Source organism: Frankia sp. CpI1-P, assembly GCF_001421075.1.
Classification (GTDB): domain Bacteria; phylum Actinomycetota; class Actinomycetes; order Frankiales; family Frankiaceae; genus Frankia; species Frankia torreyi.
Window position 1 is genome coordinate 55,882 of record NZ_LJJX01000006.1, and the last position, 57,671, is coordinate 113,552.

At 72.9% G+C, this 57,671-nt stretch carries 33 protein-coding genes and 35 pseudogenes (1 of these 68 running past the window's edge); 37 read left to right on the plus strand and 31 right to left on the minus strand.

Features of this window, described 5'->3' with window-relative positions; translation table 11 throughout:
* The 25 genes and pseudogenes from FF86_RS41360 to FF86_RS05940 form a co-directional block, all read left to right on the plus strand.
* Positions 1-577, plus strand: part of the annotated coding region (locus FF86_RS41360) for a nitrate- and nitrite sensing domain-containing protein (RefSeq protein WP_242418256.1) (this coding region is incomplete at its 3' end). Its footprint begins 311 nt before the window's first position; 577 of its 888 annotated nt are in view.
* 276 nt (positions 578-853) lie between these two features.
* Positions 854-1,285, plus strand: a pseudogene (locus FF86_RS41365) (histidine kinase); the annotation flags it as partial.
* Between the two features lies 1 nt (position 1,286).
* A pseudogene (locus FF86_RS41370) lies at positions 1,287-1,451 on the plus strand (hypothetical protein); the annotation flags it as partial.
* Between the two features lies 1 nt (position 1,452).
* Positions 1,453-2,530: pseudogene (locus FF86_RS41375) on the plus strand (histidine kinase); the annotation flags it as partial.
* Between the two features lies 1 nt (position 2,531).
* Positions 2,532-2,951 (plus strand): roadblock/LC7 domain-containing protein, encoded by a 420-nt coding sequence (locus FF86_RS05865; protein WP_009737517.1) that lies wholly within the window; start codon positions 2,532-2,534, stop codon positions 2,949-2,951.
* 127 nt (positions 2,952-3,078) lie between these two features.
* Complete coding sequence (locus FF86_RS05870) at positions 3,079-3,450, plus strand: DUF742 domain-containing protein (protein WP_044884106.1); 372 nt, start codon at positions 3,079-3,081, stop codon at positions 3,448-3,450.
* Entirely contained in the window at positions 3,431-4,093 is a 663-nt protein-coding gene (locus FF86_RS05875) for an ATP/GTP-binding protein (protein WP_044884105.1), read from the plus strand. Before FF86_RS05870 ends, FF86_RS05875 begins: the two co-directional genes overlap by 20 nt.
* A 638-nt stretch (positions 4,094-4,731) precedes the next feature.
* Positions 4,732-5,223: a LuxR C-terminal-related transcriptional regulator gene (locus FF86_RS41380; protein ID WP_236706417.1), complete on the plus strand. Its 492-nt coding sequence runs from the start codon at positions 4,732-4,734 to the stop codon at positions 5,221-5,223.
* A 649-nt stretch (positions 5,224-5,872) separates the two neighbouring features.
* Positions 5,873-6,247, plus strand: coding sequence for a TcmI family type II polyketide cyclase (locus FF86_RS05885; protein ID WP_044884104.1), 375 nt, complete (start codon positions 5,873-5,875; stop codon positions 6,245-6,247).
* A gap of 480 nt (positions 6,248-6,727) precedes the next feature.
* On the plus strand, positions 6,728-6,985 hold the full coding sequence (locus FF86_RS05890; protein WP_044884103.1) for an acyl carrier protein: 258 nt from the start codon (positions 6,728-6,730) through the stop codon (positions 6,983-6,985).
* Between the two features lie 80 nt (positions 6,986-7,065).
* The gene (locus FF86_RS05895; RefSeq protein WP_044884102.1) at positions 7,066-7,560 is read left to right on the plus strand and encodes an SRPBCC family protein; all 495 of its coding nucleotides are present in this window, start codon (positions 7,066-7,068) and stop codon (positions 7,558-7,560) included.
* A gap of 14 nt (positions 7,561-7,574) precedes the next feature.
* Entirely contained in the window at positions 7,575-8,063 is a 489-nt protein-coding gene (locus FF86_RS05900; protein ID WP_044884101.1) for a cupin domain-containing protein, read from the plus strand.
* A partial coding sequence (locus tag FF86_RS41385; RefSeq protein ID WP_304438098.1) for a beta-ketoacyl synthase N-terminal-like domain-containing protein occupies positions 8,060-8,328 on the plus strand: 269 nt, incomplete at its 3' end. The genes FF86_RS05900 and FF86_RS41385, both read left to right, overlap by 4 nt.
* A gap of 1 nt (position 8,329) precedes the next feature.
* Positions 8,330-8,539 (plus strand): annotated as a pseudogene (locus FF86_RS41390) (beta-ACP synthase); the annotation flags it as partial.
* Between the two features lies 1 nt (position 8,540).
* Positions 8,541-8,764, plus strand: a pseudogene (locus FF86_RS41395) (beta-ketoacyl synthase N-terminal-like domain-containing protein); the annotation flags it as partial.
* A 1-nt stretch (position 8,765) separates the two neighbouring features.
* Positions 8,766-9,355 (plus strand): annotated as a pseudogene (locus FF86_RS41400) (beta-ketoacyl-[acyl-carrier-protein] synthase family protein); the annotation flags it as partial.
* 53 nt (positions 9,356-9,408) lie between these two features.
* On the plus strand, positions 9,409-9,779 hold a 371-nt coding region (locus FF86_RS41405), incomplete at its 3' end, for a beta-ketoacyl synthase N-terminal-like domain-containing protein (protein WP_304438100.1).
* Between the two features lies 1 nt (position 9,780).
* A pseudogene (locus FF86_RS05910) lies at positions 9,781-10,686 on the plus strand (beta-ketoacyl synthase N-terminal-like domain-containing protein); the annotation flags it as partial.
* 114 nt (positions 10,687-10,800) lie between these two features.
* On the plus strand, positions 10,801-11,538 hold the full coding sequence (locus FF86_RS05915) for an SDR family NAD(P)-dependent oxidoreductase (protein ID WP_044884099.1): 738 nt from the start codon (positions 10,801-10,803) through the stop codon (positions 11,536-11,538).
* A complete protein-coding gene (locus tag FF86_RS05920) occupies positions 11,538-11,879 on the plus strand; it encodes an antibiotic biosynthesis monooxygenase (RefSeq protein WP_044884098.1) in 342 nt (113 codons plus the stop codon). The genes FF86_RS05915 and FF86_RS05920 overlap by 1 nt, the downstream gene beginning before the upstream one ends.
* Before the next feature lie 35 nt (positions 11,880-11,914).
* Entirely contained in the window at positions 11,915-12,232 is a 318-nt protein-coding gene (locus FF86_RS05925; RefSeq protein WP_044884168.1) for an antibiotic biosynthesis monooxygenase, read from the plus strand.
* 590 nt (positions 12,233-12,822) lie between these two features.
* Positions 12,823-14,154: a hypothetical protein gene (locus tag FF86_RS05930; RefSeq protein WP_044884097.1), complete on the plus strand. Its 1,332-nt coding sequence runs from the start codon at positions 12,823-12,825 to the stop codon at positions 14,152-14,154.
* 178 nt (positions 14,155-14,332) lie between these two features.
* A partial coding sequence (locus FF86_RS41410; protein WP_255355718.1) for a flavin reductase occupies positions 14,333-14,502 on the plus strand: 170 nt, incomplete at its 3' end.
* Between the two features lies 1 nt (position 14,503).
* A pseudogene (locus FF86_RS05935) lies at positions 14,504-14,824 on the plus strand (flavin reductase family protein); the annotation flags it as partial.
* Between the two features lie 124 nt (positions 14,825-14,948).
* Positions 14,949-16,304 carry an enoyl-CoA hydratase/isomerase family protein gene (locus FF86_RS05940; protein ID WP_044884095.1) on the plus strand — a complete coding sequence of 452 codons (1,356 nt, stop codon included), beginning with the start codon at positions 14,949-14,951 and terminating at the stop codon, positions 16,302-16,304.
* A 128-nt stretch (positions 16,305-16,432) separates the two neighbouring features.
* Here the strand turns inward: FF86_RS05940 and FF86_RS41415 are convergent.
* The coding region (locus FF86_RS41415) for an AAA domain-containing protein (protein ID WP_242418257.1) at positions 16,433-19,279 on the minus strand (2,847 nt) is incomplete at its 5' end.
* Between the two features lies 1 nt (position 19,280).
* Positions 19,281-20,593: pseudogene (locus FF86_RS63980) on the minus strand (AAA domain-containing protein); the annotation flags it as partial.
* 968 nt (positions 20,594-21,561) lie between these two features.
* On the opposite strand from FF86_RS63980, the gene FF86_RS65395 reads away from it, so the two are divergent.
* From FF86_RS65395 to FF86_RS41440, 7 genes and pseudogenes are all read left to right on the plus strand, one after another.
* Positions 21,562-23,135: NB-ARC domain-containing protein (locus FF86_RS65395; protein WP_396229782.1), on the plus strand; the 1,574-nt coding region annotated here is incomplete at its 3' end.
* A gap of 808 nt (positions 23,136-23,943) precedes the next feature.
* A partial coding sequence (locus tag FF86_RS65400) for a WD40 repeat domain-containing protein (RefSeq protein ID WP_396229790.1) occupies positions 23,944-25,033 on the plus strand: 1,090 nt, incomplete at its 3' end.
* 2,371 nt (positions 25,034-27,404) lie between these two features.
* Positions 27,405-27,566 (plus strand): annotated as a pseudogene (locus FF86_RS41425) (ATP-dependent 6-phosphofructokinase); the annotation flags it as partial.
* A 1-nt stretch (position 27,567) separates the two neighbouring features.
* A pseudogene (locus tag FF86_RS05955) lies at positions 27,568-28,742 on the plus strand (ATP-dependent 6-phosphofructokinase); the annotation flags it as partial.
* Positions 28,743-29,172: 430 nt separating this feature from the next.
* On the plus strand, positions 29,173-29,895 hold a 723-nt coding region (locus FF86_RS41430), incomplete at its 3' end, for an FAD-dependent oxidoreductase (RefSeq protein WP_242418258.1).
* Position 29,896: 1 nt separating this feature from the next.
* Positions 29,897-30,600: pseudogene (locus FF86_RS41435) on the plus strand (FAD-binding protein); the annotation flags it as partial.
* Position 30,601: 1 nt separating this feature from the next.
* Positions 30,602-30,798: pseudogene (locus FF86_RS41440) on the plus strand (FAD-binding protein); the annotation flags it as partial.
* Between the two features lie 126 nt (positions 30,799-30,924).
* Here FF86_RS41440 and FF86_RS41445 read toward each other — a convergent pair.
* From FF86_RS41445 to FF86_RS65405, 18 genes and pseudogenes are all read right to left on the minus strand, one after another.
* Positions 30,925-31,085 (minus strand): annotated as a pseudogene (locus tag FF86_RS41445) (nuclear transport factor 2 family protein); the annotation flags it as partial.
* A gap of 1 nt (position 31,086) precedes the next feature.
* Positions 31,087-31,350: pseudogene (locus FF86_RS41450) on the minus strand (nuclear transport factor 2 family protein); the annotation flags it as partial.
* Between the two features lie 222 nt (positions 31,351-31,572).
* Complete coding sequence (locus tag FF86_RS05970; protein ID WP_044884089.1) at positions 31,573-32,493, minus strand: GNAT family N-acetyltransferase; 921 nt, start codon at positions 32,491-32,493, stop codon at positions 31,573-31,575.
* 53 nt (positions 32,494-32,546) lie between these two features.
* A complete protein-coding gene (locus tag FF86_RS05975; protein ID WP_044884088.1) occupies positions 32,547-33,368 on the minus strand; it encodes a carbohydrate ABC transporter permease in 822 nt (273 codons plus the stop codon).
* Between the two features lie 100 nt (positions 33,369-33,468).
* The coding region (locus tag FF86_RS41455; protein WP_242418259.1) for a carbohydrate ABC transporter permease at positions 33,469-33,881 on the minus strand (413 nt) is incomplete at its 5' end.
* A 1-nt stretch (position 33,882) separates the two neighbouring features.
* Positions 33,883-34,010: pseudogene (locus tag FF86_RS41460) on the minus strand (sugar ABC transporter permease); the annotation flags it as partial.
* 1 nt (position 34,011) lies between these two features.
* Positions 34,012-34,449: pseudogene (locus tag FF86_RS41465) on the minus strand (carbohydrate ABC transporter permease); the annotation flags it as partial.
* A gap of 99 nt (positions 34,450-34,548) precedes the next feature.
* The gene (locus tag FF86_RS05985) at positions 34,549-35,451 is read right to left on the minus strand and encodes a metallophosphoesterase (protein ID WP_044884087.1); all 903 of its coding nucleotides are present in this window, start codon (positions 35,449-35,451) and stop codon (positions 34,549-34,551) included.
* A 35-nt stretch (positions 35,452-35,486) separates the two neighbouring features.
* Positions 35,487-35,801: pseudogene (locus FF86_RS41470) on the minus strand (ABC transporter substrate-binding protein); the annotation flags it as partial.
* Between the two features lies 1 nt (position 35,802).
* Positions 35,803-36,017, minus strand: a pseudogene (locus tag FF86_RS41475) (ABC transporter substrate-binding protein); the annotation flags it as partial.
* A gap of 1 nt (position 36,018) precedes the next feature.
* A pseudogene (locus tag FF86_RS41480) lies at positions 36,019-36,878 on the minus strand (extracellular solute-binding protein); the annotation flags it as partial.
* Between the two features lie 79 nt (positions 36,879-36,957).
* Positions 36,958-38,166 (minus strand): ABC transporter ATP-binding protein, encoded by a 1,209-nt coding sequence (locus FF86_RS05995; protein WP_044884166.1) that lies wholly within the window; start codon positions 38,164-38,166, stop codon positions 36,958-36,960.
* 425 nt (positions 38,167-38,591) lie between these two features.
* A pseudogene (locus FF86_RS06000) lies at positions 38,592-39,407 on the minus strand (MurR/RpiR family transcriptional regulator); the annotation flags it as partial.
* A 60-nt stretch (positions 39,408-39,467) separates the two neighbouring features.
* Positions 39,468-40,724, minus strand: a pseudogene (locus FF86_RS06005) (homoserine O-acetyltransferase); the annotation flags it as partial.
* Positions 40,708-41,267: PLP-dependent transferase (locus FF86_RS41485; protein ID WP_242418260.1), on the minus strand; the 560-nt coding region annotated here is incomplete at its 5' end. The gene FF86_RS41485 and the pseudogene FF86_RS06005, both read right to left, overlap by 17 nt.
* Before the next feature lies 1 nt (position 41,268).
* Positions 41,269-41,336, minus strand: a pseudogene (locus tag FF86_RS41490) (hypothetical protein); the annotation flags it as partial.
* 1 nt (position 41,337) lies between these two features.
* A pseudogene (locus tag FF86_RS41495) lies at positions 41,338-41,892 on the minus strand (aminotransferase class I/II-fold pyridoxal phosphate-dependent enzyme); the annotation flags it as partial.
* A 1-nt stretch (position 41,893) separates the two neighbouring features.
* A pseudogene (locus tag FF86_RS65405) lies at positions 41,894-42,198 on the minus strand (O-acetyl-L-homoserine sulfhydrolase); the annotation flags it as partial.
* A 444-nt stretch (positions 42,199-42,642) separates the two neighbouring features.
* Here FF86_RS65405 and FF86_RS41505 point away from each other — a divergent pair.
* Positions 42,643-43,212: pseudogene (locus FF86_RS41505) on the plus strand (alkaline phosphatase family protein); the annotation flags it as partial.
* 1 nt (position 43,213) lies between these two features.
* Positions 43,214-44,541, plus strand: a pseudogene (locus FF86_RS06015) (alkaline phosphatase family protein); the annotation flags it as partial.
* A 69-nt stretch (positions 44,542-44,610) separates the two neighbouring features.
* Here FF86_RS06015 and FF86_RS41510 read toward each other — a convergent pair.
* The 11 genes and pseudogenes from FF86_RS41510 to FF86_RS41540 all read right to left on the minus strand — a co-directional run.
* Positions 44,611-44,835: pseudogene (locus tag FF86_RS41510) on the minus strand (hypothetical protein); the annotation flags it as partial.
* Positions 44,836-45,313: 478 nt separating this feature from the next.
* The coding region (locus tag FF86_RS65410) for a hypothetical protein (RefSeq protein WP_396229791.1) at positions 45,314-45,431 on the minus strand (118 nt) is incomplete at its 5' end.
* Between the two features lies 1 nt (position 45,432).
* Positions 45,433-45,946 (minus strand): annotated as a pseudogene (locus tag FF86_RS65415) (RNA polymerase sigma factor); the annotation flags it as partial.
* A 194-nt stretch (positions 45,947-46,140) separates the two neighbouring features.
* Positions 46,141-46,661 (minus strand): amidohydrolase family protein (locus tag FF86_RS41515; protein WP_242418261.1); only part of this gene is annotated, 521 nt, incomplete at its 5' end.
* Position 46,662: 1 nt separating this feature from the next.
* Positions 46,663-47,313, minus strand: a pseudogene (locus tag FF86_RS41520) (amidohydrolase family protein); the annotation flags it as partial.
* Between the two features lie 1,512 nt (positions 47,314-48,825).
* The coding region (locus tag FF86_RS41525) for an ABC transporter permease (protein WP_242418262.1) at positions 48,826-49,347 on the minus strand (522 nt) is incomplete at its 5' end.
* Position 49,348: 1 nt separating this feature from the next.
* Positions 49,349-49,659, minus strand: a pseudogene (locus FF86_RS63985) (ABC transporter permease); the annotation flags it as partial.
* Positions 49,660-49,748: 89 nt separating this feature from the next.
* The gene (locus tag FF86_RS06045; RefSeq protein WP_083507149.1) at positions 49,749-50,618 is read right to left on the minus strand and encodes an ABC transporter ATP-binding protein; all 870 of its coding nucleotides are present in this window, start codon (positions 50,616-50,618) and stop codon (positions 49,749-49,751) included.
* 11 nt (positions 50,619-50,629) lie between these two features.
* Positions 50,630-50,857, minus strand: a pseudogene (locus tag FF86_RS41530) (ABC transporter substrate-binding protein); the annotation flags it as partial.
* A 7-nt stretch (positions 50,858-50,864) separates the two neighbouring features.
* Positions 50,865-51,420 (minus strand): annotated as a pseudogene (locus FF86_RS41535) (ABC transporter substrate-binding protein); the annotation flags it as partial.
* A 1-nt stretch (position 51,421) separates the two neighbouring features.
* Positions 51,422-51,970: pseudogene (locus FF86_RS41540) on the minus strand (ABC transporter substrate-binding protein); the annotation flags it as partial.
* Positions 51,971-52,654: 684 nt separating this feature from the next.
* Here FF86_RS41540 and FF86_RS06055 point away from each other — a divergent pair.
* The 3 genes and pseudogenes from FF86_RS06055 to FF86_RS06065 all read left to right on the plus strand — a co-directional run.
* Positions 52,655-56,401 (plus strand): nitrate- and nitrite sensing domain-containing protein, encoded by a 3,747-nt coding sequence (locus tag FF86_RS06055; protein ID WP_044884078.1) that lies wholly within the window; start codon positions 52,655-52,657, stop codon positions 56,399-56,401.
* A gap of 77 nt (positions 56,402-56,478) precedes the next feature.
* A complete protein-coding gene (locus tag FF86_RS06060; RefSeq protein WP_044884077.1) occupies positions 56,479-56,895 on the plus strand; it encodes a roadblock/LC7 domain-containing protein in 417 nt (138 codons plus the stop codon).
* A gap of 94 nt (positions 56,896-56,989) precedes the next feature.
* A pseudogene (locus FF86_RS06065) lies at positions 56,990-57,306 on the plus strand (DUF742 domain-containing protein); the annotation flags it as partial.
* Positions 57,307-57,671 lie beyond the last annotated feature (365 nt).

A 57,671-nucleotide genomic window follows, 5' to 3' on the forward strand; every position in this document is an offset into this window, starting at 1 on the left:
GCTGCCCTCCGGCGCCCGGGACGCCCTGGCGGCCACGCTGGCGTCGATCTCCACCCGCCTGGACCGGCTGCCCGCGCAGCGCAAGGCGATCGACGCCCGGCAGGCGCAGGTCGACCAGAACAACACGTTCTACAACGACCTGGTGCGCGACCTCCTTTCGCTCAACGCCAGCGTCGCCGCCGGCAGCGACAACGCGTCGTTGGTCAACGGCGCCACCACGCTCGTCGGTATCTCCCGGGCGAAGGAGGAGGCAGCCCAGCAGCGCGGCTCGATCGCCCGTGTGATCATTCTCGGCCAGACGGATTCCGTGACCCTGCGCCAGATCGAGAGCTCGGCCGGCGCCGAGGACGCCTGGCTACAGCAGTTCCGGACCACCGCCACCGCGGATGAGCAGGCCTTTTACAACGTCACGGTGGGCCGAACCATCTCCGCCGCCACCGCAATGCGCGACGACACGGTCAACGCCGTTCAGAACGGCCAGCCGCTGACGATTACGCAGCAGATCTGGCTGAACACCGTCGATCAGAAGATCGCGGCGATGCGGCAGGTCGAGCGGAGGATCGCGACCGACCTGGGCNCCACCAGCCAGGACATCGCCAGTTCAGCCACTCGTGACGCACTGTTCGGCAGTATCGGGGTTGCGTTGGTCCTGGTCGTGTCGGTGGTGATTTCGCTGCTGGTCGCGAGCCCGATGATCCGGCATCTACGGGCGCTGCGGCGCGGTGCCCTCGAAGTCGCCAACGAGCGGCTGCCNGGGGTCGTCGAGAGGCTGCACCGAGGCGAACAGGTCGACATGTCCGCCGAGCAATTCCCGGTCGATGTGCAAAGTACCGACGAGATCGGCCAGCTCGCNGAGGCGTTCTCCATCGTGCACTCCGTCGCGGTGCGCACCGCGGTCGAACAGGCCGCGATGCGCAAGAGCATCGGCGACACCTTCCTCAACCTGGCCCGCCGCAGCCAGGCCCTCATCCACCGCCAGCTCAAGGTGATCGACGCGCTGGAGCGCAAGGAGACCGACCCGGACGAGCTCGAGGAGCTGTTCCGCCTCGACCACCTGGCCACCCGCATGCGGCGCCATGCCGAGGACCTCATCGTCCTGTCGGGCTCCAAGCCCGCGCGAGGCTGGCGCCGACCGGTCGCCGTCAAGGACGTGGTGCGCGGCGCCGTCGCCGAGGTCGAGGACTACACCCGAGTGAAGGTGATGCCCATCGACGGCGGGGCCATCAGCGGGCACGCCGTCGGTGACGTCATCCACATGCTCGCCGAGCTCATCGAGAACGCCACCNCCTTCTCCCCGCCGCACACCCCGGTCCAGGTCAACGGGCACGAGGTGTCCAACGGCTTCGTCATCGAGGTCGAGGACCGCGGCCTGGGGATGAGCCCGGAGGAGTTCCACTCCCTCAACGATCGGCTGGCCAACCCGCCTCCCTTCGACCTGTCGACCAGTGAGCNGCTCGGCCTGTTCGTCGTCGGCCGTCTCGCCGAGCGGCACGCCATCTCGGTGGAGCTCCGTCCCTCGCCCTACGGCGGCACGATGGCCATCGTCCTGGTGCCGGCCGCCCTGCTGCGCCAGCCCGAGGGCGACGGCGACACCCGTTCGGAGGGCACCGCGACCGTGCGGGCGCTGCCCGTCGCTGCCGTGCCCGCGCTCGACGGCCCGACGGTCGACGAGGACGGGTTCGGCGGACCGTTCGTCGACGCGGACGGCAATCTGACCGCCGCCCCCGCCCCGGAGCGGCCCGACGAGGCGCCGCGTGGCCAGGACGAGACGTTGATCGACGACCTGCCGGTCTTCGCCACGGTCCGGTCGAGCTGGTTCGTGGCCGACCGCCCCCGGCACCGCTCCAACGGCCGCCGCCCGGACGGCCCGCCGCGACCGGCCGGGCCGCGCCCCGAGCCCACGCCGGGCGGCGACCCCGGCCAGGGCGATGGCGACCTGCCCGACCTGCCGACCCGCCGTTCGCGCGGCAACCGGGGCGCCCCGGAACCGTTCCCGCCGGCCGAGACCGACCGGTTCGGGCCGCCAGAGCCGCCGGTGGACGATGCCGGGCGCCGCACCTCGTCCCTGTTCGGGCCGCCCCCCGCGATACATGACCTGCCCGGCGGCCCCCTGGCCCGCAACGACCCGTTCACCGCGCCGCTGAGCCGCCCAACCGGACCCCGCGGCGGCGACACCCCCGGCGCGGGCCAGTCGATCGTCCCGCTGCACCGCCCGGCGCCGCCCGCCCGTGCCGGCGGTGCTGGCGGGGCCGGCGGTATTGGTGGGGCGGGCGGGGCGGACCTGCCGGAGCGTGGCGGCCAGGCGCCCGAGGAGCACACCGAGGTGGGCCTGCCGCGGCGCACCCGGCGGGCCAGCCTCGCGCCCCAGCTCCGCCGGGACAGCCCGGACGACCAGCCGGGCAAGCTCGCCGCGCAGCGCAGCCCGGAAGAGATCCGCAGCATGATGTCGTCCTTCCAGAGCAACTTCGGTCGCGGGCTGGCGGACGGCCAGGTTTCCAACGACGGCGACGATGTGGGAAAGGTGACCTGAGATGCGTCCGCTGGGGCCGTCCGAGAACATGAGCTGGTTGCTCAACAACCTTGTCAAGAAGGTTCCGGAAGTCACCTATGTGATCGCCCTGTCCTCGGATGGTCTGCTGCTCGCGACCTCCTACGGGATGGACCGGGCGACCGCCGACCAGCTCGCGGCGGTCGCCTCCGGGTTCAACAGCCTCGCCCGCGGAGCGGGCCGGTTCTTCGGCGGTGGCAACGTCCGCCAGACCATCGTCGAGATGGACCAGGGCTTCCTGTTCGTCACGGCGGTCGGCGACGGCTCGTGCCTGGCGATCCTGTCCAGTACCGGGGCGGACATCGGGCTCATCGCCTACGAGATGGCCCTGCTGGTGACCAGGGTCGGGGAGTTCCTCACCCCGGAGCTGCGCGCCCAGATGCAGTCCGCGCTGCCGCTGTAGGCGGCGCCGCGGCGGTCGACGGGGGTGCGACCGCGAATCTGGCCCACCGGTCGACCCCTGCCCGAACCGACCGGACCNCAACGCTCACCGTCATGGCGGCGGAGCTCTCTCAGGCAGGAGGACCGGTATGTCGCACGACGAGGAATGGTTCGACGATGATGCGGGTCCGGTCGTCCGGCCCTACGCCGTCACCGGCGGTCGGACCCGGCCTACCAACCGGGCGTTGGAGCTGGTGGCGCTGGTGACCACCACGCCCAACGGACGGCTGATGGGCGCGACGCTGGAGGTGGAGCAGCGCTCGATCGCGCTGCTCTGCCAGCGGGTGCAGTCGATCGTCGAGATCTCGGCGCGGCTGGATCTGCCGCTCGGCGTCGTGCGGGTCCTCGTCGGCGACATGCTCGACGCCGGCCTGGTCACGGTGAACCGGCCGGGCCGTTCATCCGATCGTCCTTCCGCCGCCCTCATCGAAAAGGTGCTCGATGGACTACAGGCCCTCTAAGGACTACCGGCCCGACAAGGACTACCGGCCCGACAGGACGCGGTCGTCGGAGACGGCGGCGCCACATCCGGTCAAGATCATCATTGCCGGCGGGTTCGGCGTCGGGAAGACGACGTTCGTCGGCTCGGTCAGCGAGATCCCACCGCTGACCACGGAGGCCGCGATGACGGCCGCCAGCATCGGCATCGACGACACCAGCTCGGTCAGCTCGAAGACGACGACGACCGTCGCGATGGACTTCGGGCGGATCACGCTCATCGACAGCGTCATCCTCTACCTGTTCGGTACCCCCGGGCAGGACCGGTTCTGGTTCATGTGGGACGAGCTGGTCCTCGGCGCGATTGGCGCGGTGGTGCTCGTCGACACCCGACGGCTGGCGGACTCCTTCCCCGCCATCGACTACTTCGAGGAACGCGACATCCCGTTCCTCATCGCGCTGAACCGGTTCGACGGCGCCCGCGAGTACCGGGTCGAGGACGTCCGCGCGGCGCTCGACCTCGACCCGCGCCGGCCGGTGGTGTTCTGCGACGCCCGCCAGCGCGAGTCGGTCCGCCAGTCGCTGGTCTCGCTGGTCCGTCACGCGCTCGACGTGGTCTCCGCCGAGTCGGCCGCCCGGCCGAGCCTGCCGCAGCGGTCCGGGTGAACGCCACGAACGACTGTTCGGACCTGACCAGCACGAGCGCACCGCCCGCGGCAGGACCGATCGCCACGCCCCCGGTCCGCCGGGAAGGTCCCGATCCGGCCCCCGATCCCGCTCCAGGGAAGGGCAAGGTGCTCGACATTCTCGGTCTGGACGACGATGCCCTGTCCGCCTACCGGCTCTGGTTGCGCCACGGGTCGCTGAGTGTCTCCGAGGCGGCGCAGATGCTCGGGGAACCGGCGAACGGCGTCGGTCGGGTCCGCGACCGGCTGGTCGAACTCGGCCTGCTGCTGGNCTCCCGGGACCGGCCCGGACGCTTCGTCGCCGTCCATCCCGAGGCCGGCCTGGATCATCTGCTCCAGGCCCAGCACGAGCAGCTCATCCGGCGCCACGAGCGGCTTGTGCGGGCTCGGGCGCAGGTGGGCGTCTTCGTCTCGGACTACCTGGAGGGCCGTCCCGGTCCGGACACGGTCGAGGTCCAGCGCATCGACGGCGTCGACCAGGCCCGAGCCGAGCTGCTCACCCTCGTCGGCCGGGCCGAGCGGGAGGTGCTCACCCTACGCACCCGCCGGGGCTGGTCGGCGGCGCTGTCCGCCGACGTCATGCCGGTCGAGCTGCGGGCCCTGCGGCGCGGGGTCGTGATGCGCAGCGTGCTGCCGCGGTCGCTGCGCCTCGACGAACGGGGCGCCGGCTACGTGCGCACCGTCGCCGCCCACGGCCTCGACGCACGCGTCACCGACGACCCGCGGCTGGACGCCACCACCGTCGACGGCCGCATCGGGCTCGTTCGGTTGGCCCGCGGCGGCGGCGCGGGCGGCCACACGCTGCTCGTGCGGACCCCCGAGCTCACCGCCGTCCTGCTCACCCTGTTCGAGCAGGTCTGGGAGATCGCCGAGCCGCTCGGCGGCGGGTCGGCGCAGACCGGCGGCGAGGAGTCGGCCGACGACCCCTCCGACACCGAGCGGCTGTTGCTGCGCCTGCTCAGCCTCGGTGTCAAGGACGAGGCGGCCGCCCGCCACCTCGGTGTCTCCGTGCGCACCGTGCGGCGCATGATCGCGGACCTGATGTCCCGCCTCAACGCCCGCAGCCGCTTTCAGGCCGGCACCCTCGCCTCCCGCCGCGGCTGGCTCTGATCCCGTCGTCGGCGGACTGTCCCCGCGCCCTTGGGGCCTTCGGCGCCGAGCGAGGGCGGGCGGCGTTCGCGGTCATCGCGGCATGCCGGTTCCACGGAAGGCAGCGGAATAGCGCGGCTCGGACCGGGGAATGACCACCTCCCCCGGCGGCGACGGACTCGTCGACGCTGCCGACCGGATGTGACGGCTCTCACTCGGGCGGCCGCGCGCCCGCCGGGCATCCGGTCGGTGGTCCTCCGGGTGGGCGTGGACGGCTGACGTTGAGGTGCATCGCTGCAGGTCATGGGTCCGACGTTCGGATCGTTGTAGCGGTGTTGTGGATCGGGTGCGTGCCAGTTGGCACATATGGCCAGGGCAGCTTGATGCCACGCCAATTCCAGGACACCGGCCGCGCCCGGCCGCATGCTCTCGATGAGCCGAACACTGACCATGTCAGGGGGTTGGCGGGCACGGCCGGCGGTCGCGAGTCGGTCGGAGTCCGCCTGCCCGCCCGTCGTCGACGGGCCCCGCAGGCCGCGCGGGCGCACGCGCGGCACGCGGCGGGCTCGCCCGTCCGCCGTCCGCCGTCCGCCGTGCCGTCGACCTGCCGGCCCGCAGGTCGCCATGCACGCCGCTCGCCTCTCCTGGAAAACGCCCGAGGAGTCCTTCCGTGCCCGCAGTTGCCGGATCGCAGCCCGCCGCCACGTCGTCGGGAAAGCCGACGCACCGCACGCTGATCGTGGCGAGAATGAACCCCGCCGACGCCGACGCCGTCGCAGAGACCTTCGCCGAGTCCGACGCGGGGGAACTCCCCGGCATCGTCGGCGTCACCCGCCGCGAGCTGTTCGAGTTCCACGGGCTCTACTTCCACCTCATCGACGCGCCGGCGGACATCGCGCCAACCGTCTCGGATGTGCGCGGGCATCCGCTGTTCGTGGACGTGAACACGAAGCTGGAGAAGTTCATCACCGCCTACGACCCGGCCACCTGGCGGGGGCCGCGGGACGCGATGGCGCGCAGCTTCTACCACTGGTCGGCCGGCTGACCGGCCTGGGTCCACGCCGCCGCGGGCCTCGGTCACCTGCGGCCCCGGCCCGCCCCCCGCGAGGGGCGCGCGCCGCCGTGGCCTGATCCGGGTGCCCGCCCGGCCGGCGTTGCCGGATCCGCAGCGACCGGTCTCGCCGACCGGTCTCGCCGACCCGTCCCGACCCGTGCCGTCGCGATGTCCCGCGTCCGGGCCCACTGATCGCCGCGGTGCTCAGGGCCGCCTCGACCTGCCCCGGTGACGCCGGCGCGGCGGGCGCCACGCCGGCCACCCGACTGCGTGCAACCGCCGGCTCCGTCGGGGTTCTGCCTCGGCGCCCGGCCTGCCGCCCGCCGTCGCTCGCCGTAACCCGCCGTTGCCCGTAGTAACCCGCCGTTGCCCGCCGCGACGGGCAGCTCCCTGCCCGCGGCGGATCCCGGCACAGACCTGACGACAACCTTCCCGCCGATCCCATCTGCGCCAACCCGAGGAGATCGTGACATGCCCCAGCAGTGGACGGCCGACGCCCTGCTCGACTTCCTCGTCGAGCAGGCCGGGCTGCCCCCGGAGGACCGCCCCATCGACCTGGCCGTGACGTTCCTGGACATCGGCCTGGACTCGCTGGCCTACCTCCAGCTCTCGGCGGAGGTGGCCGGTGCCTTCGGTGTGGACCTACCGGCCGAGATGCCGGACGGCTACACCCTCGCCGAGATTCTCGACACCGTGAACGCCGCGCTCGGCGAGCGCGAACCGGTCTGAATTCCCGCCGGGCGCCCGGAACCGCCGGCCGCCGATTCTCGATCCGCATCCGGATTTCCTTCACAAACCGGGGAGTAGCCGTGAGTGGGCATACCGACAACTCGATTCTGATCGACGCCGACATCGACACGGTCTGGACCATCACCAACGATCTGCCTGCGTGGCCCGACCTGTTTACGGAATATGCGTCGGTGGACATCATCGAGAGCAACGGGAACACTTTCAAGTTCCGGCTCACCATGCATCCGGACGAGAACGGCACGGCGTGGAGCTGGGTATCGGAAAGGACGCTCGACCCGGTGAACCGGCAGGTCCGCGCCTACCGCGTCGAGACCGGGCCGTTCGAGTACATGCACATCCACTGGACCTACACCCCGGAGGGCACCGGTACCCGGATGCGCTGGGTGCAGGACTTCCACATGCGCCCGGCGGCGCCGCTCAACGACGAGCAGATGACCGCCCGGATCAACACCAACACCGCCCGGGAGATGGCCGTGATCCGGGAGAAGGTCGAGCGGGCCGCCGCGGCCGCGCGCCCCGCCCCGCTTGCCGTGGCCGTGCCGGAACAGGTCTGAGGAGGACGCGACCGATGGCAGCTCCAGCGACGACGACCCCGAAGGTTCTCTGCATCCACGACATCGCGCCCAACCGGCGCCGCGGCGGGGACATCCGTGCCCTGCTCTCCCCGGCGACGGTCGGCTCGACCACCGGCTTCCTCGGCACGCTCACCCTCGAGCCCGGCGAGGTCGTCACCGAGCACTGGCACCCCTACTCGGAGGAGTTCCTGTACTGCGTGCGCGGCATCGTGACCGCCCGGCTGGACGGTGAGCACCAGGTCCTGGGCGCCGACCACGGCGTGTGCATCCCGATCGGGATGCGCCACCGCATCGTCAACACGGGCGAGGAGACCGCGTTCCTCGTGTTCCACCTCAGCCCACTGGCGCCCCGTCCCGACCTCGGCCACGTCGACACCGAGGCGGTGCTGAACCCGGACGCGCCGCACGCCCCCATCATCCGTTCGGGCCCCCACGCCCACACCGTGGCCGCCGACGCCCTGCCCGCCGGGGCCAGACGGTGAGCGAACCGAGGAGGACCGCGGTCACCGGGATCGGGGTGGTCGCCCCGGGCGGGGTGAACCGCAAGGAGTTCTGGACGCTGCTGACCGACGGGCGCACGGCGACCCGGCGGCTGTCGTTCTTCGACCCGTCGCAGTTCCGTTCCCAGGTCGCCGCCGAATGCGATTTCGACCCGGCGGCGGCCGGGCTGACCGCCCGACAGATCGCCCGGAACGACCGCTTCGTGCAGTTCGCGCTCGCCGCGGCGCTGGAGGCGGTCGAGGACAGNGGCCTCGACCTGCGCCCCGCCGGCACCGGCGGCCTCGGCGACGAGGGCGGGGACGGCCCGGTCGTCGGCGTCAGCATGGGCAGCGCGGTCGGCGCGACGACCCGGCTGGAGAACGAGTACGTCGTCGTCTCCGACTCGGGCCGCCACTGGGAGGTCGATCCGCACTACGCCAGCTCCTTCCTGTACCACGCGCTGGTCCCGAGCTGCCTGNCCACGGAGCTCGCCTGCCGCTTCGGCACGCACGGCCCGGCGTCGGTGGTGTCCACCGGCTGCACATCCGGCATCGACGCGGTCGGCTACGGTGCGCAGCTCATCGCCGACGGTGAGGCGGACATCGTGATCGCCGGCGCCTCCGACGCGCCGCTGTCGCCGATCTCGGTGGCCTGCTTCGACGCGATCCGGGCGACCTCGGCGCGCAACGACGACCCCGAGCACNCCTCCCGCCCGTTCGACGCCAGCCGCGACGGCTTCGTGATGGGGGAGGGCTCGGCCGTGCTCATCCTCGAGGAGTTGTCGTCCGCGCGGGCCCGTGGGGCGCACATCTACTGCGAGGTCGGCGGCTACGCGTCGCGGTCCAACGCCTTCCACATGACCGGTCTGCGTCCCGACGGTGTCGAGATGGCCGAGGCGATCCGGGTCGCGATGGACTCGGCGCGGGTCGGCGCGGACGACATCGACTACATCAACGCGCACGGCTCGGGCACCAAGCAGAACGACCGACACGAGACGGCGGCCTTCAAGCGCTCGCTCGGGCAGCGCGCGTACGAGGTCCCGGTCAGCTCGATCAAGTCGATGATCGGCCACTCCCTGGGAGCGATCGGCTCGCTGGAGATCGCCGCCTGCGCCCTGGCCATCGAGAACGACGTCGTCCCGCCCACCGCCAACTGGGCCACCCGCGATCCGGCCTGCGACCTCGACTACGTGCCGAACATCGCCCGTGATCACACCGTCGACGTGGCACTGTCGGTGGGCAGCGGGTTCGGCGGGTTCCAGTCCGCGATCGTCCTGTCGGCGCCGAACCGGTGAGCGCCGCAGTGGAGACCGCGGCTGCCACCACCGCTGCCACCGCGGCTTCGGCCGTGACCGGCGAGGACCGTTCGGTGCGTGGCGGCGGGCGCCCGCTGGGCGCGGTCCGGCCGGTCGTCACCGGCCTGGGGGTCATCGCCCCCAGCGGTCTGGGGGTCGAGCAGTACTGGGCGTCGACCCTGCGCGGGGAGCTGCGCGTCGCCCCGATCAGCCGGTTCGACCCGGCTCGTTACTCCGCCAGGCTCGCCGGCGAGGTCGCCGGGTTCGAGCCGGAGGAGCACGTCGACAAGCGGTACATCGTCCAGACCGACCGGTGGACCTGGTTCGGGATGGCCGCCTCCCGGCTCGCCCTGGCCGACGCCGCCTACGACCCGGCCGACCACGACCCGTATGCCACCGCGGTCGTGTTCGGCAGCGGTTCCGGNGGCAACGACTTCGGCCAGCGGGAGCTGCAGCGGCTGTGGACCCGCGGGCGGACCGCGGTGAGCGTCTACCAGTCGATCGCCTGGTTCTACGCGGCGACGACCGGTCAGACGTCGATCCGTCATGGCCTGAAGGGGCCATCCGGGGTCGTGGTCAGCGACGGCGCCGGCGGGCTGGACAGCCTTGCCCAGGCCAGACGGGTCATCCGTCGAGGCACGTCGACGGTGCTCGCGGGGGGCGCCGAATCGGGCCTGACGCCGTACGGGCTCACCTGCCATCTCAGCAGCGGCCGGGTCAGCACCGCCGCCGCGGCGGCGGACGGCTACAAGCCGTTCGACATCCGGGCGAACGGCTACCTGCCGGGGGAGGGCGGCGCGACCCTGGTCGTCGAGGATCCGGCAGCGGCGGCGGCCCGTGGCGCCCCGCACGTCTACGGGGAGATCGCGGGATACGCCGCGACGCACGACGCCGCCGACCACGCCCGCCCGGCGCCGGACGGCCGCTGGCTGGCCACCGCGATGCGCCGCGCCCTGGCCGACGCGGGCCTCGCCCCGGACGACGTGGACGTGGTGTTCGCCGACGGCGCCGGCTCCCCGGACCTCGACGCCCAGGAGGCGGCGGCGATCCGGGCCGTGTTCGGCGACCGCGCGGTGCCGGTGACGGCGCCGCAGGGCCTCGTCGGCCGGTTGTGCGCCGGCGGCTCGGCGCTGTCGGTGGCGACGGCGCTGCTGTCGATCCGGGACGGCGTCATCCCCGCGGTGGGCAACCTCGACACCCCCGATCCGGGCTACGGACTGGACCTGGTGCAGGCCCCCCGGCAGACCCCCGTCCGGGTGGCGCTGGTCAACGCCCGCGGCTACGGCGGCTTCAACAGCAGCCTCGTCGTCCGCGCCGTCGACCCCGCCTGACCGGACCCCGACCCGGCCTGCCCGACCCTCGTGAGCTGCTCGATTCGCCCGAGCTGCTCGATTCGCTCGACCTGCTCGATCCGCTCGATTCCTCGACCTAGGAGACAGTCAGCGATGTTCCCAGACCTGGCCGGGCGACGCGCCCTGGTTACCGGTGGCACCCGCGGCATCGGCCGGGCCGTCGTGCTCGGCCTGGCCCGCGCCGGAGCGACGGTCGTCGTCGGCCACCAGCGCCAGACCGAGGAGGCCGAGAGCCTGCGCCGCGAGCTGAAGGACACCGGCGGCGACCACCTGCTGGTCCAGGCGGACGTGGCCGACCCGGCCCAGATCACCGAGCTCATCGAGGCCACCGGCACGCACCTCGGCGGCCTCGACATCGTGGTCAACAGCGTCGGGACGATCAGCCACATCCCCTACGCGGACCTGCCGCTGGACGCCTGGACGCAGGTGCTCGCCACCAACCTCACCGCCACCCACCTGGTCACCCAGGGCGCGCTGGCGCTGCTCGGCGAGTCCGGTTCGGTGGTCAACATCGGCTCGGGCGCCGGGGTCGTCGGCGTGCCGCTGCGGGCGCACTACACCGCGGCGAAGACCGGCCTGATCGGGCTGACCCGTTCGCTGTCCAAGGAGCTCGGCTCCCGCGGCATCCGGGTCAACCTGGTCTCGCCGGGCGTCATCGAGACCGACCAGGCCGCCGGCATGCCCGAGGCCGCCCGAACGGCCTACACCAACCGCATCCCGCTTGGCCGTCTCGGCGAGGCCGACGAGGTCGCCGCGGTCGTCCTGTTCCTGGCCAGCGACGTGTCGTCCTACGTCAACGGCGCCACCTTCACGGTCGACGGAGGAATCTGATGGCATCGACCCCGCCCTTTCGGATCATGCTGACCATGCGGATCCACCCGGGCCGCGAGGCCGAGTTCGAGCAGACCTGGCTGCGCATCGGCGACGCGGTGACCTCTCACCCCGCCAACCTGGGCCAGTGGCTGATTCGTTCGGAGGACGAGCCGAGCACCTACTTCATTACCAGCGACTGGGTCGACGAGGCGCAGTTCCGCGAGTTCGAGACCAGCGAGCGGCACCTGAAGCACCGCAAGGAGCTGCATCCGCTGCGCGCCAGCGGCTCAATGGCCACCGGCAGCGTCCTGACGCACCTGGCCGGCGCGGCATCCCTGCCGGTGCCGGCGGCCGGCTAGCCGTGGGAGCCGGCGGCGAGGCGGCGGTCCGGGTGATGCTCTGGGCGGTCGATCCGCCCGATGATCCCGGGGCGGTGGAACGCGCCTACCACGCGATCAGCTCCAAGCTGCTCGGCACCCCGGGGCTGCTCGGCAACACGCTGCAGCGTTCGGCGGCGGACCCGGCCCGGTACGTCGTGGTGAGCGTCTGGTCGGGCATGACCGAGTTCAGCGCCTGGGAGCAGGGGGCGAACCACCGCGGGACGACCTCCCCGCTGCGGCCGCTACAGGATCCCGAGCGCCGCCCGGCGATCTACAGCGAGGTCGCCGCGTACGGCCCGCAGGGGCCGTTCAGCGAGGCACCCGCGGGCTGATCCGGCCGCCCGCGGGCTGGACTCACCGCCCGCGGGCGCCACAGTCGCATGGCGTCGGTCGCACCGTCTGGGGCAGGCGGCGCGGCCGACGCCATGCCATCTCCCGCCCTCAACCCCCGCGCCCGCCTCCGTGGAGCGCGTCTGGTCCGAACGGGCAGGCGGGGTTCGGCCCGGCCCACCTGTTCGGCCGGCTCCGCCTGTTCGGCCGGCTCCGCCTGTTCGGCCGGCTCCGCCTGTTCGGCCGGCTCCGCCCGTTCGACGGGGACCAGCCGTCGCCCGCTGCCCGGTGGGTCCGGGAAAACAGCGACCCCAGGCCACCTCGAGGCTCCGGCCCCGTGCCCGGACTGCGGCTCCGAGCCGGGGCCCGACCCTTCCCTGCTGTGACGGTCCGTGTCGGCTGTGAGATTGGTCGGTGCCGCTCGGTGGCGGTCCTGCCCCTCGGTGTACAAATGCGCGGTCCGGCCCGGATGCGCCNGCGGTGCCCGGATGTGTCCCGTGGCCCGCTGGAATCCGGGCAGCTCCGGGGCGGTGTCAGTGGTGGCGGGTGGCGAACTGGCCGTCGTCGGTGCGGTGGGGATCGGGGGAATCGGATGCCTGACTCGTCCGCGCTGGACGTTCTGATCGGCCTCGCGCTGCTGTTCGCCGCGTTCAGCCTCGCCGTCTCGCGGATCAACGAGGCGGTGCTCGGCCTCGTGCGTTACCGGGGCCGACGCCTCGAGTCGGAGCTGCGCCGGCTGCTCGGCGGCTGCCCGCCGGGCGGCGCACCGCCCGATCCGGGGGGCCCGCCGCCTGTGGACGTCGCTGCGGAGTTGCTCGACGGGCCCCTGCGGGCCATGCGTACCGCCGGCCGGGACGAGGTCTCCGCGGACATGGCCGCTCATCCGCCCGTGCAGCGAACCTGGGCCGCGGTGAGCCGGGCCCGCCGGCTGCGGTTGCCTTCCTACGTGCCGTCCACCGCATTCGCTCGGGCCCTGCTCGATCGGGTCGACCCACCCGCCCGCGCCATGTTGGCCCAGCTACGCCCGGACGGGCTGCCCTCGCACATCCCCGATGAGACCCGCGAGGCCTACCGGACCGCGTACGAGGCTGCCCGGCGCGCTCTGGACGAGGGGTCCGCCCGGGCGCTGTACGCCGCGATGCCGGCGGACCACCCGACCGGGCGGGTCGTGGCCGCCGCGCTGGTGTCCGCCGTCGGCGGCGGGACGGTCGGCACGCTGGAGGACGGGCTGGCCGTGTTGCCACCCTCCCTCGCGAAGGATGCGCTGACCACGGCGGTGGTCCGGACGGGCGGTGACCGAGAGAAGATCATCACCGAGTTGGCGCGGTGGTACGACGAGGCGATGGACCGCCTGTCCGGGTGGTACAAGCGGCGGGTCGCGGTGTTCCTGCTCGCCTACGCGATCGTGCTGGCCGCCGTGTTCAACCTCGACGCGGTCGCCATCTCCCGTGCGCTGTGGCAGGACGGGACCGTGCGCGACGCGGCGGTGACCGCAAGCCAGGGCCAGATTGGCCAGGCCGCTGATGTCGGCCCCACCACCGCGGGTTCGCGCGACGCGGGTTCGAGCGACGCGGGGTCCGGCGGCGCCGGGCCCGGTGACACGAAGGACGCTGCGCAGTCCGGCGACCAGGAGACCGGCGGTACCTCCGACGCCGGTGTGGGCGACGCCGTCGAGAGCGCGATCAGGTCGGTGCGGAATGCCTCCGGCCTCGCCCTGCCCATCGGGTGGGTTCGGACGAGCGACGACCGCGACGACCCGAGGGAGGTCCCGCACACGGTCGGCGGTTGGTTGCTGAAGATCGCCGGACTGGCCATCGCCTGCTTTGCCCTGACCGCCGGAGCCCCCTTCTGGTTCGAGCTGCTGGGCCGGCTGGTCAACATGCGCGCCGCCGGGCCGAAGCCGCGGTCGGCCACCAGCGGCTGACCGCACGGGGCGGTGGTCTCGTACCGCTGGTGGTCTCGTACCGCTGGTGGTCCCATGCCGCTGGTGGTCCCATGCCGCTGGTGGCCCGGCGCTCGCGTTGCTGGTGGTCCGGCTGGGCAGGTCGGGTAGTCCGCGCGGGCGTTGACCCGGCCGCCCGATTGGAGGAGCGTGGCGGACGATGACTGAGCCCACCGCGTTCCACGAGGCCGTGAGCGCGATCAGCTATCCGATGGTGATCGTGACCGCGGCGGTGCCCGACGGGGAACGCAGCGGCTGCCTCGTCGGCTTCCACACCCAGTGCAGCATCGAGCCCGCGCGGTACCTGCTGTGCATCTCGCAGGCCAACCANACCCACCGGATCGCCCTGGCGGCCAGCCATCTCGCGGTCCACCTCCTCGACGAGGCCGATGAGGGGCTCGCGACGCTGTTCGGCGAGCAGACCGGCGACGAGATCGACAAGTTCGCGCGCTGCGCCTGGCGGGAGGGCCCGTTCGGACTGCCCGTCCTCGCGCAGCCGCGCGCCTGGTTCGCCGGCCCCGTACACACCCGCGTCGGCGTCGGCGACCATACGGCGTTCGTCCTCGAGCCGGTCGACGGCGCAGCCGGCGGGCCGTTCACCCAGCTCGGCTTCCAACAGGTCCGGGACATGCAACCGGGCCATCCGGCCTGACGGCCTCGACCGACGCCGAACGTGGGCCCGCGCCGCGCGCAGGCCGCCGCGATGCCCCGCCGTCGGCGGTCCGGCAAGGAGGACTGCGCGATTCCGCGGCGCCGGGGCACTAGCGTCATCGTCCGTGAACACTCCTGTGCCCGGGCCGGCCGCGCAACCGGTCGGCTCCGACCCGCTCGCCGCCACCCCCAGCCCGGTCGGGGTAGACCTGCTCGCCGGTCTGGACGGCGTGGGTGGGCGGCGGGTCACCGACCCCGAAGCGGTGCTCGCGGACCTGCAAGCCGATCCGGAGGCCTTCAGTCCACTCGGGGGACGGCCCATCCTGGTCGTCGACGCCGCCTCCCCGGCGGCAATCAGGGTCGGCGAACTCGGCCGCCGGCTGCCCTGCGTCTGTGTCGCCGTGGCCGAGGATCTGCGGTGGGTTCCCGACGGCGTCGCCACCTGCGGCTTCGACATCCTGCTCACCGATGAGCCGGGGGCGCCGCGGCCGTGGGTGACCGCGCCGGACGGGATCGATGCCGCGGTGGACGCGCTGGTCGCCGCGACCGCGGCGAATCCCTACGCCGCCGTCGCGCTCGTGCAGTTGCTGCGCGTGAGTACCGGCATCGACGTGCGCGATGCCGTCGTCGCCGAGTCGTTCGCCTACTCGGCGTTGCAGGCCGGCCCGGAGTTCGCCGGTTGGCTGGCCCGACGACGGGCCCGGCAGAGTGCGCGCGCGGCGGCCCGGCCTGGGCTGGACCCGGCGGCTGCAGCCTCCGCGGCCGCCGTCCCGCCCGCCGACAGCGCTCCCGCGGCCGACGTGGCGACGGATCCGACCGCGGCGACGACCGCGGCGGCGACGACCGCGGCGGCGACGGCGGCGACGGCGGCGACGGTGACGGCGGCGACGGCGGCCCGGGCCGCGGCCGCACCGGCCGTCCTGATCGAGCGGGACGGCGCGGTCCTCACGGTCATCCTCAACCGGCCGCGGGTGCACAACGCCGTGAGCATCAGCCTGCGTGACGGGTTGGTCTCCGCCTTCGGGCTCGCCGCCGCCGACAGCGAGCTCGCCGAGATCCGGCTGGCCGGCACGGGGCCGTCGTTCTCCAGCGGCGGCGACCTGACCGAGTTCGGCACGATGCTCGATCCGGTCGGCGCCCACGCCGTGCGAACCACCCGCAGCATCCCGCTGGGCCTGCTGGCCACCGGGCTGCCGGTGACCGCCTACGTCCACGGGCTCTGCATCGGCGCGGGGGCGGAGCTGCCCGCGTTCTGCGGCCGGGTCGTCGCCGCCCCCGACACCACGTTCCGGCTGCCGGAGGTGGCGATGGGGCTGGTCCCCGGCGCCGGGGGCACCGCGAGCATCCCGCGGCGCATCGGCCCGCAGCGGGCCGCCTACCTGATCCTCAGCGGGCTTCCCATCGACGCCGAGCAGGCGTTGGCCTGGGGGCTCGTCGACGAGATCGCCCCGCGGGCCGTCATGCCCGGCGCGAGCCGCTGACCGACCCGCCCCGGCCCCGGCCGGTCGTGTGACGGCGGCCGGCCTGCCGGGTTCGGTCGTCCTCGGGCGTGGCGCCGTGCCAGGCGCCAGCGGTCAGGGGCCAGCGGTCAGGGGGCAGGGGCCACGGGTCAAGGACCGGCGCCCACGTCCGGGTGGATGCCGAGCTCGTCCAGCCGGCGCCACAGGCCGTCGAGCGTGCGGGTGGGATGGCGGTAGAACTCCGAGCCGCGGATGCGGAGGAACGTCCAGCCGAGCCGCTCCAGGATCCGTTGGCGGCGCAGATCCGCCTCCCACTGGTCCGGGCCGTGGAACCGGTCGCCGTCGCACTCGACGGCGAGCCGGGGGCCGCGGACGCGCGCCGCGCCCGCGTCGGGCGCCGGCGGGCGGGGTGCTCCTTCGACGACGAGGTCGATGCGGTAGCGGCCGACGGGGTGCTGGGGGCGGACCCGGTAGCCACGGCCGAGGATCTCGCGCAGGACCGCGCGCTCGAACTCGCTCTCGCAGCGGTCGGCGAGCCGGCCCTCGGCCTGCGGGGTCGCACCGGCGTAGGTGTACTCGATGAGCTGGCGGCGGATGTCGTCCTCGCGCAGCGTCGCCGGGTCGACGGTGTGGAACACCCACATCTGGTTGCGGGCGCGGCTCGCGGCGACGTTGACACGCTGCAGGTCGCGGCGGCGGGTGGCGGCGGAGCGGTTGTCGTCGGCGACGACGGAGACGAACACGACGTCGCGCTCGTCGCCCTGGAACTGGTAGGGGTCGCCGACCCGCAACGCCCGCCGGGAGAACTCGCGCTCGCCGAGTCGCTCGACCAGAGCGTGCTCGATGAGCCTGGGCTGCCCGGCGCCGAGCAGGGTCACCACACCCATCGTCATCCCGTCGTAGGCGGGGTCGGCGCAGCAGGCGACGACCTGATCGACGATCGCCCGCGCCTCCACCGGGTTGGCGTCGCCGAACCGGGTCTGCGTCCGGGCGCCCTCGGTGACGCGCACCGGGCGCAGCGCGGCGCCGATCGCGAGCTCCGGATCCTCCCGCAGCGGCAGGATCTGATGGTCGTAGAAGCGGTTGGAGAACCCGATGATGTCGGGCAGGCAGCGGAAGTGCTCCTTGAGCACCACGGTCCGTGGGAACACCCGGGTGGCGGTGTCGTAAAGGCTCGCCTCGACGTCGAGCAGCGAGCGCTGGGCCACGTCGGGCAGGTGGGCGTCGATCAGCGCCCCGACCCGGGCCCGGTCGATCCCGACGGCCTCCGGGCTCGTCTGGGCGTCGTCGCCGACGACCACGGCGCGCCGACCCAGGCTCAGCACGCCGAGGGAGAGAATGTCGCACTGGCTGGACTCGTCGACGATCACGACGTCGAACAGGTCGTCGGAACCGGGGTCGAAGCTCTCCATCACCCGGTACGTCGGCATGATCCACACGGGTACGGCGCCCATCGCGGCCCGCATGTGCGCGCGGGCCTGCGCCCGCCAGTGCGGGGCGTACTTCCCGGTGCCCTTCCCCAGCCGGTCGAGGGCCTGCACCCAGCCGGTGAGCGCGCGGCGCTGCGGGTCCCCGAGCCGGGTGGCGAGCCCGAGGCGGGCGGCCCGACGGGCGGTGTCGAGCACGAGCCGGCGGGCCTGCTCGGAGGCGTCGCCGAGCTGGCGGCCGAGCAGCGCCAGGTCGCCGTCGGCGTGCAGGTCGTCGAGCCAGGTCTGCGCCTGCCGCCAGCGCCACGCCGCCGCCGCCCGCGCCGGGTCGCCGCAGGCGACGGCCTCGCCGGACCGGTCGAGGATGGCGTCGGCCCACAGCGGCGCCACCGCACCCAGGCGCTCCGACAGCCGCGTGCGCGCGGCGGCGTCGGGACGCAGCGCCGCCAGCCGGGCGGCCTCGTCGAGCAGGGCATCCCAGGCGGCGAGGTCGCGTCGGGTCAGTGCCTCGTGCAGCTCGCCCCACAGCCGGCCGGCCCGCGGGCGGCGGCGGCCCTCGTCAAGGGTCCGCGCCAGGGTCGCGAGCCGGTCGGTGACCTCCTGCTCGCGGCCCCGTCCGGCCGCCGCGGCCAGCAGGTCGGCGAGCCGGGACAGCGCGGCCGGATCGCCACCGTCGCCGGCGCCGGGAGCGACGGCGCCGGGAGCGACGGCGCGCAGCCGCACGGCGAGCTCCGGTCGGACCTGACGCTCCCAGTCGACGGCGTCGGCAAGGTCTCGGGCGGCCGTGTCGAGCCGGGTGAGGACGTCGGAGGCACCCGTGTCGACGGGCTGGCCGCCGAGCGCGGCGGCGATCGCGCCCTGGCGGGCCACCGCGGCGGCGAGGGTCTGGCGGCGGCGCACCTCGGCCTCGGCGACGGCCACGTCGTCCACCGTGTGCGGGACGAGCCCGTCGACGCGGACCGCGTCGCGCAGCTCCCGCAGCTCCCGCCCGCCGAGCCGCGGGATCCCACGGCCGGCGGCGTAGCGCTCGCGCAGCTCCGCGAGCAGGCGCAGGTGCACCCGCGGGTCGCCGTCCGGCACCTGGATCGGGTGGCCGAAGGTCCGTGCGGTGAGCCCGCGCAGCTGCGTGACCTCGGCGGCCAGCGCCGCGGCCTGACCGGCCCAGAATTCGGCCTGCGCGTCGGAGGCGGCACACTGCGCCCGGGCGGCGGCGAGCCAGCCGACCGACAGCCGCGCCGCCCGCTCGGCGCCGGCCCGCGTGTCGTCGACCAGCGCCCGCGTCGCGGACTCGCCGAGGGCGTCGAGCGCGGGCACCGACAGCCCCGCCTGTTCCAGGTCGGCGAGGCCGTCGCGGACCTCGTCGAGCTCGGCGTGCAGCCGCGCCAGGGCGACCGCATTCGGCAGGGCGGCGGCGTCCGGCTGCTCCTGGGCGAGTGCCCGCGCGTCGGCGGGACCGATCTGACGCGCCGTGCGGTACAGCACCGCAAGCTCCGCCGGGTCCAGCGGCAGCGCCCGGGTCGGGTCGAGCCGGTCGGGGATGAACGACAGCTCGCCCGCCCGTTCGGCGAGNCACGCAGCCACCGCCGGGGCCCGTTCCCGTCCGTGCGGCAGCTCGAACTCGCGGGCCTGGGCCGCCAACAGGTCGATCATGCGCAGTTCGAGGGTGCGGGCGTGGGCGCGGGCCGCGTCGAGTTCCTCGGCGAGCGCCTTGACGGCCGCCGTCTCCCGCGCGGGGTCGACGTCGCTGAGCGCCCCGGAGATCTCCACCACGGCGGCGCGTAGCTCGTCGAGGTCCGCGCGGCTCGATCCCAGCACGGCGACGCTCAGATCCCGCAGCTCCGGCGGAATCTTGTTGCGCAGCACGCCGAGTGCCTGCTCGTCCTGCGCGGTGACGAGCACGCGCTGCCCGTGCGCGACGAGATGGCAGATCAGGTTCGCGATGGTGTGGCTCTTGCCGGTGCCCGGCGGCCCCTGCACGGTCACCCCACGGGAGCCGGCGAGCTGGCGGGCGATCCGCTCCTGGTCGGCGTTGGTCGCCAGCGGCATGAGCAGCCGCTCGCCCAGGCCGACCGGCGTGCCGCCACCCGGCCCCGGCCGCGCGCTTGGATCGCCGTGATCCCAGCGCCCCGCGCCGGGCGGCATCCCGGTGCCGTCGCCGGCCAGCGCGTCGGCGACGAGCGCCTCGTCGGCGACCACGGACGCGATCGCCTCGGGAACGACGTCGCGATCGGTGAGGGCGGTGCGCAGGTCGGCGTAGAACTGCGCCTGCAGGGCGGGCCGCGGCCGCGCGTACAGCGCCCAGGTGTCGACGAGGACCGGCGCCGCGCCGGGCGACGGCAGCCCCGGCCCCGCGACCAGCCGGGCGTCCAGCCCGAGCGGCGCGATGACCTGGCGGAACACCTCCGCGCGGCCCGGGGCGTCCCACGGGTCGACCGGCGCGGCGCGCAGCCGGTCGCGCAGGGCGGAGAGCTCGTCGAGGCCGGGCAGCCCGAGGCCGTGCAGCGGCTCGGTCTCCAGGCTGGTCGGCCCGTCGGGATGCAGGCGGATGACGCCGGACTCGGGATCGAGTGTCGTCACCACTCGGGTGACGAGCAGCGGATGGCTGATCACGGCGTCGCCGACTCGCCAGCACAGCACGCCGTGCCCCCACACGAGCTCGGTGGTGGCGTCGTCGCGCTGCAGAGTCAGGCGCAGGTCGAACAGGCGCTGGTAGAGCGCGCGGGCGTCCCGCGCCGCGCGCGCCGCCGGCGCCCAGGGCCGCCAGACGTCGCGTACCCAGGCGTCCAGCAACGCCGCCCGGGGATCGGGCTCGTCCGCCAAGGGCGCCGCCCCGTGCCGGTCGGTGTCGCCCGGCTCGCCGGGTTGGGCCGTCGCCGGTTCCATCCCCGGTGACGCAAGGGCGCCGGCCGGCGACGCCGCCTCCACAGAGACCGCTGGCTGCGCCGGGACGGCTCCATCCGGAACATCGCCGACTGCGACGTTCGGGCCGATGCCGCCGATGCCGCCGATGCCGTCAGGGCCGCCCGCGGGCGCNGGGGAGGGCATCGTGGGTGGCGTGTCGGGGTTCACCCCGGTGGGGCCGAGGATCGCGTCGAGGGCTCGGGGCCAGGCGGGCGGCCGCGGCGGCGCTGTCCGATCGATCTCCAGCCACGAGTCCCGCCGGGTCGACGGGCCGAGGCGGACATCCGCGTGCGCGGGCACGGCGGCCGGGAGGATCGGGGCGGGGGAGTAGTCGGCGAGCTGACGGCGGGGGGCGCCGCGCCGCTCGGCGGCGAGCGCGGCGAGGTAGTCCAACAGTCGAAGCGACCGGCTGCGCACCAGGTCACGGGCAGACAACGGACATCGGCTCCTCGGACGGACGGCGGGGTCAGGGCGCGGCGAGCGCGGCCTGATGTGGTCCGCGCCTCCGCTTGAGCCGACACTACGGCCTGCGTCCGACAGCATCGCCGGTTTCCGACCGCCGAGCTGGCGTCGGACCCCGCCGCACCGCTGCGATCCCCTGGCCAACCTCTGGTTCGTCGAGNGGGCGGGTGCCCGGGGAGACGGGCGTCCTGGACGAGTCAGTCCTATCCGCTCAGTCGGGCATCAGCGCGGCCAGCGTGCCACCGCACCACGTGTCCGGACCCCGGCGCCGGTATTGGTCTCAGCGATCATGGTGTTCCGCGGAACCGCGCCACGCGTTGGGCGGATCCCCGGCCCGTGCCAGGGAGCGGGACGGCCGAAGCGCCATGATCCCCGGACTGTCCAGNCGGAGCCGGAGCGCTGCACCGGGTGTTATTTTGCTGCACTGTGAGCGTAGGGGGACGAAGCGTCACATTATTCGGTTTCACTGCCGGGCATCCAGGCACCGAATGCGCGGAGGCCGCCGCCGCATCCCGTTCCGGTTGGACGAGCGATGGGAGGTGGTTCGGGTGCGCGTCTTCCTGAGCCATACCGGCGAGCTGAGCCGGGTTCCCGCCGAGCGGTCCTGGGTGCAGGCAGCAGCCGATGCCGTCGGGCGGATGAAGTTCGCGGCGGTGGACATGGCATTCTTCGCCGTGGCCGACGCGCCGCCCGCCGAGGTGTGCGAGCGGGAGGTCGCCGGCTGCGACGTCTACGTGGGGATCATCGGTTTCCGGTACGGCTCCCCGGTCCGAGACCGGCCGGAGGTCTCCTACACCGAGCTGGAGTTCGACACCGCGACCCGGCTGGACAGGCCGCGCCTGATGTTCCTGCTGGACCCCGACCGCGTCCAGGGCGGCTACGAGCTGTTCATCGACCCGTCCCACGGCGACCGGCAGGAGGCGTTCCGTCGCCGGATCCTCGACAGCGGTGTCACCGCCGGCAAGGTCGCCAGCCCCGCCGATCTCGAGACGCAGCTCCTGCAGGCACTCGCCGTCCTCGCTGCGCGACCGGACGTCTCGCCCGGCCCCGCGGAACCAGCCGTCGAGGCGGAGATCCGCTGGTTGCCGGAGCTCACGGGCCGGGAGATCGACCGCACGGAGCTGGCGCTGGATGCCGCTCGCAGACTCGTCGAGCCGGCCGCGGACGGGCCCGCAGCGCCGATCGTCGCCCTGCACGGCGCCGGTGGCTTCGGCAAGACGACCCTCGCCCGGATGATCGGCCACCGCGACGACATCCGGGCCCGCTACCCCGACGGGGTGCTCTGGGTCGGCGTCGGCCCCGACCTGGCCGGGGTTCCTCTCGCAGAGACCGTCAACGGACTGTCGCGCCGCCTCGGCGACCGCTCGGTCGGCTCCTCCGATCCGGCGCAGGCCGGGATGCGCCTCGGCGAGCTGCTGGCCGAGCGGCGGATGCTGCTCATCGTCGACGATGCGTGGTCCGCCGATCAGCTCGCGCCGTTCCTGCACGGGGGGCACCGTTGCGGGCGGCTCGTCACCGGCCGTGACCGGTCCGTGTTCCCGCCGGAGGCGTCCGTCGTCGCGGTCGACGCGATGGCCCGAGAACAGTCGATCGGCATCCTGACCGCCGCGGTCCCAGATCTCTCCACCTCCACCTCCGCTGACCTCCTCGCCGCCCGCTGCGGCGACTGGCCGCTGCTGCTGGGCCTGGCCGCAGGAGCGATCCGGACCCGCGTCGGCCGCGGTGTCCCCGTCAGCGACGCCGTCTCCGCGACCCTTGAGGGCTTCGCCGCCGCCGGACCCGGCGCCTTCGACGATGAACGCAACCGCGCCCGCTCGGTCGCCGCCGCCATCACGGCCAGCGTCGACATCCTTACCATCGGCAGCGACCCCGACCGGGTCGCCCGCTACCACGAACTGGCGATCTTCGCGGAGGGGGCGGTCATCCCGCTGCCGGTGCTGGAGCGGTTCTGGGCCGCCGGCGCCGGCTGGACCTCCTGGCAGACGGGCCGGTTCTGCGAGCTGCTCGACGAGCTCGCCCTGGCCCGCCTCGGCCAGGACCCGCCCGGACTCACCTTGCACCANGTCATCCGCGAGCACCTGCGCCTCGCGCTGGGCGACACNCTGCCCGCAGCCCACGGCCGCCTGCTCGACGCCTACCGCCGAGACCTGCCCGCCGTCGACGGCCGCACCGCCTGGTGGCTGCTGACGGAGTCCGAGACCTACCTGTGGCGCCATCTGCTCGCCCACCTACGTCAGGCCATCGGTCCCGGCCCCGGTGGCGCGGCCGNGCCACCGGCCGATGTCGCTCCCCAGCCCGACGACGAGGCCGAGGCCCTGGTACACGACCTACGGTGGATCGTCGCCCAGTTCACGCGCTCGGGCGCGGTGGCCGTGGAGGCAGACCTGGCCCGCTCCGCCGATCCGGAGCTCGGCCTACTCGCCGGTGTTGTCGCACGCTCGCTCGACGTGCTCACCCCGACCCCCGTCCCGGACATCCTCGCGCCGACATTGCTTGCCCGGATGGCCTCGGACGAGCGCTTGAGCGACCTCGCGGCCGTCTTCGCGGCGACGCTCCACGGGGCCCGGCTGACGCCGGTCTGGCCAGAACTCGACCGCCCCCACAATGCGCTAAAGCGGGTCCTGTCCGCAGGGGAAGCCGCAGTCTCCGCACTCGCCGTATCTCGCGACGGGAAGCGGCTGTTCGTTGGAGAGAGCTCGGATGTCTGGGGGGTGCGACCGGGGGAGGTCCGGTTCTGGGACGTTGCGAGTGGTCGTCCCGAGGGCGGCGTGCGCGGACATCCCCAGGGGGTGACCGCGGTGTCAGTGCAGGACACTTGGCGGGGCCTGCTGGCAATCGCGGATGGTGCGGGTCAGGTCGGCGTCTGGGACATGAGCTCCGGCACGCTCCGGTATTCAATCGACGGGGCCGCCGGCAGGGTCAACGGACTACGGTTCACCGCGGACGGCCGTTGGTTGGTGGTGGGACACGCCCATCGGGACGATGGCCCCGATGGGCGACCTGAACCGTCCCCGGTCGCTGTGAGGATCTTCGACAGCCGGACTGGGGCGCTGTACCGCAGTCTCCCGGGCTCCGGGCAGGTCGAACTGGCCGGTGTTCCAGACGGGGCCTGGCTTGCGGTGCGCTCCGACGACGGACTGGTCCGCCTGTGGAACGTCGCCGACGATATCGTGTTTGCAGTTCTGCCGGCCGGTATCGACACCCGGTCCGTGAACATCTTGCCGGAGTTTGCGCCGGCGAGGAGGCAGCTCCTGGCGATCTCGCCGGACTGCCGGCTGCTCGCGACGGCGTCCGGGCGGGCTGTGTTCGTGTGGGACGTCGAGACGCGGTCGGTCCGAGCAAGCTTCACCGGCCACGATGGCACGGTGTCGACTGTCTCCTTTCTCCCGGACGGCCGGTCGCTAGTCGTGGGTGAATCTGTCCCGGACACGGGGCGGAAGAAGGCCGGCTGCCTGTACGTGTGGAACATCGTCGACGGTTCGCTCGACCGCAGACTGTCAGGCCATGTGGGCGGGGTCGCCGCCATGGCGATCGCTCCCGGTGGGGAGTGGATCGCCGTGGCCGAGGCCGCCGAGCCGTCCATCTCGGGCCGCCGGGCGGTGATCCGTGTCTGGGACACTGCGGACTGGAACCAGCGCGGCGTGCTGACGGGCCACCGCGACAGGATCACGGGCCTGCTGGTGGCGCCGGACGGCCACTGGCTCGCCAGCGTCGGGGATTATGGCCCAACCGTGCGGATCTGGGAGGTCCGGCGGGATGCGGCAGATCCGACCTCTGCTAACGACGCGGACGACGCGACCGCTACGGCTGGCGACCCACGCGGCCGGTGGCTGGTGTCCGGGCACGGGGATGGGACCGTACGCACCTGGTCGTCAGGCGGCGATGCCGACGCGATGGTCGCGGCACATGACGCCGCGGTGCGCGCTGTCCTGCTTGCGCCGACGGGCGGCTGGTTCGCCTNTACGACGCGCGAATTCCAGGCGGGCGGAGACCAAGTAATCGTCCGGGCGGNGAGGGACGGCGAGCTGTTGTCGCGAATTCAGGCTGGAGTCGCTACCTCATCTGATTGGGGCGCGGCTCCGGACGGCACATGGCTCGCTGTCCGGACCCATGAGGGGATCCAGATCTGGAATCCACACACCGGCGGGCTGCTGGATGAGTTCCAGACCGACGGCGTTACCACGCGGATCGCGGCGTCGCCGATCGCAGGTCCGTCGACGGTTCCCGTCGCGCTCGTTGTCACCAGCTCCCTTCGCGGTGCGGAGGGACGGTGCCGGATCTCACTGTGGACCGCAGCCGCCGGCCGGGAGTTCGGTGTGGAGCGTTCTGTCGATCGGGGAGTCGGCGACGTCATGGTCAGCGAGGCAGCCGGCGAGATCGTGCTCGTAGATTACGGCGGGATGGTGACCCGCCTCGACCTGCGCACGCTCAAGGCCAGGGCGAACCCGGGCGATCTGGGCCCGATCGCGAAGGCGGCATACCTGCCCGATGGCTCGGGGTTGCTCACCGTCGAGCATCGCGGGCGCGGCGATGAACGCCCGATATCGATCACGGCCTGGGATCTACCGGGCGGGACGCGGACGGCATCGTTCAGCGGTCACTTGGGTGGGGTGACGGCGTTCTCGGTCAGCGGTGATCAATCGATGCTTGCGTCCGTGGACGAGGCGAACGTGCTGCGCGTGTTCGATCTACGCTCGGCGGCCCGCGTCGCCGCATTGCGGATCGAGGGGCGGGTCGACGACTGNGGCTGGCTCGGCGAGGCCACGTCGCGCAGCGTGTGGACGTTCGGGCGGGGTGGCCTGCGCCTGTGGCGGCTCGACGTCCCGGGCTGAGCGTGCGCGCGGTCGCGGGTGGTCCGGCGGGTCTCCAGTCGGGACCGACTCATGGTTCGGACGGGGCTGGGGGATGCCGGAGGTCCGGGCACGGCGCGGCGGTCGGTCCCCACCGACACGCTCGCCATCGCGTCGGTGGCCGCCGCGCCGTGCCTGGTTGGCTCCGACCCGATCCCTCCGCGGGTCGCAGCCGTCTGCGTCGGGTGACGCCGCATCCTCGACCGCGGGTCCGTGCCGGACCCCGGTGGTGCGACGATCCCGAGCCCGGTGTCAGCCTGTCGCGCCCCCGTCCTGGTTCCGACCAGCAGGCGGCGTGAAGCCGGCGGCGACCGTCCGAGTGGGCCACCGCGGTGGGCGTTGCCCGCCGATCCGGCCGTGCCCGATGACGTGCACCGTGACCTCCCCGTCCGCTCCCGTGGTCGGCGTGAGCGTGGTTTGAGCTTCCCGGATCGGGCGGCGACGGGGCAGGGGCGAGCGGACCGCATCCGGGGCGCCGAAAGGCGCCGCCGCACCGGTCCGACCGGCCCCCGAGGAGGGGCCCGACGTCCTGTTGCCCAGCGGGATCGTCCTGCTCTCGACCGAAATCATCCTGGTGCCCGGCGAATCGTCGCCCGTTCCCGCAGCGGATCGGCCGATCGGCGGGCGGCGCGCGCCTGACAATCGGGCTCGGGCTCCGGCTCCGGCCGGCGGTGGCCTGCGTGTCGACGCCGCCCGTACGGGTGGTGAGGCGACGACACCCCGGGGTGTGATCCGGGTGGCTCGGTCGAGCGGGGGCCGTGGCTGCCCGGGCAGAACGCCCGTGTCCGGCAGATGCCAGCCGGATCGCCACCGGTCGTCGCCGTCATGTTCCTGACATGCCTCGGTGACGCCTGGCGGACCGTGAATCAGGCAGCTTTTGCGGCGAATGGTCTTCGGGCACGGTATTCCGGGTACGGCCCGATCGGACGGACGGAACGGGGGTGGACAGGAAGGTCCGCCGACGGGGCGGTCGGAGAACAGGACGGCCGGCGGACAAGACGGTCCGCGGACGGGGCGCTAGGCGGCCATGGGCTGCCCTCGGCGGAGGCTGGTGACGCTGGCCTCCGGTCGCATGGCGGGCGCCGTGAGCAGGGCAGTCGTGCTCCCATCCGCCCGTGGGGCCGGGGCCGGGTTCGCGCAGGTCCGACCGGTCGGACGGCCCTTGGCCGCGCGGGGACGGCCGCCGGCGCCGGGTCGGGCGGCCGGTTCTCCGGCGGGCACCGAGGTGTCCGCCGGGGACAAGTACAGGGCGGGTCCGAAGGGCCGTTTCGGCCGGTTTCCGGACGGTGAAGCACATGTTNCCGCCCGCTGGTGGCCGGGTTGGCCCGNCGATGCCCCCGTGACGGCTGGTTTGGCCCGGTAGTCTCGGTCTGGAAGAACTGGGATGATCGGCGGCGTCCGTCGCCGGCCCGCCCGGGGTATGTATGGAGCGAAGTCGCGAAGAGACGAAACGCCGAGCGAGACGTGAGGGCCGGGCAACGGTGGGTGCGCCACTGCTTGTGGATAATGCCGATCTGTCGGTGAAGACCCTGGGGGCCTGCCGGATAGATTCCCCTCTTATGCCCCTGTTGGGGGAACGGCCGACGACACAGCATTACATCGACGAGGCGGACAAGGTCCTCTACGACGACACCACGTCGATGNTCGCCGCCCGGCAGGTCGATCTCGCGGAGCTACCGGGGTTCGAGCCGGCCGGTCCGCGTCGGAAGATCTACTTCGACCCCTCCAAGACCCGGGTCGGCATCGTCACCTGCGGCGGCCTGTGCCCCGGGCTGAACAACGTCATCCGCGGGCTGGTGCTGGAGCTGACCTCGCACTACCGGGTCCGGCGGATCTTCGGCTTCCGCAACGGGTACCAGGGCTTCATCGCCCGCTACGGGCACGACGTCGTCGACCTGACCCCGGAGAGCGTCGCGAACATCGACGACGACGGCGGGACGATTCTCGGCAGCTCCCGCGGCCAGCAGGACCCCGGCGAGATCGTCGACTGCCTCTCCCGGATGAACATCAACATTCTGTTCGTCATCGGCGGGGACGGCACGCTGCGGGGCGCCAAGGAGATTTCCCGGGTGGCCACCGAACGCGGCGAGAAGATCGCCGTCGTCGGCATCCCGAAGACGATCGATAACGATATCCCCTACATCGATCAGAGCTTTGGCTTCCAGACCGCCTTCGGCAAGGCCGCCGAGTCGATCCGTGTTGCGCATGCCGAGGCGACGTCCGCACCGGGTGGCATGGGCGTGGTCCGCCTGATGGGCCGGCATTCCGGTTTCATCGCCTGTTACGCGACCCTGGCGAAGAGCAACGCCGACGTCGTGCTCATCCCGGAGCTGCCGTTCAAGCTGGAGGGCGAGGGCGGCCTGCTGAACTACCTGCGCCACCGCGTGGTCGAGCGCGGGCACGCGGTCGTCGTCGTCGCGGAGGGCGCCGGCCAGGAGCTCATCACCGACCAGCCGGAGGGCTCCGACGCGTCGGGCAACCGCAAGCTGCACGACGTCGGCCCGGTGCTGTCCCGCCGGATCACCGAACACTTCGCCAACGAGGGCGTCGAGCTGAACCTGAAGTACATCGACCCCAGCTACGCGATCCGCAGCGTCCCGGCCAACCCGTACGACAACGTCTACACGATCCGGCTCGCCCACGCCGCCGTGCACGCCGCGATGTCCGGGCGCACCGAGATGGTCGTCGGCCGCTGGCGCCGCCGCTTCATCCACATCCCGATCGCCCTCGCCGTCAGCCAGCGCAACCAGGTCGACCCCGCCGGCGACCTGTGGATGTCCGTCCTCGAAGCCACCGGCCAGCCCCCCCACTTCGAGTAGCCCCCACCGCCTTTCCTTGTCTTTCCGGAGGGCTTGTCCTTCCAGCGGGACGAATCGGACACGAAGCCCTCTGGAAGGGCAAGGTTCCCGTCCATGGCCGGGGTCGACCCGGTGATCGACCTGTCGGGATGACCGGCAGGCTGGTCACCTGTTTCTGACAGCGAAGCCACGTTCGGAGAGCCGCGGCCGCGGCCGATCACCTGCGTCCTCGACGCCGCCGGCTCCGGCCGGACGCGGCAGGGTTGACGCCGGTTGCCCGCTTCTGACAGCGCGGTTATGTTCGGGATGCTCTGTTCCTCTTCCCGACGGGGGCGTACCCCGCCGGCCGGCCCCAGGCTGCGGTCCTCGAGGTTCCGCGTGCCCCGGGGCGGCGACGGCGCCGCCGCCGCACGAGGACTCTCCACGCAGAGCCGCGATGACGAGGAGCCAGATGGACACGACCCCCACATCCTGGGACGAGACCACCGATGTCGTCGTGGTGGGCACCGGCGCCGCCGGGCTCACCGCGGCGGTCCGCGCCGCCGACGCCGGGGCGCGTGTGCTGGTGGTGGAGAAGACCGCCGTCGTCGGGGGCAGCACCTCGGTCTCGGCGGGGATCGTGTGGGTGCCGCTGAACTCCCACCAGGCCGAGTTCGGCATCTCCGACACCCGGGAGGAGGCGCTCGCCTACATCCGGCGGCTCTCGGGCCGGGTGGCCGACCCCGAGCTGCTCGAGCTGTGCGTGGACCGGGGCGCGGAGATGCTCGAGTACATCGAGACGCACACCCCGCTGAAGATGACGACCATGGCGAAGTACCCGGACTACTACGCCGCCTACGACATCCCGGGGAAGAAGTACGGCGGGCGCTCGTGTGAGCCGCTTCCCTTCCCCGTCGGCGAGCTGCTGCCGGACTGGGCCGCGCGCATCCAGACCAAGGTGGCCGTGCGCGGTCAGGTGGCCCGCAACATGCTCGCCGAGGACATCGGGCAGCGCGAGCGCACCCCGGAGGAGCTGGAGCGGCGCAACCGCGAGGACGTCCGCACGAAGGGCAGCGCGATCGTCGCGGGCCTGCTGCGCGGGGTGCTCGACCGCGGCGTCGAGGTGCGCATGCAGACCCGCGCCGAGCAGCTCCTCGGCGAGGACGGTGTCGTGCGCGGGATCCGGGTGACCGCCNCGGACGGCACGACCTCCACCATCGAGACCAGGCGGGGCGTCGTGCTGGCCAGCGGCGGGTTCGAGTGGAACCGCGAGCTCGTGTCCGCGTTCATCGGCTTCGAGCTGTACCCGATCAGCCCCCAGCACGCGACCGGCGACGGGCAGATCATGGGCATGGAGGCCGGGGCGCTGCTCGGCAACATGCACTCGTTCTGGGGCTCCGGCGCGATGCTGGACCCGACCGACCTCACCCTCGGCGCCCCGCTGCCGACCTTCGACGACGCCCGGGCGGCCGGCGGCACCATCATCGTCAACTCCCACGGCGACCGGTTCGTCAACGAGGCTCAGCCGTACCACGACTTCGCCCACGCCTTCGGCGAGTTCGACGCGACGACGATCGACTTCCCGAACGAGATCGCGTGGATGATCTTCGACGAGGGTGTTCGCTCGCGCAAGCAGATCCTGTCGTTCAAGCCCGGCGACCCCATCCCCGACTGGGTCGCGACCGGCGAGACCATCGCCGAACTCGCCGAGAAGCTGGGCGTCGACCCGGAGCACCTCACCGAGACCGTCGCCGAGTTCAACAAGCACGCGGCCGACGGCGTCGACCCGCACTTCGACCGGCCGCGCGGGATGACCGGATCCAAGATCCGTCCCGTCGACCGCGCCCCGTACTATGCCGTGCGCATCTACCCGGGAACGCTGGGCACCAACGGCGGCCTGNGCACGGATGTCAACGGCCAGGTGCGCCGCGCGCGCGGCGGGGTCATCGAGGGCCTGTACGCGGCGGGCAACGCCGCGGCGAGCCCGCTCGGCTGGGGCTACCCCGGCGGCGGCACCACGCTGTGGACGGGCATGACCATGGCCTACGTCGCCGGCGAGCAGGTCGCCCACAGCCGGGCGCCCGTCGGCGTGGCCTGAACCGATCGACGGCGAGGCCGGGTCCGCACCGTGGGCCCGGCCTCGCCGCGCGTGGGGTCAGTGCGTCCGGGGGTCGTTCGGCGCAGAGTCGTTCGATGCGGGGTCGTTCGGCGCGGGGTCGTTCANCGAGTCGGCGTCGAAGAAGGTGCGCAGACTGCGGATGAGACCGGCGTCGTCGAAGACGAAGTGCGTGGTGACGACGTTCTCGAGCCCGCCCCTGGCACCCGCGTCGATGACCGACAGCGTCGTGGCCACCGCCTCGTTGCCCACCACCGCGACGCGGTCGANCCGGAACGCGACCGACCAGTCCGGCGGAATCCCCTCGACGAAGAACCGGTGCAGGGCTTCGGCCCCACGGGCGACGACATAGCCGGCCGGATCCTCCACGAGGCAGTCGTCGCTGAACAGCGCCTCGCGGCCCGCGACGTCACCCGCCGCGTAGCTGGCGTAGTACGCGGCGATCCGCGCGCGGGCGTCCGCCGGGCTGATGGTGGCCGGTACCGACGACACGAGCTTGGCCAGCAGGCGACCCGTGGATCCCTGGGCGGTCATGCGGCCACCGTCGACGGACCCACGGTCGTGTCATCGTTGCTCCACGCCTTGCGCACCTGCACATCCCTTCGACGAGTTCACCCTGAACGTCCCCGCTCGCGCGGCCTCTCCACCTTGCACCACCGCAGCCGCACGAGCACGTCAGGCGGTGCTGGGCGAGGCCGACGCGGACCGGATCGTCGCCGACCTGGAGGCGCACCGCGGAGAAGGGCGGGGGATCGGTCAGGGGCGGGTGAGGCGGGCGATGAGGCCGGCTCGCACGCCGGGCCATTCGGCGCGGACGATCGAGTAGTAGGCCGAGTCGCGGGCGGTGCCGTCGAGGGCGAGTACGTGGGTGCGGCGGACGCCCTCGAAGCGGGCGCCGAGACGTTCGATCGCCACGCGGGAGCGGGCGTTGCGCGCGTCGGTCTTCAGGCAGACCCGCAGGGCCGCCCAGGTGCCGAAGGCGTGGCCGAGCAGCAGCAGCTTCGCTTCCGTGTTGACGGCGGTGCGTTGGGCCGACGCTGCCAGCCACGTCGAACCGATCTCGGCCACCGACGGTGGGGCGCCCGCCGGGTCGGACGCCGTCGGAGCCTCGCGGGCCGGGGCGCTGGCAGCCAGGGTCTCGTGGGTGGGGGGGTGCTGGACCGGGGCTCCGGCAGCCGGGGTCCCCTCGGCGCTCGACGTGGCCACGGTCGTCCCGCCTGCCGCCGTCGTCACCACCGTGATCGTGGTCGCCGTGGCGGTCGTGGTCGTCGAGCTGTGGACGGCCGTCCCGGCGTCCGACGCCGTCGACCAGTGGAACGTGGTGGAGCGGCCTGCCGCGTCGGCGGGGCCCGATCCGGCGGGGCCTGGCGTCGGCCGCCAGAAGCCGAGGTCGAGGAAGCGGGTGGCGCCCACGATCCGGCCGGAGCCACCGGCGTCACCACCCCGCTCCCGGAGCACGAGTGGGACCGCCAGGCCGCGGTCCCGTTCCGCGACGGCCGCCGCCACGTACCGGGCCATCGCCTCCGGGGTCGCCGGGACATCCGTGAACCCGTAGGTCCGCCGGTCCTCGGTGGCGGCGCGGACCAGACCGTCGAGGTGGCCGGTGTCCATCGGTTCCAGCCGCACGTGGCTGCCGGCGAGTATCGGCATGGTCCAGTCGGGGGGTGTCTCTGACATGGTGCCAGCATGGCGGTAGTCCGTCCGGGCCTACCACCGGTTTTTGGGCGTGGTCAGCGCAGCCCGGAGCGGACGAAGGCGTCGATGACCTGCCGCTGCATGGTGAGGTACAGCGCGAACACCGGCAGGCAGGCCAGGCCGGAGGCGGCCATCACCGCGCCCCAGTCGTCGCCCTCCTGGGTGAGGTAGCCGCGGATGCCGAGCTGGATCACCGAGTTCGCGCGCTGCAGCACGAGCGCGGGCCAGAAGTACTCGTTCCAGGCGGAGATGAACAGCAGGATCGACAGCGAGGCCAACGCTGGGCGCAGGTTCGGCACGACCACAGTCCACAGCGTCGTCCACGACCCCCGTCCGTCGATGCGGGCCGCGTCAAGCAGCTCGCGGGGAAACGCCTGCATGTGCTGGCGGAGCATGAGCACGGCCAGCGCCGAGCACAGGTTCGGCACGATGACGCCCGCGAGGGTGTTCAGCAGGCCCAGGTTCGACAGCACCAGATAGTTGGAGATCATCGTTACCTGGAACGGAATGAGCCAGATCGCCACGAACGCCATGAACAGCACCGTCCGGCCGCGGAACTCCCAGGCGGCGAAGGCGTACCCGGCGAGCAGGCAGACGACGAGCTGGCCGGCGGCGGTGACGACGGCGATGACAAGGGTGTTGCCGAGCAGGCCCACGACATCCAGGCTGTCGAAGACCTGCCGGTAGTTACCGAGGCTCAGCGGCCAGGGCAGCAACGACTGGTCGAAGACGTCGCCGCGGCGGCGGAACGAGCTCGCGAACATCCAGTACACCGGGAAAAGGCTGATCAGGCTCACCAGGGCGAGCATGGAATGGCTGGTCGCGGCCCGCAGGCGGGATGTCCGCACGCTGCTCATCGGTCGTGTCCTCGTGTCGGCGTGTCGGCGGGTCGGCGGGTCGGCGTGTCGGCGGGTCGGTGGGGAGGGACGGGCGCCGGTTGGTGCGGCGCGGCACCGGTCAGTTGTCGGCGAAGCTGTAACGGTCGGCGAGTTTCACCAGGAACGCGGCGACGACGGCGAAGACGGCGAAGAACGCGATGCCGGCGGCCGAGGCGAGACCGGAGTCGAGGCTGCGGAAGCCGTACTCCCAGAGCAGGTAGTAGACGTTCGTCGAGGAGTCCGCCGGCCCGCCCTGGGTGAGCACGTCGAGGAGCGGGAACGTCCACTGACCGGACAGCAGCACCGTCATGAGCAGCATGAACAGCAGCGTCGAGCGCAGTAGCGGCAGCGTCACCCAGCGGGTCACCTGCCAGCGGGAGGCGCCGTCCATCTCGGCCGCCTCGGCGTAGTCGGCGCTGATGCCGGTCAGGCCGGCGGAGATGACGAGGGTGGCGAAACCGAGGATCTGCCAGGCACAGATCCCGAGGATGGNGAGCAGCGCCGTCCGCTCCTCGCGCAGCCAGTTGTAGGAACCGAGACCGAGAGCGTGGTTGACGATTCCCTTGGGGTCCAGCAGCCAGCGCCACACCGCGGCCGTGGCGACCGGCGCCATGAGCATCGNCAGGAAGATCAGTGCACGGTACGTTGCCCGCGAACGGTCGCCCAGGTTCCGGATTCCCAACGCGATGGCGGTGGGCAGGATGATCGAGAAGGGGATCAGGCCGAGCATGTACCAGAGCGTGTTCTCGGCGGCGCCGCGCAACTGGGGGAGGGTGAACACCCGCCGGTAGTTCTCGAACCCGACGTAGGTCCGCGGCGAGGTGGGCAGCAGGTTCCAGTGGTAGAAGGAGAGCTGGACGGCCTCGACGATCGGTTTGTAGGTCCACAGCACCAGGCAGACCAGGCCGGGCAGCAGGTAGAGATACGGCGGCAGGGCGCCCAGCGCCCGCTGGGCAAGCGGCGGGCGAGCGGCCTGGACCCGTCTGACCGGGACCGCCACCGCGGCCCCACCGCCGCCGGAGATCCTCGCGGCGCCGGACGGCGCGACTTCGACGAACACGATCTGGAACTTCCTCTCCGGCAGGCGGACGCCACCCCCGTGCGGGGTCCGACCGGGCCACGCTCGGGGGTGGCGCGCTCCCGCACGCTCGATGGGACGTCAGAGGGCGGCGTGGGCGGCCTGGGCGGCGTGGGCGGTGTACTCGGCGGCGTGGCGGCTGAGATCGTCCAGGCTCAAGTCATAGATCACGTCGGCGGTGCCGATCGGCACCGTGGTGGCCACCGCGCCGGCCGGGTAGACGTCGACCCGGGTGTATTCGCCGCCCACCAGCCCGGTCATCCGGTCTGCCGCCCCGATTACCTGGGCCCGGTAGGCGGTGGCACCCGCCACCCACACCGGGATCCCGCCGAGCACACCCGCCGACGCGTGGTGGGCATGCCCGGTCAGCACGATCTTCACGTCGCTGCCGGCGAGGACGGCCGCGAGGTTCTCCGGTTCGGTGAGCAGCAGCGTGTTGACCGCGGCGATCGGGGAGGGCACGGGCGGGTGGTGCAGGGCCAGCACCGTCCCGGCGGGAGCCGGCGTGGCCAGCTCGTCGGCGAGCCAGCCCAGTTGGGCGGTGCTGAGGAAACCGCCGTGCTGGCCCGGCTCGGTGCTGTCAAGAACGATGACCCGCAGGTCGCCGACCCAGTGCGTGTAGTCGTGCGGCTCGGTGGTCGGCTCCACGCCGAGGAGCCCTGCCCGGAACGGCCCACGCGCGTCGTGGTTGCCCATCCCGTAGAGGACCGGCACCCCCATCCGGGCGGCGACCGGCTCCACCAGCTCCCGCAGCCGTCGGTAGGCCAGCGGATCGCCGCTGTCGGCCAGGTCGCCGGTGAGCAGCAGGACGCCGATCTGCAGCGGGGATGCCTCGAGCTGAGCGAGGACGGCCGACAGCACGGCATGGGTGTCGACCTTGTCGTACAGCCGTTCGCCCGATCGGACGATGTGGGTGTCGCTGATCTGGATCAGGGTGTGGGTGGGCGTGTGGGCGTTCGGGGCGAGCTGGGGGAGCACGGGCATCCCTTCCGCGGGCGTGGCGGACATGTCCGTCGGGGTCACTTGGGCGGCAGGAGGGTGGTGGCCTGCTTCTGCGCGGCGGCCATCGCGGCGGCGGGGTCCTTGTCGCCGAAGACGGCGCCCTCGACCGCGGACATCATCGTGTCGCTGATCTGCAGGTAGTTGTCGCCGGGGAAGGATTCCCACGGCTGCAGCCGGGTGAGCTGGTCGAGGTTGGGCTTGATGAGCGGGTTCGCCTTCGCCCACGCCTGCAGGCCGTTCGGGTCGTCGATGAGCCCGGTGCGCAGCGGCAGGTAGCCGATCTTCGAGGAGATCTGGGTGTAGGCGTGGTCGCTGGTGAGGAACTTGATCAGNTCCCAGGCGGCGCGCTGCTTGGCCGGGTCCTTGCTGAAGACGGCCAGGCCGGAGCCCGAGTTGGTGGGGACAACCGGCTTCGACCCGAACGACGGCTCCTGCGAGGCGCCGAGCTCCCAGTTGTTCGCCTTGGCCCCGGCCATGAACAGCCCCTGCACGGCGCTGGTCTCCAGGATCATCCCGAGCTGTCCGCTGCTGAACGCCTTGAACGCCTGNTGCTGGTCCAGGTTGGGCATGGCGCCGCTGTGGGCCAGGTCAGCCGCGGTCGACACCGCCGAGACGGCCGGCGCGTCGCCGAACGACAGCGTCCGGCCGTCCGCGGACATCACCCGACCTCCCGAGGATCGGACCAGGCTCTGGAAGCACCAGACGGCGGCCTTCGTCAGGCAGTCGACGACGATGCCGTCCTTGCCGGTCCTGGCCTTGATGGCCAGGGCGGCGGTCCGGACGTCGGCCCAGGTCTTCGGCGGGTTGGCCGGGTCGAGCCCGGCCTGGGTGAACAGCGTCCTGTTCAGCCAGAGCACCGGGGTGGAGAAGACGTAGGGCACCGCGTAGGTCTTGCCGTCGACGTTGCCGAGGGGGCGAGCCGTGGGGGCGAACGGGTGGGTGCCGCCGAAGTTGGCCTGCACGGCGTCCCGTCCGACCAGGGTGTCCAGCGGCTGGGCGCCGAGGCTGCCGGCGGCAAACCGCAGCGCGTCGAACGTGACCTGGGCGACGTCCGGCGGGTGACCGGCCAGTACCTGGTTCTTCACGCTGCTGGTGTAGTCGCCGTTCGGCGTGGTGCCCTGCGGCGGCTGGCCCTTGACGGTGATGTTGGGATGCGCGGCCTCGAAGTCGTGCAGCAGTCCCTCGATGACCGGCTTCCAGGTGCCCGTGCTGGTGAGGTTGTAGCTCTCGAAGACGATGGAGACCTTCTGATCCGGGGCGAGTTCGGGGATCGTCGCGGTCGAGCCGGCGCTGGCGCCGGCGGCCGCGCTGGACGGCGTGGACGAGGACGTCGCACACGCGGAGGCCAGCGCGGCGATCAGCACGAGGCCAGCCGCGGCGCGCAGCAGGCGTGGTCGGGCCACGGGCATGCTCCCTGGGGGATNGAGTGGGCCTTGGCTCGGGTGTGGCGGGTGGCTCGGGTGGCTCGGGTGTGGCGGGTGTGGCGGGTCAGACGCCGGCGGTGGTCGGAGTCGCGGTGGTCGGAGTCGCGGTGGTCGGATCGGGGGGAGCCGGCGTCCCGGCGGCGAGGGCGACCGGCACCGCGGGCCGGCTGGCCGGCTGCTGCCAGGTCAGGCGGCGTCCGCTGGCCCGGTCGAACAGGTGGACGCGGGCCGGGTCGACGCCGAGCCGGGTCCGGTCACCGACCGCGAGTCCGATCGGCCGCGGACCGCGTAGCGCCACCGGCTGCCCGTGCACATCGCACCAGGCCACCTCCTCGCTGCCCAGGTTCTCGATCGCGGTGACGACACCCTCGATCTCCACACCGGGGTGGTCTCGCGCGGTGGCGTCGCCGGCCGGGATCCGGCGCAGGCTCTCGGGCCGGAGGCCGAGGGTCACGTCGCGGTCCGGCGCCGTGCCCGGCCACAGGGGGAGGCGCAGCCCCGGTGCCTGCACCGTCAGCATCGGGCCGTCCGCCTCGATGCGGGCCGCCAGCAGGTTCATCGGCGGCGCGCCGAGGAAGCCCGCGACGAACACGGACGCCGGGGTGTCGTACACCTCCGTCGGCGTGCCGACCTGCTCCACCCGGCCGCCGCTGAGCAGCGCCACGCGGGTGGCCATCGACATCGCCTCGACCTGGTCATGGGTGACGTAGACGAAGGTGCGTCCGAGCCGGCGATGCAGGGCGGTGAGCTCGGTACGGGTCGCGGTGCGCAGCTTGGCGTCGAGGTTGGACAGCGGCTCGTCCATGAGGAACGCCTGCGGGTCGCGGACCAGCGCCCGGCCGAGGGCGACCCGCTGGCGCTGGCCACCGGACAGCTCGCGGGGTCGGCGGGCGAGCAGGTGGTCGAGTTCGAGCTGCCCGGCGACCTCGCGGACCCGGCGGCGGATCTCGGCCCGGGGCACGCGGGCGGCCCGCAGTGGGAAACCGATGTTGCGTTCGACGGACAGGTGCGGGTAGAGCGCGTAGCTCTGGAACACCATCGCGAGGTCGCGTTGGCGGGCCGGCAGGTGGGTGATGTCGCGTTCGCCGAGCAGGATGCGGCCCTCGCTCGGCTCCAGCAGGCCCGCGATCATCCGCAGCAGCGTCGTCTTCCCGCATCCGCTCGGGCCCAGCAGCACGAGGAAGTCGCCGTCGGCCACCTCGAGGGAGATGTCGTCGACGGCGCGGACATCGCCGAAGGTCCTCGTCAGGCCCTCGATCCGGATCTCTGCCACCAGCACTCCAGGTAACGTCCGTTCCGGGGGCGGGGCTGCTCCCGGTTTCCTGTTACCTGGGCAGCGTCGAATACCGAGATGAACGGTCTTCGACGGACGGGAAACGGACGGTGGTCACTTATCGCAACGGTTCTCTCTGGCTTCTGGTGGCGAGGGGTGCCATTCGACCTGGTCAAGGCGCCGATTGTGCCGTCGTCGTCTGTTACCGAAAGTGAGAAGATCTGTGGGCTGTGTACCTGCAGTCGGATCCCCACCGTCGGGTATCCGCCCCCGGAGGAGCGACCGCCGAGTGCCTACCGCCGCCGAGGCCCGTCGCCGTGCTCGGTCCCCGCCGGCTCCGGCGGACTCGCCGGCTCGGCCCGCACGGAGTGGCCGAGGACGTCCGGGACCAGGGATGACGCTCGTTGCGGGTCGTTCTCCCGGCNCAGCCCGACGGCAAGCTGCAGCGCGTTGAGCAGCAGCAGCGACGCCAGCCGGCTCGCGATCGTGTCCGTGCCGACCGGCCAGTCGGGCGTCCCGACGACGAGGGTGATGTCGGCGATCTCGGCCAGCGGGCCCGACGTGTAACTGGTGATCCCGACGACCGCGGCCCCGGCGGTGCGGGCGGCCTCGGCGGCGCGCAGCGTCGGCTCGTTCGCGCCGGACGAGGTGATGACCAGGCAGACGTCGGTGGGGGCGAGCAGCCGGGCCGTGATCTCCTGGATGATCGAATCACCCGGCGCCTCCGCCGGACGGCCGATGCTCAGGAAGCGCAGCGCCGCATCCTGGGCGACGGGCCCCGAACCGCCGTTGCCGACGATGAGCAGCCGCCCGGCGGAGTCCAGCAGGTCGACCGCCGGGGTGAGGCACGCGCGGTCCAACGGTCCCAACGCGTCGGCGAGCACCTTCGCCGCCGCCTCGAACACGGTGTCGACCAGCCGCTCGACCGGGTCCCCGGCGCCGGCGCGGCCGACCTCGCCGCGCAGTGCCGCCGCCCCGGCCTCGCGGGCCAGCTCCACCCGGAAGTGCTGGAACCCGCGGAAGCCCAGCGACTGGCAGGCCCGCACCACGGTGGCCGCCGACGTCCCCGCCGCCTCCGCAAGCTGGGCCGCGGACCACTCCACCACCTCCCCCGGACGGGCCAGGCACACCTCGGCCACCCGTTGCTCGCTCGGCACGAGGCTCGGCAGGGTCGCGCGGATGGCCGCGAACAGCCCGCCCGGACGGACGGCACCGGCCGGTCCGGTGAAGGGAGTCACCATGATGGAGGTCTTACACGCCTAAGGTGACGAGCCGGGTGACCCGGTCGGAGAGTCGCCGCNGCGCAGCGCCCCGAGCGCCTCGCGGACGAGCGCGGCGACCTGGTCGGTCTCCGTGAGGAAGCCGTCGTGACCGCTGCGGGAGTGGATGACGCGCAGCGGCGCGCCGGTGAACACGGCGATCTCCTGCTGCAGCCGCAGCGGGTAGAGCCGGTCGGAGTCGACGCCCGCGACGGTGAACGGCACCGGGCAGGCGCGCAGCGCCGCGGCGAACCCGCCGCGGCCCCGTCCGACGTCCTGAGTCATCATCGCCCGGGTCAGGGCGACGTAGGTGCCGGCGTCGAACCGACGGGCCAGCTTGCCGGCGTGATGGTCGAGGTAGGAGGCCACCTCGAACTGCCCGTCCGGGCGGGTCCGGGTGGCGAAGCGGTCCTCCAGCTCCTCCTCGCTGCGGTAGCTGATCTGGGCCATCCGGCGGGCCAGGCCCATCCCCGCGGCGGGCCCCTGCGCCGCCGGCAGGCGGTGGTAGTCGCCGCCGTGCCAGCCCGGGTCGTCGATGATCGCGCGCACCTGCACCGCGTACAGCCCGATCTGCTCCGCCGTCGCGGTGGCGCCGCAGGCCAGCACCACGACCCGCCCGACCCGGTCGGGATGGCCGACGGCCCACTCCAACGCCCGCATCCCGCCCATCGACCCGCCGACCACCGCTGCCCAGCGCCGCACGCCCAGGGCGTCGGCGACCGCCACCTCGGCGGAGACCTGATCGGCGATGGTGATCTCGGGCCAGCGACCGCCCCAGGGATGGCCGTCCGGTGCGGTGGTGGCCGGACCGGTCGTGCCCTGGCAGCCGCCCAGGACGTTGGGGCTGACGACGAACAGCCGCTCGGTGTCGAGCGCCCGGCCCGGCCCGATCAGCCCATCCCACCAGCCCGCGCTCGGATGGCCCGGTTCGGCGGGACCGGCGGCGTGGCTGTCCCCGGTGAGCGCGTGCAGGACCAGCACCGCGTTGCTGGCCGCGGCGTCCAGGCGCCCCCAGGTCTCGTACGCCACCCGCACCCCCGGCAGCACCCCGCCGCGCTCCAGGCGCAGCGGGCCGGGCAGCTCGGCGAACCGCCGCCGCCCGACCGGGTCGACGCCCGCCCGCCACGCCCCGGAGACGGCCGGTGCCCGGTCACCCGCCGGCACGCCGCCACGTGGATCGGCCGTGGTCGGATCGGGGGAGGCCGGGCCGGGGGAGGCCGGGCCGGGGGAGGCCGGTGGCGGCGCCGGTCCGGTCGGCGGGGCCGGACCGGCGCCCCCCGGCTCAGCTCTTGGCGGCACGGAACCCCGCGTCGAGGTCGGCGAGGATGTCGTCGATCCCCTCGATGCCGACCGACAGCCGGATCAGGTCGGGGGTGACCCCGGTCGCGGCCTGCTCGGCCTCGGTGAGCTGGGAGTGTGTCGTCGTCGCCGGGTGGATGATCAGCGAGCGCGCGTCGCCGACGTTGGCCAGGTGACTGAACAGCTCGACTCCCTCGACGAACTTCCGCCCGGCCGCGGCCCCGCCGGCGATGCCGAACGACAGGATCGCCCCCGCGCCGCGGGGCAGCACCTGCTGCGCCCGGGAGTACCACTTCGACGACGGCAGCCCGGGATAGGTCACCCAGCTCACCTCGTCGCGCGCCTCGAGCCACTCGGCCACCCGCTGGGCGTTCGCGGTGTGCCGCTCGACCCGCAGCGACAGCGTCTCCAGCCCCTGCAGCAGCAGGAACGAGGTGAACGGGGAGATCGAGGCGCCGATGTCGCGCAGGAGCTGCACGCGGGCCTTGGCGATGTAGGAGCCGTGGCCGAGCGCCTCCCAGTAGACCAGTCCGTGGTAGCTCGNGTCGGGCGTGGTGAAGTTCGCGAACCGGCCGGACGCGCCGAAGTCGAACCGGCCGCCGTCGACGATGANGCCGCCGATCGCCGTGCCGTGGCCGCCGATGAACTTCGTCGCCGAGTGCACGACGATGTCCGCGCCGTGCTCCAGCGGGCGGTACAGGTACGGGGTGGCCAGTGTGTTGTCGATGATGAGCGGGATGCCGTGGGCGTGGGCGACCTCGGACACCCCGGCGGTGTCGAGGACGTCGCCGCGCGGGTTGCCGATCGTCTCGCCGTAGAACGCCTTCGTGTTCGGGCGGACGGCGTCGCGCCATTCCTCCAGGTCGTCCGGGTCCGCGATGAAGGTGACCTCGATGCCGAGCTTCGGCAGCGTGTAGTGGAACAGGTTGTACGTCCCGCCGTACAGGCTGGACGACGACACCACGTGGTCGCCGGCCTCGGCGAGGTTGAGGATCGCCAGCGTCTCGGCGGCCTGCCCGGACGCGAGCGCCAGCGCCCCGACGCCGCCCTCCAGGGCGGTGATGCGCTGCTCGAACACGTCCTGCGTCGGGTTCCCGATCCGGGTGTAGATGTTGCCGGGCTCGCCGAGCGCGAACAGGGCGGCCGCGTGGTCGGTGTCGCGGAAGACNTAGCTCGTCGTCTGGTAGATCGGCACCGCCCTGGCGCCGGTCGTCGGGTCGGGCTGCGCGCCCGCGTGGATCTGCTGAGTCTCGAACGACCAGCTCTCGGCACTCATTGGGTGACTCTCCCCGTGTCGGTGTGGTGCGGCTGCACTGCGCTGTGGCCGCGTTGCGGCATTGGCTGTGGTGGAACATCGGCTGTGGTGGAACGCCGCCGGCGGGTGGAACGTCGCCGACGGTGGGTCGTCGCCGACGGTGGGTCGTCGCCTGCGGTGGGTCGTCGCCTGCGGTGGGGCGTCGGGTGCGGGCGGCATGATGCCGGGCTTGGCGGGCCGCCGTCCACCGTCAGGGACGTGACGCGGTTGTGACGCGGACGTGACCTGGGTATGCGGCGGCCCGTGGCCGGACGCGGGCCACGGCGGTCACCGGAGCCGGCGCGGCCAGGGCTGGTGGGCGGGATGCCGACGAACGGTCGCGGCGAAAGGGCCCGGTCAGCGACCGGAGGACGCCACGACGGGGGCGGCGCCGCGAGGCCGGCGGACGGCCGGGACGCCGGAGTCCGGGCACCCCACGGAACATCGCACGGCGGCGCGAAACCGTCCCCGATGTCCGACGTGTGACCTCACAGTTGACGACGCTAGCAGCGCGACGCCCCGTTGTCTGCGCCCGGCCGGCCGAAATGGCGCTGGTATTCATGATTGCTGATCTGGAGCGCACCCGCCACCGGTGGGACGGCCGGGACGGGCGACAGTAGAAGGATGGCTGGACTCCTCCTTGGCCCCATCCAACGCCACCCGGACGTCTCCCGCGTCGCCGTCTGGGTGGAGACCGACGCCGCGTGCGAGGTGCTGGTCGCCCTTCCGCCGCAGGTGGTGGGCGAGGGAGAGGGGGACCCGGGTCCGGGCGACCCTGGTCCACTCGGACGGGTCGCGGGCCGCGCGTCGACGTTCGAGGTGGCCGGGCACCACTACGGCCTAATCGTCGCGGACGGTCTTGTGCCCGGGGAGCCGGTTCCGTACGAGGTGTGGCTGGCCGGGGCCGCGGCGCCTCCCCTGCGGGTGTGGCCCGAGCCCGGGGCGCCCCCGAGCCTGCTGCGGCCGGTCGGCGGCGGCGAACCGGTGCGCATCGTCTTCGGCTCCTGCCGGGTCACCGCGCCGCAGGAGCCGCCGTACACCCTGAACGCCGACGACGACAGCCAGGGCCTGGGCACGGACGCGCTGCACGCGCTCGCGCTGGAGCTGCCCACCCGCGACCCCGCCACCTGGCCCGGCGCCCTGCTGCTGCTGGGCGACCAGGTCTACGCCGACCACGTCTCCCCGCAGACCGCCNCGCGGATCCGGCGGCGACGCGACGTCACCGCTCCCCCGGGGGAGGAGATCGCCGACTTCGAGGAGTACACCTGGCTCTACCAGGAGGCCTGGTCGCAGCCGGAGATCCGCTGGCTGCTGTCCACGGTCCCCACCGCCATGATTTTCGATGATCACGACGTGCGCGACGACTGGAACATCTCCGCGGCGTGGCGCGCGCAGATCAGGACCGAGCCCTGGTGGGACGCGCGGATCACCGGCGGGATCATGGCCTACTGGCTGTACCAGCACCTGGGCAACCTGACACCGGACGAGCGTGACCGCGATCCGGTTCACCGAGCCGTCATCGCGGCCGGCCAACCCGGCCCAGACGGCCTCAGCGGCCCCGGCCCGTCCGCGGAGGACCTGCTGCGCGCCTTCGCCCGGCGTTCCGACGCCGACGCCGACCGAGCCGTCCCCGACCACCCCCACCCCACGGACCCCCACCCCACGGACCCCACCGAGCCCGAGCAGGCCGAGGTCGACGCCCAGGCCGAGGCCGACCTGGGCGTCGTCGAACCGCGGGAGCGGTCGGTGCGGTGGAGCTTCCGCTGGGATCTGGGCCGGACCCGGCTGGTCGTGATCGACTCGCGGGCGACGCGGGTCGTCGCGGCGGACGGCACGCGGGCGATGGTCGACGCCGCCGAGTGGGCCTGGGTGTGCCGGCAGACCGAGCACACCGGCGAGGTCGACCATCTGCTGCTCGGCACGTCGGTGCCGTACCTGCTCAGCCCGCTGATCCACAACGTCGAGGCGGCCAACGAGCAGATCGCGGCGGGCCGGTGGGGCCGCCGCGCCGCCGAGGTGGCCGAGCGGCTGCGCCAGGCGCTCGATCTCGAACACTGGGCGGCGTTCGGCGCGTCCTTCGACGCGATGACGGAGCTGCTGCGCGCCGTCAGCGCCGGCGAGCACGGCCCCGCCCCGGCCAGCGTCGTCGTGCTGTCGGGCGACGTGCACCACGCCTACCTCGCCCGAGCCGACCTGTCGAAGGTCGGGCCGGCCGGGGTCGACGTGCCGGTGTGGCAGGCGGTCTGCTCGCCGTTCCGCAACCCGCTCGGCCCCGGGATCCGCCGGATCGACGCCCTGTCCCGCCGGACCCCGTTCGCCGTGGCGTCGGGGGCGGTCGCGCGACTCGCCGGCGTGCCCCGGCGGGCGCTGCGCTGGACGGTGACCGACGGCCCCTGGTTCGACAGCCAGCTCGCCGTGCTGGAGCTCGAGGGCCGCACCGCGCGCCTGACCGTGTCGAAGACCGAGCCGGACGGCACCCCCGGCGGCCTCGACCCCGTCCTCGTCGCCGACCTCACCCCGTGACCCTCACCCCTGGACCCTGGAAGGGCTGCTGGGTGGTGGTCGCCCGAGGGGAGCCGACCACCCCCACCCTCATTTCTGGCGGAGATCGGGAAACGGCACGACGACCACGGCTGACCGGTCGTGGTCGATGGCGAGGCTGGCGCAGGGCAGACCGCGCGCCCATGGCCGGCCGAATCCGCTGTCGTCGACCGACCATGAGGAAAACCCGTAGGAATCCAGTGCTCGCCGGAGATCGGCCACGATCTCCGCGCGAGGACGGCAGCGATCCGCCGCTACCAGGCTGACCGCGTCGTGNTGGAAGGCGGCGAACCGCCGCCCCAGGTCAGAAACACCCGCGAACGGTCGCAGTCCCAGGGATCCGCAGGCGTCCTTGCGCGGGAACACGGCGATTCCCCCGTCGTCGCGCAGGCAGGCGNCTGCATCGCCACCAGACTCGAGCCCGGAGCGCCGCCACATCTCGAGACAGGCACCGACAGGATCGGCCGCGGCAGCACCACCGATGACAGCGGNATCGCTCTGAAGGCTGACGGCGGAATAGCAACCAACGGCGCTCGCCCGGTCGGCCAGGCCACCCGGTCGCAGGCCCCAGCCGGCCGCGGCTAGGCAGGTGACGACCACCACAGTGCCCGGGAGCAGCACCCGCCGTCGCCGCCACCACCGTTTCGGCGACGACCGCAGCGAAGCGGCGACGTAACGTTCGAGCAGAATCCGACGCTGCTCCAGCCGCTCCCCGGGAATCGACCGCGGCGGCGGAAGTTGCCCAAACTCCAGATCAGACATCTCGCGCCATTTCCTGACCGGGTAGGTCTCCCGTCGGACCGGCTACACCGGCAGGGAGATCCCAGGAGTCAGCCGCCGTCCGCACCTTTTTCAGCCGGCCGCGCGCCCGCNCCAACCGTGACCGCACCGTCCCCACCGGGATACCAAGCGCCACCGCGGCCTCCGCATAGGTCAGACCCTCCATCGCCACCAGTACGACGGCCTCCCGCATCCCGCGATCCAGCACCGCGAGCTCGTCCAGGACCGCCCGCATCCGCCGCTCGTCATCCAGCCGCGATACGACGTCGTCGGCATGGTCCGGCTCCGCGCGCGCCGGCGGCAGCCGGTACAGCGCCGCGTCGTACCGACGGGCGGCGCGCCGCTGGTTGCGCATCACGTTCGTCGCGACACCGAGCAGCCAGGACCGCAACGACCCCGACACCACCACCGCGTCGGACCGCCGCCGCCACGCCTCCAGGAAGACCACCGACGTCGCGTCCTCAGCCTCGCCCCACGACCCGAGACGGTGGAAGCAGTACGAGTGCACGACGCCCGCATGCGCCCTGAACAGCCGCCCGAACGCCGCGCCGTCCCCGCGGGCGGCCCGCGCCAGCAGTGCCTCGTCCGACTCGGACTCACCCGTCATCGCTGCCCCATACCGGTTATGTGTCCGCCCGGCGCCGTCCGGTTCCCGCAGCCCCACGAGAAGTGCACAGCAGCCCGGCGGGCGACCAGCCNGCGGTTGCGGTGCGTGCTGCACGGTCTGAACCCTGTAGGCCGTGCGTGTCGCACCGCAACGCGCGCCGCAACTGTGCGAAGGACCTGCTTGTCCAGGAGTGTCTAGGTGACGGCGAGTTCCGAGGCGAGGCCGGCGCGGGTGGCGAGTTCGACCGCGAGCTCGCGGGCGTGCGGCAGGATCGCGGGGACGTCGGCGGTGAGGATCTGCGCGCCGGCGACGATCCGTTCGCCGTCGACCCACACGCCGGCGATGTCCCGCGTACCCGCGCAGTACACGACGGCCTGGTAGGGGTCGTGCACGAACGCCATCGACGGGCTCGCCTCGGCGAACAGCACCAGGTCGGCGGCCTTGCCCACATCCAGGCTGCCGACGGTGTCGTCGAGGCCGAGCGCGCGGGCACCGCCGAGGGTCGCCATCCGCAGCACCGCCGGCGCGGTCAGGACGTCGGCCTGCTGGTGGTGCACCTTCTGCAACAGGGCCGCGGTCTTGACGGTCGCCAGCATGTCCTGGCTGTCGTTGCTGGCGGCGCCGTCCACCCCGAGGCCGACGGGCACCGAGTCCCGCAGCAGCCGCGGCACCTGGCATACCCCGCTGGCCAGGATCATGTTCGACACCGGGCAGTNCGCCACGGCGACCGCGTGCCGGCGCAGCAACGCGACGTCGTCGTCGGAGAGCCAGACGCAGTGCGCGGCGACGGTCTGCGCGTCGAGCAGGCCGAGGCGGGCGGCGACCTCGATGGAGCTGGCCCCGCGGGCCGTGCGCGACGCCGTCACCTCCTCCCGCACCTCGTGCAGGTGGACGTGCAGCCGGTCCGTCTCGGCCAGCAGCGACCGCGTGGCCGCGAGCAGCGTGTCGCTGCTGGACGGGATGGTGGCCAGGCCGACCCGGAACCGGGTGCGTCGGGAGGCCGCCGCGGCCTGGGCGAGTGCGTGGTGCTCGGCGACGATCCGGTCGACCGGGTAGCCGTGCGGGACGTCCGCCGGGCCGAACGAGACGTCCCCGCGCAGCCCGACGACGTCGAGCGCGTCGACGATCCCGGGGGTGATCGCCGGGGTGCCCGGCGCGGAGCAGAACATGTCCCCGACCGTCGTCACCCCCGACAGGGCCATCTCGGTCGCCTTGAGCAGGGTGCCCACGTAGGCCATGTCCCGGGTCAGGTGCGCCTCGATCGGCTCGACCACGTGGACGAACCACTCCCACAGCGTGTGGGTCTCCCCGATGCCGGTGACCAGGCCCTCCGAGAAGTGCCCGTGGCAGCTCACGAAGCCGGGGGTNAGGATCCCGCCGCCGTCGCCGAGGACCGGTAGGTCCGCGAACCGCGCCGCGATCGCGGCGTACCCGTCGACCGCGGCGATGCGCCCGTCGACCACCGCGACCGCACCGTCGCGCACGTGCCCGGCCGCGCCCATGGTCAGCACATGCCGGGCCCGCAGTACGAAGGTGGTCGGCTCGACGGCGGCGGGATCAGTCACTTCAGGCCTATGGTCTTGTCGATGTACTGGTTGGTGAACAGGCTGGCGGGGGNGAGTCCGCTGCGCACCGGCTTCTTCTGGCCGGCGTAGATCGGGGTCAGGATCTGGATCATCCGGTTGACCCGGCTCTGCTCCATGTCGCCGATCGTCGCGTTCGACCCGTTGGAGACCAGCCCGCGGTCCTTCATCGTCTGCACGGCGTACGCGGCGAGCCCCGGCGAGTAGTTCCACACCGAGGCGGCGTCCGCCTTGACCGCCTTGATGATGAGCCCGTTCGCCGTCTGCGGGTGGGCGAGGAAGTCGACCTGCGAGCGCTGCACGATCGGCACCAGCTTCTTCAGGCACGGGGCGAGCTTCGCCTCGTCGCCGGTGCGGACCGACAGGGCCTGGCCGTACACCGGGTAGCCGGTGTCGTTGACGAGCTGGAGGTTGACGTCGTAGCTGTGCCCGTCACCGAGCTCGTGCTTGTAGATGTAGGGCTCCGAGGTGGCGAAGNCGGCCTCGGCGATCTTGCCGTCCTCGGCGACCCAGCGTGACGGGGAGCCGTCGTAGCTGCCGTCGACCTGGCCCTGGCGCAGGATGCCGGCGCCGAGCAGGTACTGCATGTAGGCGTCGGTCTCGTAGTAGAGGACCTTGGTGTCGGTCTGCCCGATGTCGACCAGCGTCGTGAAGTTCGGATGCTTGCTCTTGTCCCACATGATCATCATGGGGGCCACCTCGAACGGCGCGAACACCGCCCTGGTCGGCTGGGAGGCCGAGTTCTGGATGGCCTCATCCGTGGAGACGATCCCCAGATTGATCGACTTGTCCACGTACATCTGGGCGCTGACCTGCTCGTACCCGATGGCCGCGCCGCCGAACCGGACCTCGATGTTGACCCCGGTGTCCTTGCCGCCGGAGACGAGGGAGCCGGTGATCCGCTTCTTGCCGGTGTCGACCTTCGCGTCCGGTCCGATCAGGTTGTACAGGAATCCGTACTCGGACTCGGCGAACCAGTCGGTCTGGACCACGACGGTGGCGGGGCAGGCGCCGGTCAGGTCGAGTGCGCCGCCGGACGCGACGGCCGGCGCCGCGGAGGTGGACCCCCCGCCGGTGGACCCGGCGGCGGACCCGCCGCCGGAGTCCCCGCTGCACGCCGTCAGGGTCAGGGCGAGCGCCGTGCCGAAGGCGACGGCGGCTCCTCGTCGGAAACGTCCCATGTTGCTCCTTCTCGTGAAGACCCCCGGGCTCGTGGAACCCCCCGCGGGCCGGGTGTGACACAGCTCCGCGGGCCGCCGGTGCCGCCGGGATCGACGGACGCGGCCACCCGCGGCGTCAGGGCGTCTCGGCGGCGTACCAGCGACCGGTGACCAGCCGGCTCAGCCAGCCGAAGAACGTGAACACGACGACTCCCAGCAGCGAGGCGAGGATGACCGCGCCGAACAGCTGCTGGGAGAGCAGTCGCGCCCGGTAAAGATCGATCAGGACGCCGATCCCCGGCTTGCCCTGCTTGAAGAAGAAGTCGCCGACGACCGCCCCCACGACGGACAGCCCGGCGGAGACCTGGAATCCGGCGAACGTCGCCGGCATCGCGGCCGGGAGCTGCAACGACACCAGCCGGCGCCAGCGGGGGATGCGGTGCAGCCGGAACAGGTCGAGCATGCTCTGGTCGACCGACCGCAGGCCGAACAGCGTGCTGCTGATCACCGGGAACAGGGCGATGAGGACGCAGACGATCACCCGGCTGAGGAAGCCGTAGCCGAACCAGAAGCCGATCAGCGGCACCATCGCCAGGGTGGGGATGGTCTGCAGGATCACCGCGTACGGGTACACCGACTTCTCGATCCACCGGGCCTGNCTCATCGCGATCGCCACGGCCATGCCCAGCCCGATCGACACCCCGAGGCCGATGAGCGCCACCGACGTCGACAGCCACAGCGCCCGCAGAAGCTGCGCGAGGTTGTGGCCGTCGAGGAAGGCGACGCGGACGACCGAGTCGGGACTGGGCAGCAGGAACCGGCGGTCCCGGTCGAGCACCACGAGGCTCACGAAGTACCAGACGCCGATGATGACCGCGAACAGGACGAGCGGGGCGAGGCGGTCGCGCCAGGTCGCCCGTGGCCGTCCCGTGCGCAGCGCCCGGCTCCCGCCGCGGACCAGGGCCGCCATCCGGCCCGCGCCGCGCCGTCCGTCGGGCGCGGGCACGGGTCCGCCTCCCTGACCGGGGGTCGTCGGCCCGCCGACGACCCCCGGCGCACTCACGCGGGCTCCCCGGCGCGCAGGCAGCGCGAGACCGCGGCGGTCAGGTGGGTGAAGTCGTCCCGAAAGCGCAGCTCCGCCGGGCGCGGAAAGCCGAACGGGACGGTGAATTCGGCGACCACCCGGCCGGGGCGCGGCGACATCACCAGGACCCGGGTCGACAGGAACACCGCCTCCGCGACCGAGTGGGTGACGAACAGAGCGGCACCGAAGCGGCGCAGCTCGAACAGTCGCAGCAGCTCGCCGCCGAGGCGCTCCCGGGAGATCTCGTCGAGGGCGCCGAACGGCTCGTCCAGCAGGAACAGGTCGGGGGAGAGCACCAGCGAGCGGGCGAGGGACACCCGCATCCGCATCCCGCCGGACAGCGAGCGGGGCCGGTGCCGCTCGAACCCGCCGAGCCCCACCAGATCGATGACCTCGGCGGCCCGCGGCCGGTACTCGGCGCGGGGCACGCCGGTCAGCTCGGCCAGCGTCTCCACGTTGCGCCGCACGCTGCGCCAGGGCAGCAGGGTCGGATCCTGGAAGACGTAGCTGATCCGGTCGGTCGACGGCGACACCGTGCCGGCGGTGGCCTCGGTCAGGCCGGACGCCAGCCGCAGCAGGGTGCTCTTGCCGCAGCCGGACGCGCCGACGATGCTCACGAACTCGCCGTCACGGACCGCCAGGTCGACCGGAGCGAGGGCCTGGGTGCCGTCCGGGTAGCGCTTCTCGACGCCGGTGAACGTCACCAGCGTCGGCGGGAGGTCGCCCGCCGCTCCGCCCGCTGCCCCGATCTCCTGGACCGTCCCGACGTCCTGGACCGCCCCGGCCTCCCCGCCTGGGCCGGCCTCGCGCGATTCGTTGCTGTATGTCCAAATATGATGCCGCATGACCCGTGGGCCTAACCGTTCCGTGCTCCGGTGGATGCCGCCCGTGTTCCCGATCCGGCCGAGGAGAGGGTGGTCGGTGCGGGGCTTCCCGGCGGCGGCCAATTGACCGATGTTGTGGCCAGGTCGCGCGGATAGACGACGGCGAAGGTTCCATCGGTGTCCTGTTCGACGGCCGTTGCGGAAAGTGTGTTCTGGTGGGTTCCGTCGAAACGGACACCGTTCCACGGCATGATGGTCGCNGCCCCNGGGAGATCGATCGCGACAAGTGCGGAGCGTATCCGTTCCCGTGCGGAACTGTCGGCGTCCTCGATTGCCTGGGCATAGATTGCCACCGCGGTGAAGGCGGTTGCCGCCTCCGCCGTCATCGCCGCCCCGAAGTCGTGCTGATAACGTTCGGTGACCGCCGCGGCGAGCGGGTTGGCGCGGGTGATGGGCAGCGACCACGGAACCTGCCTGCTCACCCGGCCCGCGAACCCGGGGATTGCGGCGAGCCGGGCGGCGTCCGCGGGGGCGCCGTAAACGACGACGGCAGGCGGCGTATACCCGGTGGCCTGGAACGCGTTTCCGAGCCTTTCCCCCGCGCCGGAGGCCGTCGCCACCAGGACGACGTCGGGCGCGGCGGTCTGGATCGCCCCCACCGCGGCGGTGGGATCGGTGTCACCGGGTTCGTAGGGCGCGCTCGCCACGATCTGGTAGCCGGCCTCCTCGCCGTACTCGGCGATGATCGAGTTCAGGTCGGTGCCGGTCGCGTCGTTGCTGTAGAGCACAGCCACCCGTCGACGCTCCTGGCCAGGCTGTTCGGNGTTGTGCAGCAGGGACAGGAAGGCGCCGCCGTAGTCCGCGGCGTCGGGTCCGGCCCGGAAGAACCAGCTCAGCCCGCGCTCGGTGAGTGCCGTGAACGCGGCGTCGCCGCTGAGGAACGGGGTCTGCAGTCGCTCGGCCCGCTGGCTGGCGTCCAAAGTGGCCTCGGCGCCGAACGCACCGACGATGCCGGCCACGCCGTCGTCGTTCACCAGGGTCGACGTACCGTCCGCCGCGCGTTGGCGGTCGCTTTTCGTGTCCAACGTCACAATCGATAGTCGGGCGTGACCGGCGGGCCCCCAGATTCGCCCGGCCGAGTATCCGGACCAGTCTTCTCCGGTGTTGATGAGACGGCTGGCGAGTTCCGCTCCCCGTTGGGCGTCACGGCCGGCTTCCGTGTTCCCACCCGTCAACGGGGCGAGAAGGCCGATCTTGACCTCGCCGGAAACCGCGGGCGGCCCGGGATTGTCGCCACCGCCGCAGCCCGCGAGTGCGGCGATGCAGAGCAGCGCAACACCCGCCGCGCCCGCCCTTCGAAAACCGTGGATCATCACGCTCCCCGTGCGCCCGGCTGGAGTGAGGGGTGAAAGCTACAGCGACCGCGACGACACTAGTGGTTTGACGCCGGTCAAGCGCAGCGGGGTTGGCTCATCCCGGACGATTGCGCGCCCGTTCGTCAAGTGACCCCGCTGGCAGTCGTGTCCGGTGCGCAAATAGCCTTTTGGTTCGCCAGCCGCGGCGACGCTGACCGTCATGCGGTCGGGTGCGCAGGGCCCCGCGCAGGGGCGGCGCTCCCCAGGCGCCGCCCGGGGTTCCGGGGTCGGGATTCGGGCGTTCGAGAGGCGGAGAGGTACGGGGCGCGTGATCGAGCCAGAAAGGGGCGGGACGTGACGGGAGAGCCGCCGGACACCTCCCGCGGGGTCCTCGACGGGGGCCGGGATCTCGCCGGGGTTCAGGGTCCAGACGGGGTTCANGGTCCGGGTGTGGTGCAGGGTCTCGACCGGGGCCGGGATGGCGCCGGCGGCCGTGCGCGGCCCGTCGCCGCCCGCCCAGGTGCCGCGGCGGGCGCGATGACCGCCGCCACCGGTCCGCTGGCCCCCGGTCCCAGCCCCGCCCCCAGCCCCAGCTCCGGGCCCGGGCCCAGGCCCGGCCCGGCTCGCTCCGCGCCGCCATCGGCCGGCCCCGGCGGTCCGGGGACGGGTGGCCGGCGTGCCCGGCCGCGGCGGCGCCGACGGGTGAGCCTGCGCGACCTGCCCGTGCGCGGGAAGCTCTTCGCCGCGCTGGCCGTGCCCACGGCGGCGTTCCTGGCGCTCGGGATCCTCTCGGGCACGACCTGGCTGTCCAACGCCGCCAGCTACGGCCGCGACGTGACCGCGGCGAAGCTCGGCCGCGACGTCACGGCGACGGTGCACGAGCTCCAGTTGGAACGTGACCTCGCGGCCGGGTTCATCAGCAGCGGCCGCGGCACGGATCCGGAGACCTCGCTCACCGGCCGGCTCGACGGCCAGCAGCGGGCCGTCGACGCGGCCGTGGGCAGGTTCCGCGGCACCCTGCGCTCCTCCGTCGGCGACCTCGGCGCCGGCACCGGGCGGGTGGCCGACCGGGTTGAGGGCGACCTCGCCGGGCTGCCCGCGCTGCGCCGGTCCGTGCAGACCGGCGGCCTGTCCACGGATGCGATCTTCCATCAGTACTCGACCACGATCACCGACCTGCTCGGCCTCGACGACCGCATCGGGCAGGACCGTGACGACGAGGACCTGCGTTACGCCGCGACCGTCCTCAACGACGTGTCGACGCTGAAGGAGATCGACTCCGAGATCCGCGGCGAGCTGTTCGCCACGAGCTTCGCGCAGCAATTCGCCTTCGGCGCCTCCGATCGGCTCGCCGGGCTGCTCGCCCAGGAGCAGGCGGCACAGGACGGCTTCCGCGCCGCCGCCCGCCCCGACGACCGCGCCCGCTTCGACCAGATCGTCAACGGTCAGGCGGTGCTGACGGTCAAGCGCATCTCCGAACGGGCCATCCAGCGCCAGCGGCTGACCGACCTCGACATCGATCCCGACCAGTGGTTCGCGGCCAGCACGACCCACATCGAACTGCTGCGCACCGTCGAGTCCGACCTGCTCGACAACGTCACCCACTCCGCGCGGCATCTGCGTTCCGACGCCTGGCAGCGCACCGCCCTGATCGGTGCACTCATCCTCGTGATCATCGTCGGCGCGATCGGGTGGACGTTGCTGATCGCGCGGACGATGACCGTCCCGCTGCGCCGCCTGCGCAGCGGCGCCCTCGACGTCGCCCAGGTGCGCCTGCCGCGCCTGATCTCCGAGCTGCAGACGGCGAACCCGGAGCAGGTCGACACGACGATCCGGCCGATCGGCGTCGACTCCCGCGACGAGATCGGCGAGGTCGCGCGAACCTTCGACGAACTGCAGCGGGAGGCGGTGCGCCTCGCCGCGGAGCAGGCAAGCCTCCGCCGCAACGTCAACACCCTGTTCCTCAGCCTCTCCCGGCGCAGCCAGAGCCTCATCGAGCGGCAGATCGCCCTCATCGACCGGCTGGAGGCCGCCGAGGAGAACCCGCTGCAGCTCGAGAACCTGTTCAGGCTCGACCATCTCGCGACCCGGATGCGCCGCAACAGCGAGAACCTGCTGGTCCTCGCGGGCACCGGGCCGGGGCGGCGCCGCGCCGGGCCGGTGCCGCTCGGCGACGTGCTGCAGGCCGCCCTCGGCGAGATCGAGCAGTACGAGCGGATCCAGATCATCGACGTGCCGGACGCGCGGATCGCCGCCGACTCCGTCAACCACGTCGTCCACCTGGTGGCCGAACTCCTGGAGAACGCCGCGCAGTTCTCGCCGCCGTACCTGTCCGTCGACCTCGCGGCCGCCCTCGACGACGGCGGGGTGCTCATCACCATCGACGACGGCGGGCTCGGGATGTCCGAGCGCGAGCTCGTCGCGGTCAACCAGCGTCTCGCCGACCCGCCGCTGTTCGACTTCTCCATCGCCCAGCGCCTCGGCCTGTTCGTCGTCGCCCGGCTCGCCGACCGCCACGACATCGAGGTGCGGCTGAGCCGCTCGGATGCCGGCGGGGTACGGGCCTCCGTGCGGCTGCCCGAGGCGCTGCTCGTGGCGCCCGGCTCCGCCGCCGAGGCCCGCCCGCCCGCACCGGCGCGGCGTGAGCAGCTACCCGGGACGGCGCTGTTCGGCGCGGAGCTGACCCGCCTCGGCCTGCCCGGCGCGCCGCCGGCACCGCTCGCCGACCTCCCGCCCGTCACGTCCCGTCGCGCTCCCCTCGCCGCGCCGGCGCCTCATCCGGGCACCCCCCTGATCGACGGCACGATCACGGACGGCTCCGCCGATCCGCTGCCGCGGCGCGCCGTCCGCAACGGCCGCAATCCCGCCTTCGGCGATGGCTCTGCTGCCTTTGGTCACGGCTCTGCTGCCTTTGGTCGCGGCTCTGTCGCCTTCGGTGATGGCTCCGCCGCCTTCGGCGACACGTCACCCTCGAGCGACGCGTCCTCGTTCGGTGCGGGCCCCGGCTTCGGCCGGATCCCCGCGTCCGGCGAGGAGTCCGCGTCGGACGGCTTCGCCCCGTACACGCCGACCGGCGAGTGGTTCCGGCCGCGGGGCATCGATCTCACCAACGAGGACCTCGCAGATCTCGCGGATCTCGCCGGCCGCGGCGGTGTCGACCAGCCCACCGGCAGCTCAGCGGGGGGACCTGCCGCAACGCCGCCGGCCGGGGACGGGGCGGGGCTGCCCTCGATCGCCCAGGCCGTCGCCGCGCTCGACCGGCGACGCGAACGGGCGGCCCTCGGGCGTGCGCATGCCGGCGCGGCGCAGCCCGACCCGAGTGCCGCCGAGGACGCGGCGCCCGCGGTCCAGCCGGCCCCGGCCACCGCGACCGCCCCCGCCGAGGTGTCGACCGCCGCGGAACTGGCCCCGGCCGCCGCCACCGCCGCCGCCACCGCCGCCGCCACCACCGCCACTGCCACCGCCACTGCCACCGCCGCCGACGCGTCGACCGCCGCGGAGCCGACTCGGGGCACCGCCGCCGAGCCCGCCGCTCCGTCCGCTCCAGACGGGTCCGACGTGGGCGCCGACCTCGCGATGCCCGCCACCCGCCTGCCGGCGTTCCCGGCGGTGCCGGCCCCGACGCACCATCCGGCTTGGGCCGTCGTCGCAGCCGCCGCATCGCCCGCCGCCGTGTCGCCCGCAGGACCGCCACCCGCCGGGCTGTGGGCGCAGCTCGCCGATGCCGCCGGGTTACAGTCGCCGGTCCTCGACGAGTCGGCCGAGCCGTTCAACTGGTTCGTCCGGGATGAGCTGGCGGTGGCGCCTGGCCAGGCGATCCCGGCCGCCGGCCGGGTGAACGGAGTCGAGCGGTGGGCCCCCGAGCCGTTCGCCGCGCCCCGCGTATTCGACGCCGGACCGTTGGCCGGCTCCCGACCGCTCCCCGGCTCGGCCGGGACTGCCGATCCCTTCATGGGGCCCGGGCTGGTGGCGGTGCCTGAGCCGCCGGCGGTGCCCGAACCGGTCGCGGTGCCCGAGTCGGTCGTGGCGCGGGCTGCGAACCCGGGGCGGTTCGCCGTTCCGGCGCGCGAGCAGGCCGCCGGGACGGGGCCGTTCGCCGCGTCGAAGCCCGGGCTGTCCTCTCCCCGGCCCGGCGCCGGACCCGGTGTGGGGCCGACTGCCGGGCCGACTGCGGGGCCGCGGCGGACCACCACCGCGTCCGGGCTGCCGATCCGCACCCCGAAGACCGTGCCCATCCCGGGGCAGATCCCGCTCGGTCCGCCGACGGGGTCGGCCGGCGGCCCGGCCGGCCCGAGCGTGTTCCTCGGCTCCGCCGCCCCGTCGTCGGCGATGCCCGACCCGGGCGTCGCACCCGAGCGGATCCGCGGGCGGCTGAGTCGGCTCTACGAAGGCATCCACCACGCCCGGGGGACCAGACCCGCCGCGGAGGACGACGGCGGGGGCGGCTGAGCCCGGCCGAAACCCCGCCCGAACGAACCCTGACCCCGATTCCCCGTCCACTCGAACCCGCAGCCTGGAGGACAACCGTGACCGACGTTGATCCGGACATCCCCTCACTCGACTGGCTCATCAACAACTTCGTCGACTTCGTGCCCGGTGTGGCGAATGCGATCGTCGCGTCCTCGGACGGTCACCTGCTCGCGGTGTGCAGCGGCTTCCCCCGCGAGCGGGCGGTGCAACTCGGTTCCATCGCCTCGGGGCTGTTCAGCCTGACCCTGGCGGCCGCGGACTTCGTGGAGGGCGGCTCGGTGACCCAGACGGTCGTCGAGATGGTGCAGGGGTCGCTGTTGCTCATGGCCGTCGGTGAGGGATCCTGCCTGGCGGTGCTCGCCACGAGTACCTGCGACATCGGGCTGGTCGGGTACGAGATGACGGTGCTCGTCGCCCGCACCCGGGAGGCGCTGACCCCGGCGCGGCGAGCCGACACGCGCGAGAGCGTTTGACGCCGACCGGCCGCCGGTGACAGCCACGGCCTCGGGGAAGCGGGTGAATGGATGAACGGGGACGCGGTGGAGCCGTCGGGGGAGCTCGTCCGGNCGTACACGGCGACCCGCGGCCGGGCGCGGCCGTCCCGCCTGCTGGCGCTCGAGGCCATGGTGACCACGACGCCGTTCGGCCTGGCGCGACTGCCCGCGTTGCTGTTGGAACAGAAGTCGATCGTCGCGATGTGCGTGCAGCCGCAGTCGGTGATCGAGATCGCCGCGGCGCTGCGCCTGCCGGTGGGCGTCGTGCGGGTCCTCGTCGCCGATGCGGCGGCCGACCGGCTCGTCGACATCTCCCAACTGACCATGCCCACCGGCGCGCCCGAGATGGCGCTGCTCGACCGCGTCCTGACAAACCTTCGTCGCCTCTGATCCGTCAGGNCTCGTCGAGTTACTACTCCCCCCGGCCAGCGGGAGAAATTTCAAAAAATCTGCTTCTCCGACAAGCTGTAGAGGCTTTACGGTCTGAAACTGGACGAGCCCTCCGAGCCGCAGACCGGCCAGGTCGAGTCCACATTGTTGGATCATTGCCTCCGCCCCGGGAGCCGTATGGCCGAGTCCGGAACCATCTGTCACGTCCTGGCGTTCTGTGCACGTGCTACTGCGGGTGCCCGGAGCTGTTCATCGGCCATGATGCGCAGCCGGAGCGGCGCATCATGCTGACCGGCGACGTCGGCCACGCCGTTCCGTAGACGTGACCGGCGTGTTGAGGTGAAGGCGACGGCGCTCGCCCGCCG

Coding starts and splice junctions, on each gene's coding strand:
- FF86_RS05865 (WP_009737517.1), top strand. CDS start 2,532: ATGCGTCCGCTGGGGCCGTCCGAGAACATGAGCTGGTTGCTCAACAAC.
- FF86_RS05870 (WP_044884106.1), top strand. CDS start 3,079: ATGTCGCACGACGAGGAATGGTTCGACGATGATGCGGGTCCGGTCGTC.
- FF86_RS05875 (WP_044884105.1), top strand. CDS start 3,431: ATGGACTACAGGCCCTCTAAGGACTACCGGCCCGACAAGGACTACCGG.
- FF86_RS41380 (WP_236706417.1), top strand. CDS start 4,732: ATGCGCAGCGTGCTGCCGCGGTCGCTGCGCCTCGACGAACGGGGCGCC.
- FF86_RS05890 (WP_044884103.1), top strand. CDS start 6,728: ATGCCCCAGCAGTGGACGGCCGACGCCCTGCTCGACTTCCTCGTCGAG.
- FF86_RS05900 (WP_044884101.1), top strand. CDS start 7,575: ATGGCAGCTCCAGCGACGACGACCCCGAAGGTTCTCTGCATCCACGAC.
- FF86_RS05915 (WP_044884099.1), top strand. CDS start 10,801: ATGTTCCCAGACCTGGCCGGGCGACGCGCCCTGGTTACCGGTGGCACC.
- FF86_RS05920 (WP_044884098.1), top strand. CDS start 11,538: ATGGCATCGACCCCGCCCTTTCGGATCATGCTGACCATGCGGATCCAC.
- FF86_RS05925 (WP_044884168.1), top strand. CDS start 11,915: ATGCTCTGGGCGGTCGATCCGCCCGATGATCCCGGGGCGGTGGAACGC.
- FF86_RS05930 (WP_044884097.1), top strand. CDS start 12,823: ATGCCTGACTCGTCCGCGCTGGACGTTCTGATCGGCCTCGCGCTGCTG.
- FF86_RS05970 (WP_044884089.1), bottom strand. CDS start 32,493: ATGTCAGAGACACCCCCCGACTGGACCATGCCGATACTCGCCGGCAGC.
- FF86_RS05975 (WP_044884088.1), bottom strand. CDS start 33,368: ATGAGCAGCGTGCGGACATCCCGCCTGCGGGCCGCGACCAGCCATTCC.
- FF86_RS05985 (WP_044884087.1), bottom strand. CDS start 35,451: ATGCCCGTGCTCCCCCAGCTCGCCCCGAACGCCCACACGCCCACCCAC.
- FF86_RS06045 (WP_083507149.1), bottom strand. CDS start 50,618: ATGCGGCATCATATTTGGACATACAGCAACGAATCGCGCGAGGCCGGC.